This is a genomic window from Streptomyces novaecaesareae (genome assembly GCF_000716875.1).
In the GTDB taxonomy this organism is placed as follows: Bacteria; Actinomycetota; Actinomycetes; order Streptomycetales; family Streptomycetaceae; genus Kitasatospora; species Kitasatospora novaecaesareae.
This window is the reverse complement of sequence record NZ_JNWQ01000006.1, coordinates 1-54,713: the sequence shown is the minus strand read 5'-3', so window position 1 is coordinate 54,713 and position 54,713 is coordinate 1. Positions and strand designations below refer to the sequence as shown.

Genomic DNA, 54,713 nt, shown 5'->3' with positions numbered 1-54,713 from the left:
GCGCGAGCTGCTCGCCCCGGAGTTCCGCCTGGAGCCCCTGGGCGAGCAGCACAACGCCTCCGACCACGCCGCCTGGACCGGCAGCATCGAGCACATCCGGGCCACCCCCGGCTTCGTCGGCCGCAGCTGGCCGCCCGTCGACGGGATGCCGGCCGAGCGGAACCTCGCCGACCTGCGCCGCCACGCCGCCGACTTCGCCGCGCGCACCGGCTTCACCTACACCGTCCTGGAGCCCGAGGGGAGCGAGGTGATCGGCTGCGTCTACATCTACCCGGACCGCGAGGACCCGTCCGCGGTCAGCGTCAGCTCCTGGGTCCGGGCCGACCGCGCCCACCTGGACGCCCCCCTGTACCGCGCCGTCTCCACCTGGCTCTCCGACCACTGGCCACTCGGCGAGGTCCGCTACACCGCCCGCTGACCAGCAACGAACCCCACCAGCACCCTCACCGCACGTCCCAGCGGCCTTCCGGGGTACCTTCTTCGCACAGCGTCCGAACAGCAAGCCCCCAGGAAGATGGTGCGCCGGTGGCCATTCCCGTCACCCAGGAGCGGTCCGGGACCGCACCCGAGCCGCCGGAGCCGGCGCCCCGACCGGGCCTCGGTGCCCGGGTGCTCGCCAAGGTCCGCGCCGGGCTGCCCCGGACCGGCCTCGCGGCCCTGGCCGGCCTGCTGCTCGCCCTCGCCTTCCCGCCCTTCGACCTCTGGCCGTTGTCGCTGCTCGGCGTCGCCGCGCTCTCGCTGCTCACCCGGGGCCGCACCTTCCGCCAGGGCCTGTGGACGGGCTTCGCCTTCGGCCTGCCGTTCTTCCTGATGCTGCTCAGCTGGCTGCGGGTGGTCGGCTGGGACGCCACGGTCGGCCTGTCGGTCGTCGAGGCGCTGTTCCTGGCGCTGCTCGGCGGCGCACTGGCCGTCACCTCCCGGCTGCCCGGCTGGCCGCTCTGGACGGCCTGCCTGTGGATCACCCAGGAGTGGGCCCGCGACCGGCTGCCGCTCGGCGGCTTCCCCTGGGGCCGGCTGGCCTTCGCCAACACCGCCACCCCGTACACCCCGCTGGCCGCGCTCGGCGGCGCGCCGCTGGTGACCTTCGCGGTGGCCCTGTCCGGCGCCCTGCTCGCCTGGGCGGCGCTGCGCCTGCGCGGGCCGGGCCGGGCCCCGAAGGCGGCCGCCCTGGCGGCGCTCGGCGCCGTGGCCGCGCTGCTCGCCGGCCACCTCGTCCCGGTGCCCACCGCCGCGGCCGACTCCGTGAAGGTCGCCATCGTCCAGGGCAACGTGCCCAACCCGGGCATGGACTTCCTCGGCCGCCCGATGATGGTCCTCAACAACCACGCCTCGGCCACCGAGCGCCTGGCCGCCGACATCGCGGCCGGCAAGGTCGAGCGCCCGGACGTGGTGATCTGGCCGGAGAACTCCTCCGACCTCGACCCGTTCAGCGACCCACTGGCCCGCCAGCGCATCGACGAGGCCGTCAAGGCGATCGGCGTGCCCACCCTGGTCGGCACCCTGGTTGACGGCCCGGACGCGCAGCACGTCCAGAACGAGGGCATCGTCTGGGATCCGGTCACCGGCCCCGGCGCCTCCTACACCAAGCAGCACCCCGTCCCGTTCGGCGAGTACGTGCCCTTCCGCGCCCAGCTGATGAAGGTGATCACCCGCCTCCAGCGGGTCGCCCGGGACTTCTACCCCGGCGACCACAACGGCGTGATGCAGCTCGGCCCGGCCCGGATCGGCGACGTGATCTGCTTCGAGGTGGCGTACGACGAGATCGTCCGCGACACCGTGGACAGCGGCGCCCGCGTCCTGGTCGTCCAGACCAACAACGCGACCTACGCCAGGACCGGCCAGCCCGAGCAGCAGCTCGCGATGAGCCGGCTGCGGGCGGTCGAGCACGGCCGGGCCGTGCTGATCGCCGCCACCAGCGGCATCAGCGCCGTGATCGCCCCGGACGGCACCGTCCAGCAGCGCACCCAGGAGCTGACCCCGGCCGAGCTGTCGGCGACCGTCCCGCTGCGCGACGGCACCACGGTCGCCGACCGGGTGGGCGCCGCCCCGGAGTGGACACTGGCCCTCGGCGGCCTGCTGGCCTGCGGCGCTGCCGTCCTGGTGGGGCGTCGCAAGAAGCCTGCCGTCGGAACACCGGCCGAGTAGGGATCGTTGGACCAGGTGGTGCCGTAGCCGGCCCGGACCTCCCGTGCGGCGCGCAGAGCACCGCCTGGAGTGGATTCGTACCGTGACCCAGCAAGCTGCCCCCACCCGTCCGGCCCCGCGCGGAAAGCTCCGCCGAGTGCTGCCGTTGCTGCTCACCGCCTGGCTGGTGCTGGAGATCTGGCTGCTGGTCCAGGTCGGCTCCTGGCTGGGCGGCCTGACCGTCCTGCTGCTGCTCGTCGCGGGCGCCCTGATCGGCGGCTCGCTGATCAAGCGGGCCGGGCTGAAGGCGCTGTCGGCGGCGATCGAGCAGAGCAAGAACCCGCAGTCCGAGCAGCCGCAGACCGGCACCAGCATGACCGTGCTGGCCGGCCTGCTGCTGATCGTCCCCGGCTTCCTGTCCGACCTGCTGGCCCTGACCCTGCTGTTCCCGCCCACCCGGGCGCTGTGGCGGGCGGTCGGCCGCCGGGTCGCCGACAAGGCGATGCGCGGCACCTCCGCCGTCGGCGCCGACCCGTTCGCCGACGCGATGCGGCTGCAGGAGCAGCTGCGCATCCACCGCCCGGACGGCAAGGTCATCCAGGGCGAGGTCGTCGAGCCGGAGGCCGGCCCGCGCGGCCCGGAGGGCCCGGACACCACCTACCGCCCGCCGATCACCGGCTGACGACGCGAAGGGTGCGGACGACGCGGGGCGGCCACCACGAGGGCGGACAACGCGAAAGGGACCCTGGAAACCAGGGTCCCTTTTCGCGTCCTCCCGCTCGCGGCGGGAGCGAGATCAGGCGCTCTTACGGGTGTCCCGCGGGTGCACCGCGAGGTTCATCCCGCCGGAGCGGAGCACGGCCAGCCGTTCGGCCAGCACCTCCTCCAGTTCCTCGCGCGTCCGGCGCTCCATCAGCATGTCCCAATGGGTGCGCGTCGGCTTGGTCTTCTTCTCCTCCGGCTCGTCGCCGTCGAGGAGTGCTGCCTCCTGGCCACAGAAGCGGCATTCCCAGACTGCGGGGATCTCCGCCTCGACCGAGAATGGAACCTCGAATCGGTGTCCGTTCTGACATGCGTACTCGACGGTCTGGCGGGGAGCCAGATCGATACCGCGGTCGGTCTCGTAGCTAGTGGCCCCGAGTCGCGTGCCGCGGAGAGCTCGCTCGCTCATGAATCGTGCCTCCCGGGCTTATGGCCCACAGGACTAGTGGTCGCTGTTCTTCGTCGTTCGGTCAACGCTCGGCTTCCGACGAAGATTCCCGTCCCGGGACATGCGTCGTCTGTCGTGCCGCCCCTGTTTGTACCCACCTGCGCCCGATTTGTCACATCTGGCCGGTGATATCACCCAAGGTGTCACCTATTTCACATCTGGTGATCGTGGGGACTTTCTGTGTCGAGCGTACCGGGACGGGTTCCGGCCGTGTCCGGCGGCCCCGACCCGGAGCCGTCGAGCAGGTCAGGAGATCGGACGTGAGCGGATCATCGGCTCGTCCTTGGCCAGGTCGACCGGGCGGGCCGGATCGGCCGGCGGGGCCGGATCGGCCGGCGTCGCCAGCGGCGGGCGCTCCGGGCGGGGCGGTACGCCGGCGGCCGCCTCGGTGCGGGTGTCGCGGTGCGGCAGGAGGGCGATCACCGCGTCCCGCAGCGGGGCCGGGGCCTCGTCGTCCAGCGGGTCGACGGTGGCGGGCACCTGCAGCCGGACGGGGGTGCCGTTGCCGACCCGGGCGTAGCCGCGGCCGATCGGGGCGTGTGCGGCGGGCACGATGTCCAGCGGTGCGCCGAGCGCGGCGCGGCCCTCCTCGGGGCCGGCCGGGCCGAGCACTACCCGGGCCCGGGTGGTGACGCGGACGGTGGGGGTGAGCCGGTCCCGGGCCTCGATGTCGTCGGCGATCGCCACGGTGACCCGGGCGGCGCGGCCGTGCCGCAGCGGCAGCTCCAGCAGGTCCTGCGGGTCGGGGCGGCCCTCGGCCTGGGCGAGTTCGCTCAGCTCGGTCGGGTGGTCCAGCAGCAGCCACAGCGGCCGGGTGACGTCCTCGGGCGGGGCGGTGCCGGCGTGCCGGGCGGCGTTGAGCGCGGTGAGCCGCCGGTCGGTCTCCCGGGCGGCCCACTCCAGTGCGGCCAGCGCGCCGTGCAGGCTGGTCTCCACGGTGTGCACGCCGGGCCGGTTCACCAGGCAGGCGTGCTCCCCGGTGCCCGCGCCGTCGACGATCACCAGGTCGGCGTACGGGAGGGCCTGCAGGGCGACCGAACGGAGCAGGCTGGAGGTGCCGTAGCCGGTGACGCCGAGGGCCAGCAGGTGCGGTTCGGCGGAGCGCGGGCCGGTGCGCCAGACCACCGGCGGCTGCTGGGTGACCGCGCCGCCCTGGGTGACGGGGATGGTCCGCGCGGTGCCGTCCTCGTCGGTGAAGCCCAGCACGATCTCGCCGGGGGTGGCCACGAAGCGCTGGGCGACGACGTCGGTGGGCAGCGGGGCGAGCGCGGCGATCCGCAGCCGGTTGGACTCCTCGTCCCAGTCGAAGCGGTACTCCCGGGCCCGGCCGGCCTTCCCCTGGACGACCTGCTCGATCCGGGCCCGGGCGGCCGGCTCGGTGTCGGTGAAGTACGCGGGGTAGCTCAGCTCCAGCCGGGAGAGCCGGCCCTCGCCGTCGAACTCCCAGGAGCCGAAGACGTTCTTGTAGCTGCCCTCGAAGTGGTACAGCGGGTTGGCGTCCTCGGGGCCGCACAGGTACGGGGTGAGCGCCGCGTAGAGGGCGCTCAGCTTGATGTCGGCGACGTCCGGCGCGGGCGGGGCGGGCGGCGCCTTGGGGGCCCGTCCGGCCCAGGCGGCGCTGGCCATCAGGGCGATCAGGGCGAACAGCAGACCGTGCGGCAGCAGGTAGATGCCGACCAGCATCGCGGCGGACAGGAAGACCGTCGGGCCGCGGCGCTCCTTCGGGGTGTCCTGCCAGCGGGCCTTGGCCCAGTCGGCGTGGTGGCGCAGGCCGCGGCCGATGACGGAGAGCGGGGCGAACATGTCGGAGGCGTGGTCCCCGGCGGTCCGGGCGATCTCGCGGCCCTTGCTGAGGTGGCGGTGGAGCGGCATTCCTTGACTCCCCGGGCGAGTGGGACGGGTGGGGTGCGGAGGTGGGGTACGACGGGGCCCGGGGCGGTGGGATCCGCGCCCGGGCCGGTACGGGGGTGAGTGGTGGCGGCTAGAACTTGATGCCGCCGAGCAGGCTCGCGAGGCTGGCGCCGCCCGCGGTGATGCTCGGGGCGATCGACGAACCGGCGATGTAGAAGCCGAAGAGGGCGCAGACGATGGCGTGGGAGACCTTCAGTCCGTCCCGGCGGAAGAAGAGAAAGGCGATGGTGCCGAACAGGACGATGCCGGAAATCGAGAGGATCACGATCCGCTCCTCGGGAGGGGGGACAAGCGGCGGGTGTTACGGAAAGTGCAATAATCGTGACAAAAAGTAATAGATGATGGAACGGTGCAAATGGGTGGTTCTGCCGTTCAATGCCGCTCCGGGAGCCGGATGGCGGTATGCGAACCGGCCTGGGTGGGGGCCGGGCGCCGCAGGGAATCGGTGCCGCCAGGCATTCCCGGGGGGTGGGTGGGAAGTTTCCGGGGGGTCCGGAAAGTTCGCTCGAATGGCTGCGCAACCCGTGTGGCCGCGTGTCGGGGCGGGCCCGGGCCGTCATCCGGATCACGGAAACCGGCTGGCCCGCTCCGGCGCCGGCCGCTACCGTGCCCTGGGCGCAGCCCGTGACCACCCGACGAACCGACCGGAAAGGCCGCCCGCCATGACCGACGCCGCCAGCCAGCAGCCCGCCGACGCCCCCGACGCCGAGGTGATCGCGCTGGCCGGGAAGCTCTTCGACGCCGCCCGGGCCGGGGCGACCGACACCCTGGCCGCCTACCTGGACGCCGGAGCCCCGGCCGACCTCACCAACGACCGCGGCGACACCCTCGTCATGCTCGCCGCCTACCACGGCCACGCCGCCACCGTCGAGGTGCTGCTCCGGCACGGTGCCGACCCGAACCTCGCCAACGACCGCGGCCAGACCCCGCTGGCCGGCGCCGTCTTCAAGGGCGCCGAGGACGTGCTCGCCGCCCTGCTGGCCGGCGGCGCCGACCCGCACGCGGGCGTCCCGAGCGCCGTCGACACCGCCCGGATGTTCGGCAAGGAGGACCTGGTCGCCCGGTTCGAGGCCCGCTGAGCGGGGCCCGTAGGCTTTTCGACCATGGACACCAGCACGACCAAGGACACCGGCACCGTCGAGTTCCGCATCACCGGCTACGCCCACCCCGATGCCCAGGCCCTGTCGGCGGAGGTGCAACAGGAGTACGTCCGGCGCTACGGCGACCCCGACTTCACCGAGATGAGCCCCGAGGACTTCGAGGCGCCGGCCGGACTGTTCCTGATCGCCTACCTGGACGGCCGTCCGGTCGCCTGCGGCGGCTGGCGGGCCAAGCAGGCCGGCCCGGACGGCCTGCGCGACGGCGACGCCGAGCTGAAGCGGATGTTCGTGGTCCCCGAGGCCCGCGGCCGCGGTCTGGCCCGGGCCGTGCTGCGCCGCCTGGAGCGGACGGCCGTCGAGGCCGGCCGCACCCGGTTCATCCTGGAGACCGGCAGCCAGCAGCCCGAGGCCATCGCGCTGTACAAGTCCGAGGGCTACGTCGCGATCCGGAAGTTCGGTTTCTACAAGGACCACCCGCTGAGCGTCTGCCTCGGCAAGGAGCTCGGCCCGGAGCTGGGCCAGGAGCCCGCCGAGGGGTCCGCCGCGGCGGTCTGAGCGGCCGCCGCCCCGGGTAGGCTCCCGGCGCCCTGACACGACGCCCTGGGGGACGGCATGAGCCACCGAGCACCCGGAGCCGACCGGCTCCCCGCCCTGGCCGCACCGGGCGGGGAGCTGGACCGGCTGGTCCGCGAGGGCGTCCGCACCGTCGGGGCGGGCGCCGTCTGGGCCGTCGGCGACGCCGGGGGCCCGCTCGGCGGCGGCAGCCACGGCCCGCTCGGCCGGGGCCCGTACGCGCGGCTCGCACCCGGGCCGGACACGCTCTACGACCTGGCGAGCCTCACCAAGATCGTCGCGCTCTGGCCCTGCGCCGGGGCGCTCTGGCAGGCCGGGCGGCTGCCGCTGGACGAACCGCTGGGGCGCTGGTGGCCGCCGGCCGCGGGGCACCCCGTCGGCGCGGTGACCGCCCGCGGGCTCCTCGCCCACACTGCCGGGATGCTCCCGTACACCCGCTTCGAGTCGCTCTACGGGCGCGAGCCCGCCGCGATCCGGGCCGGGGTGATCGCCGCCCCGCCGGGCCGCGCGCCCGGCACGGCAGTCGAGTACACCGACCGCGCCGCCGTACTGCTCGGCTACCTGGTCGAGGACCTCGGCGGCGCGCCGCTGGACGAACTCGCCGCGCGCTGGACCTGGCACCCGCTGGGCATGACCGACACCCGGTACGGGCCGCTCGACGCCGCGCTCACCGCCCGGACCGCGCCCACCGAGTACGAGGAGCGGGCCGGCGACCACCTGCGCGGAGTCGTCCACGACCCCTCCGCCCGGCTGCTCGGCGGCGTCTCCGGCAACGCCGGGGCCTTCTCCACCGCCCGCGACCTCGCCCGCTTCCTCACCGCGCTGCTCGCCCCGCCGCCCGGACCACCCTGGGGCGAGCCGTGGATCCGGGAGTCACTGCGCGAGCAGACCGGCGGACTGCGGCCCGCCCGCGGCCTGTCCTGGCTGTACGCCCCCGGCACCGAGCCCGCCGAAGGCACCTTCGTCCACTACGGCTTCACCGGCACCGGCTTCTGGATCTCCCCGCGGCTCGGCCGCTGGGCGCTGCTGCTCACCAACAAGGTGCACTACGACCGCCTCACCCAGCCGCTCACCGACCTGCGCAACGCCTTCCGGCAGGCGGTCTTCGGCTAGGGCCTGTCCGGATCCCCTCGGCACTCGTTCGGGTGATGGAGTACGAACCACCGTTTGCGGGGCGGCGATCGCGGCAGAGTGTGCACGAGAACGGCACCCGGCGGAGGAGGCGCGATGACGGACACCTGGGCACTCACGGAGGAGGAGTGGCTCGCCCGGCTGGTGCGCGCCTACGTCGGCTGCAGCGTGCTGCTCACCGATGCGGCGGGCAAGGTCCTGCTGCTGAAGGCCAGTTACCGCGACCAGTGGCAGTTCCCCGGCGGCGGGATGGACCCGGGGGAGGGGCCCGCCGAATGCGCGGCGCGGGAACTGCGCGAGGAGACCGGGCTGGTCGCCGGCGCGCTCCGGCTGCTCGTGGTGGAGTGGCGCGACGCCATCCCCGACCAGGGCGAACACGCCCACCCTGCCGTGCAGTTCATGTTCGACGGCGGGACGGCCGAGGCGGGCGTGGCGGTCCGCCTCCAGGTCGAGGAGATCGCCGACCACGGCTGGTTCACCCCCGCGCAGGCCGCCGCCCTGCTGCACCCCTGCGCGGCGCGCCGGCTCACCGGGGCCCTGGAGGCCCGGCGGACCGGCGCCGCCGCGCTGCTGCACTCGGCGGGGTACGTGGGCTGACGGACGGGCTGACGGATACGGGCTGAAGGACGCTCAGACGAGGGTGCTCCAGTAGTACCAGAAGCGGTTGAGGACCAGCAGCGCGATCACCGCCGCCCACAACACCGGCAGCGCCCAGTGGTAGCGGGCCGCCTCCCGCACCACCACCCGCAGCCGCGGGCCCACCGGGATCACGCCCGAGCGCAGGTTGTGCAGCGTGGTGTACCAGAACAGCGCCACCACCGTCGCCCACACCACCATGCAGTACGGGCACAGCGCGCCGATGTCGTACAGCGCCTGGTCGATCAGCCAGTGCACGAACACCACGCCCAGCGCGGTGCCCGCGTGCAGGCCCAGCCAGAACCAGCGCCGGTACGCGGCACCGGCGAGCAGCCCCGCGCCGATCGCCGCCAGCGCACCGAAGGCGGCCAGGCCCAGCAGCGGGTTCGGAAAGCCGAACACCTCCGCCTGCTCAGTGCGCATCACCGAACCGCAGCTGATCACCGGGTTGATGTTGCAACTGGGGATGTAGGAGGGGTTCTCCAGGATGCGGAGCTTGTCGAAGGTCAGGACGGCCGAGGCGGCCAGCCCGACCAGCCCGCCGAGGAACAGCAGGATCGCGAAGGCCCGGCTCGCCCCGATCGGGGCCCGGCCGGAGGCGTCCGGGGCGGGACGGGCGGGGTGCACGGTGGTAGCGGCGGACATGGCAGCACACTCCGGTGGTGGCGGGGGAGGGCCGGCCCGGCCGGGAGTCGGCCGGGCCGGTGGTGCCGTGCGGTGGGAAGGCCTTACTGCAGGCCTTACTGCAGGGCCTTGCGGCCGGCCTTACTGCAGGCCGGCGGCCTGCTTGACCATCGCGGTGAACTGCTCCGGCGAGACGACGGCGTTGCCGGCGAACAGGGTGACCGGCTTGCCGTCCACCTTGACCGTCGGAGTGCCCGTCACCCCGCTGCTGTTGAACGCGTCCGCGACCTTCGCCGCCCACGGCGCGTAGGTCCTGTCGGTGACGGCCTTCACGAACGCGTCCGTCTTCAGCCCGGGCACCTGGCCGGCCAGGTCCAGGATGTGGTTGACGTCGCCGAAGCCGTCCTCGCGCTCGTCGGGCTGGTTGGCGTACAGCACGTCGTGGAACTGCTTGAACTTGTCCACACCCTCGTTCAGGGCGGCCCCGGCGGCGGCCAGCGCGGTGCGCGAGCCCTTGCCGCCGAGGTTCTTGTCCAGGAACGCCGCCAGGTGGAACTCCACCTTGATCTGCCCGTCCTCGGTGAGCTTCTTGACGGTGTCGCCGTTCGCCGCCTCGAAGTGCTTGCAGATCGGGCAGCGGAAGTCCTCGTAGACCTCCATGGTGTGCGGGGCGTCCGCCTTGCCGTAGGTGATCACCGTGCCGTCCGGGCCGGTCGCGTTGGCCGGAACGACCAGCGGGGCCGAGCTCGCCGCCGCCGAGGCCTTGTCGTCCTTGTTCGACGCCGAGTTGACGGCGACGGCGACACCGCCCGCGAGGGCGAGCACGACGACGGCGGAGACCGACACGACGATCCGCTGACGGCGCTTGGCGGTCTGCTGCTCGCGGCGCTGCGCCTCCTGGATCCGCTCACGGGCACTGATGCGCTTGGCCTGCTGCTTGCTGGGGGCCTGAGCCATGGGAAGTCAACTCCTGTACGCGGCGCGCGGGTGCGCGCGGGAAACCGCACCGGGTGCGGCGGGGTCGGGTGAACGCGGGAGTCGTGCGCACTGCCTGCGGGCGTACGGGGGCCGTCGTCCGGCCGGGTACGGAAGGGGGATCGCGTACGGGGGTGAACCGGTACGGAAGCGATCAGCAGGCAGGCGCGAAGGCCGGCGGGCCGCGCCGGGGCGCCGGGCTCAGCACCACGTCCTCGCGGCGCGGCCGCACGCGGTCCGACACCGGCAGCGGCACCCGCAGCACCGGGCGAACCGGGGCGGGGACCAGCAGGACGAGCAGGGCGCGCAGCGGGCGGGCCAGCGACTTCTGCAGTGCCCGCAGCGCCCGGGCCAGGCCCGACAGGGCCGCGTCGCCCAGCCGCAGCCAGGCGGAGGCGGCCAGCGCGATCACCAGGTGCACCAGCAGGAGCAGCAGTTGGGTCGCCGCGGGCGCCAACTGCCCGGCGTGGCCCAGCGGACCGGAGAGCAGCGATCCGTCCATCGAACCGCCGCCGCAGACCAGCAGGTTCACCCCGTGCGCGGGGACCTGCCCGGTGAACATCGGCCCACAGCTGGTCTGGCCCAGGTTGAAGGTGGTGTTGAGCAGCAGCTCGACCGGCACCATCACTGCGGAGATGTGCAGCATCCGCCGCTCCCCGCCGGCCACGACGGCCGCGACCAGGAAGACGACGACGCACGCCGAGGCCACCAGCGACAGCGGCAGCGGGCGGCCCGTGATGACCACCTGGCCCAGCGCGGCCATCGGCACGGCGAGCGCGGTGAACACCGCGGCCCGCAGGGCCCTGGTCGTGTGGGTGGAGGTCGTCACGCTCCGGAGTATGTCATGACGCTCGCACCCCGCACGAGGCCCGTACGCCCCTGTCCCGGCTGACGCCCGCTCACTACCCTGCGCCCTCTCCCGGCCGCCCCGGGCAGGTTCTAGCCTGGAAGCGTTCCCCGGCGACCTCGACGGAGGGGTGAGCACATGGCGAAACCCGAGACCACGGTGGGGCAGGTGCTGCTGGCCCGGATCGAGGCCCAGGCGGCGGTGCTGGCCGGCCTGGACGACGCCGTCCGGGCGGACGAGCCGGACGCGGTGCACCGGATGCGGGTCGCCTGCCGGCGGCTGCGCAGCGCCCTGCAGACCTTCCGGCGGCTGTTCACCCCCGGCGCGACGGATGAACTGGTCGCGGAGCTGCGCTGGCTGGCCGGCGCCCTCGGTGGCGCCCGCGACCGCGAGGTGCTGGCCGCACGGCTGGCCGCGCAGGCCCGCGAGCTGCCCGCCGAGTGCGATCCGGAACGGGTCGCCGCCGCGCTGGAGCGGTGGGGAAAGGCCGCGTACCGCGAGGTCTGGCCCGAGGTGCTCGCCGCCCTCGACAGCCCGCGCCGCCGCGCCCTCGGCGAGGCGCTGGCCGCCCTCATCGCCTCCCCGCCGCTGCGCCGCAGGGCCGCGCGCCCCGCGGCCCCCGAGCTGTCCCGCGTCGCCGCGCGCGAACAGCGCCGCACCGGGGACCGGGTCCGGACCGCCCTCGCCGCCGGCCCCGAGGACCGTGACCGCGCCCTGCACGAGGCCCGCAAGGCGGCCAAGCGCGCCCGCTACGCCGGCGAGACCGCCGCCCCGGCGGTCGGCGCCCGGGCCGAGCGCTACGCGGAGCGGATGAAGGCCGTCCAGGAGGTGCTGGGCGAACACCAGGACGCCGTGGTCGCCGCCGCCACCCTCGCCGCCCAGCCGGCGGCGGGCGCCGAGCCCTTCGGCTACGGCGTCCTCTACGGCCGCCAGCTGGCCGCGCAGGAGGCGGCGCGCGAGCGGCTGCCGGGGGTGTGGAAGCGGGCTGGGAAGCGGACGTTGGCGCGCTTCGGGTAGCGGCCGCGGCGGGCCTGGACGTGGACGTGGCGGAGGCGGAGGCGGCTACCGGGGGCTGAGGCCGGCCGAGCGCGCCGCCTCGCGCAGCAGGCTCCGGAGCATGTCCGTGGTCAGCCGGCCGGTGTTCGTGTTGCGCGGGCTGACGTGGTAGCAGCCGTACAGCCGCAGGTCGGGGCCGCCGTCACGGGCGGGGAGGTCGACCCGGGCGGCGTGGCCGAAGGCGGGCCGGGGACGGGGGACCTGCCAGCCGGCGTCCGCGATCACCGGGAGCAGGGCCTGCCAGGCGAAGCCGCCGAGGGCGACGACCGTCCGTACGGTGGGGCGCAGCAGTTGGAGTTCGCGGGTGATCCAGGGCCGGCAGGTGTCGCGTTCGGCGGTGCTGGGCTTGTTGTCGGGCGGGGCGCAGCGGACCGGGTCGGTGATCCGTACGCCGTGCAGTTCCAGGCCGTCGCCGTGGCGCACGGATTCGGGGCGGTTGGCGAGCCCGAGGTCGTACAGGGCGGCGTAGAGCAGGTCGCCGGAGGGGTCGCCGGTGAAGATCCGGCCGGTGCGGTTGGCACCGTGGGCGGCGGGGGCGAGGCCGACCAGGACGAGCGGGGCGTCGGGCGGGCCGAAGCCGGGGATGGGGCGGGCCCAGTACTCCCAGTCCTGGTAGGCGCGGCGTTTGGTACGGGCGGTCTCCTCGCGCCACTCGACCAGGCGGGGGCAGGCCCGGCAGCCGGTGACGACACGGTCGAGGGCGGCGAGTCCGCGGGCCCGGGCGGCGGCCTCGGCGGGGTGACGGGGGTCGCCGGGGTTGTCGGCGGGGGACTGTGGGGCGGCCTCGATCGGCATGGCCCGATCCTAGGGTGCGGGGCACTGTCGTCCCGGTGGGTTCCGGGCAGGCGTAGCGTGGAATCAGTTGCTCCGGCGGCCCCGGCCGGGCCCGGTCGGCGGTGGTCGGACGCGCCGGTGTGCGCGGAGGCCGCGAGGAGGCCGCGATGATCGTCGATGCGGTGCTGGGTGCTCTCGGGGGGTTGGCCGGGTTGGGGGCGCTGTGGGCGGCGCTGAGCATTCGGGTGGTCCAGCAGTTCCAGAAGGGCGTGGTGTTCCGCTTCGGGCGGGTGCGCGACGAGGTCCGGGAGCCGGGGCTGGTCGCGCTGATGCCGATCGCGGACCGGCTGCGCCGGGTGAACGTGCAGATCGTGACGATGCCGATCCCGGCGCAGGAGGGCATCACCCGGGACAACGTGACCGTGCGGGTGGACGCGGTGGTCTACTTCCGGGTCGAGGACCCGGTGAAGGCGACGGTCAACGTGCAGGACTACAACTTCGCGATCTCCCAGGTCGCGCAGACCTCGCTGCGGTCGATCATCGGCAAGAGCGAGCTGGACGACCTGCTGGCCAACCGCGAACCGATCAACCAGGGGCTGGAGTTGATGATCGACAGTCCGGCGCTGGGCTGGGGCATCGAGATCGACCGGGTGGAGATCAAGGACGTCGCCCTGCCGGAGTCGATGAAGCGCTCGATCGCGCGCCAGGCGGAGGCCGAGCGGGAGCGGCGGGCGCGGATCATCACGGCGGACGGCGAGTACCAGGCCTCGGCGCGGTTGTCGGATGCGGCGGCGGTGATGAGTGCGACCCCGGCTGCGCTCCAGCTGCGGCTGCTGCAGACCGTGGTGGAGGTGGCGGCGGAGAAGAACTCGACGCTGGTGCTGCCCTTCCCGGTGGAGCTGCTGCGCTTCCTGGACAGCGCGACGGAGGTCCAGCAGCGGAACCTGCTGACGGCCGCCGCGGTCGCCGCCGGGGCGAAGGCCGCGGAGGACGCTGTGGAGAGCGGGGAGATACCGGAGGGCGAGTTCGACCAGGAGCCGCCCCGGCGTGAAATCCCGCCGCTGGAGGAGCTGTTGTCCCACTCGCCGCTGGAGGGCGCGGACCTGGAGGGCGGGCCGGCGGAGCCGGACGGGCAGGTCGAGGCGGGGGAGCGTACGGAGCCGAAGGAGACGTCGTGACGGGTGCCCGGTGGCGGGTGCCATCGGCCCGGACCAGGATGGACGAGGGGGATCAAGCCAGGTCAGGAGGCGGACCATGACCAGAGCCGGCGACATCATGCACCCGGGCGCGGAGTGCATCCGCGAGCACGAGACGCTCGCGGCCGCCGCCCGGATCATGCGGGAAAGGCATGTGGGCGCACTGCCCATCTGCGGGGAGAACGACAGGCTGCTCGGCATCGTGACCGACCGCGACATCGTGCTGCGCTGCGTCGCGGAGGGGCGTGACCCGGCGCAGGTGACGGCGGGCGAGCTGGCCCAGGGGCGGCCGATGACGGTGGAGGCGGACGAGGACTGCGAGCAGGTGCTGCGGGTGATGGAGCAGTACCAGGTCCGCCGGCTGCCGGTGATCAACCACCCGGAGCACAAGCTGGTCGGCATGATCAGCGAGGCGGACATCGCACGCGGGCTGCCGTCGGCGCGGCTCGCGGAGTTCGTGTCGGCGGTCTGCGCGGAGGAGCCGCCCAAGAAGGAGGCCTTGCAGGGCTGACAGCGCCGTACGCACGCGGCCCCCGCCCGGCACGGCTGCGGCCCCCGCCCCGGCGAGGGCGGGGCCGCAGCCGTGCCGGGCGGGGGCCGCGTGGGGTCAGCCCAGGGCGTAGACGGCGGTGGCCTGGGCGGCGGGCTCCTCGGCGGCCTCGGTGCCTTCGGGGGTGAGGGTGACGTCGAGGAAGGCGATCCGGCGGCCGAGCTTGGTGATCCGGGCGTGCACCAGGACGTCCCGGTCGACGACCGCGCGCTGGAAGCTGGTGGACTGCTGGACGGTGGTCACCGGGCCGAAGCCGCCGCGGGCCGCGGAGAGGGCGATCACGCAGGCTGTGTCGGCGGCGGCCATCAGGGCCTGGCCGGACAGTGCACCGCCCTCGCGGGCGAGCTGGTCGGACCAGGGCAGGCGCAGGACGGCGTGGCGCTCGCCGGTCTCGGTGGTCGACAGGCCGAGGGCCTGCACCCAGGGGGCGAAGTGGTCGGCCAGGAGCTTGTCCGCCTCGGCGATGGTGAGGGTCATCGCGCCATTGTGCCAAGAGTGTTGGCGGGGTGTCAGGAAACCGACAGGGTGTCCAGATGGCGGCGGAGCACCGCGCGCAGCTCCTCCGGGCCGACCAGCTCGGGGTGCTGGACGGCCTGCAGGGTGAGGCCGTCCAGGAGGGCGGAGAGGCGGCGGGTCTCGATGTCGAGGTCCAGGCCGGGGGTCAGGGCGCCGGCGCGTTCGATCTCGGTCAGGACGTGTCGGACCAGCACGTCCAGGCCGCTCTGCAGTTCGGCGGCGCGGGGCCGCAGTTCGGGCCGGGTGCGGGCGGCGGTGACGAAGGAGAGCCAGAGCGCGGACTCCTCCCGGCGCTCGGCGTCCAGCGGGAGGGTCTCGGCGAGCAGCCGCGCGGTCTGCTCGCGCCGGTCGGTGCCGGGGGCCGGGGCCGGGTCGAGCAGGGCGCGGGCGTGGGTGCGGATGCGGGTGTCGATCCGGCGGGCCAGCTCCTGCATCGCGAAGATCATCAGATCGGAGCTGCCGGCGACGTAGTGCCGGACCGAGCCGATGGCGAGCCCGGCCTCCTCGGCGACGTTGCGCAGTGAGGCGTGCTCCAGGCCCTCCCGGGCGGCGACGCGCAGGACGGCGTCGGCGACGGCCTGGCGGCGTTCCACGGGGTCGACGATCTTCGGCATGTTGCCGTTATAGCACGGGTGGGCTAAATTGCTGATTTAGCACGGTCGAGCTAAAAAACTGGGGGAGTGCGGACGATGAACGGCTGGGTGCATGCGGGGCTGATCGCCGCGGTGGTCGTGGCGGTGGTGATCCGACGGCTGCGCGGTGAACCGCTCAACGCGCGGGACCTGTTCGGGCCGCCGGTGGTGCTCACCGGCCTCGGCGTCTGGGCGCTGCTCCAGCACCACGGCCTCGGCCCGGGCGACTACGCGTGGGTCGCGGCGGGCGCCGTGCTGGGCGTCGCACTGGGGGCGGTGCGCGGCGCCACCATCCGGGTCTACGAGCGCGACGGGGTGCTGTGGCAGCGCTATGTCGGGCGGACCTTCCTGGTCGCGGCGCTCTCCCTGGCCGTGATGGCCGGCTTCAGCCTGCTCGCCGAGCACTTCGGCCTCGCCCGGGACGCCCGGCCGGTCCAACTGTCGATCGGCGTCGGCTTCCTGGGGGAGGCGCTGGTCGTCGGCTTCCGCGCACTCGCCTCCGGAGTCCCGTTCGCGCCGGAGCGGCGACCCTTCGGCCGGTAGCACCGGTTGCGCCGGTAGCACCGGTAGTGCGGGTGGTCAGTCTGGGGTGCGCAGCGCCCGGGCGATCAGCTCGGCCAGGTGCAGGGCCTGCCTCCCGCCGGCGAGTTGGGTGATCTGGGTGCGGCAGCTGAAGCCGTCGGCCAGTACCACCGTGTCCGGCCCGGCCGCCCGGAGCTCGGGCAGCAGGACGCGCTCCGCGATCGCCTCGGACACCTCGAAGTGGCCCCGCTCGAAGCCGAAGTTGCCCGCCAGGCCGCAGCAGCCGGAGTCCAACACCCGGTTGTCCAGGCCGAGTCGGGCCTCCACCCGGCGGTCGGCGGCGGAGCCGAGCACGGCGTGCTGGTGGCAGTGGGTCTGGGTGACGGCCCCCAGCGGCACGTGCGGGAGCGGGGCGTCCGGGGCGTACTCGTCGAGGAACTCGGCGAAGGTGCGGGTGCGTTCGGCGAGCGGTCGGCCGTCCGCGCCGAGCAGCCGGGGCAGGTCCTCGCGCAGGGTGGCGGTGCAGCTCGGATCCAGGCCGACCACGGGGGTGCCGGCCGGGAGCCCGGTCGCCGCGACGGCCCGCAGGCTGCGCCGCAACACCTGGCGGGCGGCGTCGAGTTGGCCGGTGGAGTACCAGGTGAGGCCGCAGCAGACCGGGCCCGAGGGCAGCCGGACGTCGAAGCCCAGGTGCTCCAGCACCTCGACGGCCGAGCGCAGCACGTTCGGCTGGAGGTGGTCGGAGAAGGTGTCCGGCCAGAGCAGCACCGGGCGTGCGCCGGGCGGTGCCGGGTGCGCGGCGTGGTGCCGGCGGTACCAGGCGGTGAAGGTCTCCGGCGGGAAGACCGGCAGTACCCGGCGCGGGTCGATCCCGCCGAGCCGCTTGAGCAGCCCGCCGAGCGGTGAGCGGACCAGCGTGTTGGCGGCCCCGGGCGCCAGCGCGACGGCCCGCAGCCAGAGCGGCAGTCGGCCCATCGAGTAGTGCGCGAGCGGGCGCGGCCGGTGCCGGTAGTGCTGGTACAGGAACTCGGACTTGTAGGTCGCCATGTCGACGTGGACCGGGCAGTCGCTCGCGCAGCCCTTGCAGCTCAGGCAGAGGCCGAGCGCCTCCCGGACCTCCTCGGACCGCCAGCCGTCGGGGATCGCGTCCCCCCGCAGCATCTCGGCGAGCAGCCGCGCCCGCCCCCGGGTGGAGTGCCGTTCCTCGCCGGTGGCCATGTAGCTCGGGCACATCACCCCGGTGGTCGGGTCCACGCACTTGGCGACGCCCACGCAGCGGTGCACCGCCTTGACCAGGCTGCCGCCGTCCTGCTCGTACGGCAGGGCCAGCGGCAGCGGGCGGCGCGGGGCGGTGACGAAGCGCAGGTCGGCGTCGAGCGGCCGCGGGTCGACCAGGGCGCCGGGGTTGAGCAGGTTCTCCGGATCCCAGATCCGCTTGAACTCGCCGAACAGGCCGATGATGTCGGGCGGGTACATGCGCGGCAGCAGTTCGGCCCGAGCCTGGCCGTCGCCGTGCTCGCCGGAGAGCGAACCGCCGTACGAGACCACGAGATCGGCCGCCTGCTCCAGGAACTCCCGGAAGACCAGCACCCCTTGGGGCTCGTCCAGCGGGAAGTCGATCCGCAGGTGCACGCAGCCGTCGCCGAAGTGCCCGTACGGGACGCCGCGCAGGCTGTGCCGGCGCAGCAGGGCGCGGAGGTCGCGCAGGTAGTCGCCGAGCCGCTCGGGCGGGACGGCGGAGTCCTCCCAGCCGGGCCAGGCCTCCCCGCCCCCGGGCAGCCGGGTGACGATCCCGGCGCCGGCCTCCCGGACGGCCCACAGCTGGCGCTGCTCGGCGGGGTCGGTGACCAGGGCGACGGAGGCCGAGCGCTCGCGGCGTACCGCGTCGGCGAGCCGGCGGGCGGCCTGGTAGGCGGCCAACGGGGTGTCGCCGCCGGTCTCCAGGAACAGCCAGCACTCGCCGGCGGGCAGCCGGTCCAGTGCGGGCGGGCGCGGGCCGGCGGCGAGCAGCGCGGCGATCAGGTCGGCGGCCATGCCCTCGGCGGTCAGCGGCCCGTACGGCAGCAGCGCGGGGACGGCGTCGGCGGCGGCGCCCTCGTCGGGGTAGCCGGCCACCACCAGGGCGCGCGCGGGCGGGTCCTCGACGAGGCGGACGGTGGCGCCGAGCAGCAGTGCGCAGGTGCCCTCGGTGCCGGTGAGCGCCCGGGCGAGGTCGTGGCCGTGCTCGGGCAGCAGCGCGTCCAGCGGGTAGCCGGAGGTGCGGCGCGGCAGCCGGGGCATGCCCTGGCGGATGGCGGCGAGGTTGCGGTCGGTGAACTCCTGGAGCTCGCGGTGGAGTTCGCCGGCCCGCCCGGGCTGCCCGGCGAGCGCGGTGCGCTCGGCGGCGGTGAGCCGGCCGCCGACGGTCAGCTCGGTGCCGTCCGCGAGCAGCAGCTCCAGTTGCTCGACGTTGTCGGCGGTGCGCCCCCAGGCGAGCGAGTGCGAGCCGCAGGAATCGTTGCCGATCATGCCGCCGACGGTGCAGCGGCTGTGCGTGGACGGGTCCGGGCCGAAGCGCAGCCCGTACGGCCTGGCGGCGCGCTGGAGGTCGTCCAGGACGGTGCCGGGGCGGACGCGCGCGGTGCGGGCCGCAGGGTCGATCTCCAGCACCTCGCCGAGGTGGCGGCGGAAGTCCAGCACCACCGCGCCCGGGCCGATCGCCTGCCCGCCGATGCTGGTCCCGGCGCCGCGCGCCACGACCGGCACCCGGTACCGGCGGCAGAGCGCCAGCGCGGTGCGGACGTCGTCCGGGTCGGCGGGCTTGACCACGCCGAGCGGCAGCTGCCGGTAGTTGGACGCGTCGTGGCTGTAGACGGTCCGTTCGGCGGCGCCGAAGCGGACCTCCCCGCGCAGCACGGCGGCCAGCTCACGGGCCAGCTCGGCGCCGGGGACGGCGGACGGACGGCTCACCAGGGACCTCCCGGAGGGGGCGACGAGGGTCGGGGCCCGTCGTCGAACTCCCGCCTGCGGGGCGAGGACGGGCCGCGGGCCCGATGATCGCAGCCGCGGCGGCGAAGGGGTACCGGGCGCGACGGGGGTACCGCCGACGGGGTGTCCTGTGGCACGCTCGGCGGTCATGATCACCGACTCCGCGGCCGACGACCCCACCGACGATGCGACCGACTCCGCGACCGGCGACCCGGCCGGCCCCGGCGCCTACCTGGCCGGCCTCCCGATCGGCGAGCCGCTGCCCTTCCCGGCGGACGGGGCGCCGTCCTGGGAGATCTTCCCGTACGAGGGCGAGCTGACCGTCCGGCGGCTGCGCGCCCCCGAACTGCCCGAGCCGCCCCGGCAGGGCGAGGACGGCCCGCAGGGCTGCAAGCAGTGCGCCCGGCCGGACTACGACTTCCTCTGGACCGACGAGCACTGGCGGCTCAGCGCCACCGACGAGCCGACCGGCCTGCCCGCCGCCCTGCTGCTCCAGCCCCGCGCCCACCACGACCTGCTGGACCTGCCGCCCGAGCTGTCCGCGCGGCTCGGGCCGATGCTCCAGCGGGTGGAGCGGGCGGTGCTGTCACTCGGCGGCATCGGCCGGGTCCATGTGAACCGCTGGGGCGACGGCGCCGCGCACCTGCACCTGTGGCTGATCGGCCGGCCCGAGGGGATGACGCAGCTGCGCGGCTCGACCCTGCCGCTGTGGATGGACGTGCTGCCGCCGCTGCCCGCCGGGGTGGCGGCCGAGCGTGCCCGCCGGATCGCCGCCGCGATGGCCGCGGACGGCGGCACCGCGCACCGCTGAGCGGCTCGGGAACAGCCCCGCGCTACTTCCGCCCGGTGAGCGTGCCGCGCGCGATGTGGGAGAGCTTGGCGACCTCGAAGGCCGGGTAGGCGCCGCCCGCGAGCAGCGAGAACTTGATTCCCTCGCGGCCGCCGGGCCGGCGGTGGCCCGGCGGCTGGAAGCGGCGGTGGTGCTCGGCGGCCCGGTGGAAGAACTGCGGCCGCTCGGCGCGGGTGACGCAGCCGGCGAGGTCGAAGACGAACAGGTAGTGCCGGATCATCCGGACGAACAGGGCGTCCCGCACCGCGTACAGGTGCGGCTGCTCCTCCAGCAGGGCGAAGGTGCGCTCGTACTGCTCGAACAGGTCGAAGACGCTGCTGCCGGGCCCGCTCGACGGGTGGACGGTCTCCCGGCGGCGCAGCTGGACGCACTCGCGGGCCAGCACGGCGGCCTTCCGCGCGCCGAGCAGCGCGGCGTGCACCACCGGGACCTCCTCGTAGCGGCCGGGCGGGAAGGCGAGCCCCAGCTCCTCCCAGTGGCCGCGGCGGATCAGCCGGTCCCAGGCCAGCGGCGGCGCGCCGAACAGCTCGGGCCGGTCGAAGGGGGCGAACACCTCGGGGCCGGCTTCGGCGAGCAGCGCCTCGGCCCCGCCCGGCCAGTCCCGGTCCTGGTGCCGACGGGAGTGGCCGAACAGCAGCACGTCCACCGGGCCGGTCTGCTTCAGCCGGTCGGCGAGCGCCTGGAGCGCGTCCCGGGGCAGCAGGTGGTCCGCGTCGAGGAACAGCAGGTGGTCGCCGGTCGCCCGGGCGGCCCCCGCGTTCCGGGCCACCCCGACGCCGACCGCCGCGTTCAGGTGCAGCACGGACACCCGCGGATGCCGCGCCGCGTACGCGTCGGCGAGCCCGCCGGCGGTCTCCGGGGAGCGGTCGGCGACCACGATCACCTCGACGTCGGCCAGGGACTGCGCGAGCAGCGAGTCCAGGCAGTCGGCGAGCTGTTCGTGCTGGTCGTACGCGGGGAGCACGACGCTGATCAGGGGGGAGGGCATGACGCCGGAGCGTAAGAGGGCCCGCGAACCGTGGCAAAGCCCTGACGGTGCGTAATTCCGATCAATTAGCGGCAAATCGTACGACCGTGCGCCATATCTTCACGTCGCCTTCCGGACGCGTCCACGTCAGGAAGGACGCGGGCGAACGGCGGAGGCCCGCGACGCGGCGGTGCGTCGCGGGCCCCCGGGGGGTGCCGAGCGGGTGGGGCCGGCTCAGTGCCAGTCGGGCCGGAGCCGGTCGGCTCAGTACCAGTGGTGCGTCTGCCAGAACGACCAGGCGGCGCAGGGGCTGCCGTAGCGGGTGTTCATGTAGTCGAGGCCCCACTTGATCTGGGTGGCCGGGTTGGTGCGCCAGTCGGCGCCCGCGGAGGCCATCTTGGAGCCCGGCAGGGCCTGGACCAGGCCGTAGGCGCCGGAGGAGGCGTTGACGGCCATCGGGTTCCAGCTGCTCTCGTGGAACACGATGTTGCTGAAGCACTGCAGCTGGCCGGCCGGGACGATCTGCGCGGCGATCTGCTGCGGGGTGCCGGAGTAGGTGGTGGCGGCGAGGTTCGGGCGCTCCTGGGAGCGGGACGCGGCGGCGTCCGCGTCGGCCTTGGCCTTGGCGTCCGCCTGGGCCTTCGCGTCGGCCGCGGCCTGCGCCTGGGCCTGGGCCTGCGCCTGGGCCTGCGCCTGCGCCGCGGCCTGGGTGGCGGCGTCCGCCTGGGCCTTCGCCTGGGCCTCCTGGGCGGCCTGCTGGTCAGCGGCAGCGGTGTCAGCCTGGGCCTGGTCGGTGACCGGCTTGCCGTCCACCGAGACGGCGGCCGCGGGGGCGGCGGCCTCGACGGCGTTCCCGGCCTGCGGGAGGGCGAGGGCGGCGGTGGCGGCACTCGCGACCACGAAGGTGGCGATGCCGGTGATCAGGGAGTTGCGGCGGGCATGGCTGAGCTGCATGAAGCGGGCGTTCCTTCTCCGTCGGGGGCCGTGCCGGTGGTGCCGGGCGCGGCGCATCGCACGGGCTCCGGGTGAGCGGGGCCCGCGCGGCCGTCCGGGACGGCCGCGCGGGCCCCGGCGGAAGCGGCGGGGCGGGCGGGCTGCGCGGCGGCGCCTGGTCGGGGCGGGCCGCGCTGCCTGGCGACGGGCCATTCTTGGCAGGGCCCGGGACGGGTGGCAAAGGGGGTTGCTACTACGCCGGGTAGTGGCCGCGGGACGGCCGCGGCAAGGCCGGGCGAAGGATTTAGTGCTATTTGTCCGTATTGCGCACCTGAAGGTTGCGGGCAGGAGGCATCGGAGGAGCGCAAGGGTGACAGGCGCGGTGGCCTGCGTTCTTCAGGCGGCTGACGACGGGCCGCGGCCCGGACGGCCTGAGGTCGCGGCACTCCGGCGGGGGCTGCCCGGCGCTCGTCCACTAGCGAGGGTCGTAGACGCCGGGCCCCCTGTGGGCGGCCTCACACGCCGGACCGTACGAGTTCGACGCAGAGTGACCGGGCGGTCACGGCCTCACGGGGTCGCGTACGGGTTCCCGGGGGGTCGGCTCCCCCTCCCCTTGCGTCCCCTCTTCCTTCCTCACCCCGGTCGGGACGAGGTCCCGGGCCAGCAGGGTGGCGCCGGCGACGGCCCCCGGCATGGCGAGCACCGTCACCAGCGGCACCAGGAAGGCCAGCACCAGCGGCGTGCCGAAGCCCAGCGCCAGTCCGAGCCGGGCGCGCAGCAGCCGGATCCGCTCGCGCTGCGGCACCCCGCGCCGCTGAAGCGCGACGGCCGTCAGCTCGACGGTCAGGAAGAAGCCGGACACCAGGAAGCCGAGCGCAGGGACGAGCGTCTGCCCGACCACCGGGATGAACCCGCAGGCGAACAGCACCACACCGAACGCGGCCACCCGCACCAGCACGGACACGCCGTCGCGCACCGCGATCAGCAGCTCGCGCCAGAGCGGGGAGTCCGGTGGGGTGGGTGCGCCGCCCTCGGCCTTCGCGCCCGGGCCCTGGGGCCTTCGCACCCGGAACCCCGCATTGCCGTGTTCCTGCCAGATTCGACCGGCAAGGTCGGGCCCCTCCCTGCCGCGCCGCTCGCCGGGCCACTCTCGGTCTTCCCCCACTTGCAAGGAGGATCGTGATGAAGCGTCAACTCGGCAGATTCCTCAGCCTGTTGGCCGGCCTGGTGCTAGGCGCCGGCGCGCTGGTACTGCCCGCCGTCGCCTCGCCCGCGCCGTCGCCGACGGTGGTCGGCGGCACGCGGGCGGCGCAGGGCGAGTTCCCGTTCATGGTGCGGCTCTCGATGGGCTGCGGCGGCGCGCTCTACACCTCGCAGATCGTGCTCACCGCCGCCCACTGCGTCGACGGCACCGGCGCCGACAGCAGCATCACCGCCACCTTCGGCGTGGTCGACCTGCGCAGCGGCAGCGCGATCAAGGTCCACTCCTCGTACGTCTACCAGTCGCCCGCCTTCACCGGCGCCGAGAACGGCGACGACTGGGCGCTGATCAAGCTGGCCTCGCCGGTGAACAGCAGCCTGGTCAGCACCCTGCCGATCGCCACCTCCACGGCCTACGACAACGGCACCTTCACCATCATGGGCTGGGGCGCCGCGCGCGAGGGCGGTGCCCAGCAGCGGTACCTGCTCAAGGCCAACGTCCCGTTCGTCGACGACGCCACCTGCGCCGGTGCCTACTCGGGCCTGAACACCGCCGGCTCGCTCTGCGCGGGCTACGTCGACCAGGGCGGCGTCGACACCTGCCAGGGCGACTCCGGCGGCCCGATGGTCCGCCAGGACGCGGCCGGCCGCTGGATCCAGGTCGGCATCGTCAGCTGGGGCAACGGCTGCGCCCGCGCCGGCTACCCGGGGGTCTACACCCAGGTGAGCACCTACGCGGCCGACATCGCCGCCGCGGCCGCCGGCCTCTGAGCCGGTACGGCTGACACGGCAGGGCCGGTCACCACACCCGCAGGTGGTGGCCGGTCCTGCCGCGTGTGGTGGGCGCGGCGTCGATCGGCCCACTCCGTGTGGCGTGCGCCGCGGTGCGGCGGTTGGCTGGGAGCGCGCCGCCAGGATGCGCGCACCGTGAGCGAACGAACGCCCGGTGTGAATGCCGACGGCCTTCGAGCGCCGACAACGCGGTCAATGCGATGCCGGTGATCACAGGAGCGCCAACCTCGTCGCCAGCCGGGTCACCGGGAACACCGCGTCGGACGGTGGCGGAATCTTCGTCTCGCCCGGCACCGCGAGCGTGACGCTCACCTCCACCACCGTCAGCGGCAACACCCCGAACCAGTGCCGCCCGGTCGGAGCGGTGCCGGGCTGCGTGAACTGAACCGCGGTCGCCGTGCCCGGGCAGGGCCCGCCCTGCCCGGGCCTTCAGCTGCGCAGCCACTCCCGGGCCCGGCGCTGTTCGCGGGCGATCCGGCCGGTGGTGCCCGGGGGCAGGCGGGCGAGCAGGGCGGTCGCGGCGTCGGGGTGGCCGGCCCGGGCGTGGGCGCCGGCGAGGCGGGCGGTGACCAGGGTGTGGTCGCGCGGGTGGGCGGCCGGGTCGAGCAGGGCCAGGGCGTCCTCCAGTCGGGCCGCCGCGGTGCGGGCGTGGGCGGGGCGGCCGGTGTGGACGGCGAGGTCCCGGTGGCAGGTGCCGTGCGCGACGGCCAGCACCAGGTCGGCGCGGGCCGACCAGGGCGTCGGCTCGCCGGAGCGCCGGGCGGCCTCGGTCAGTCTGCGGGCGTCCGCGAGCGCCTGGCGCACCTGGGGTGCTTCGCCGACCAGCGCGTGGGCGTGGGCCTTGGCGACGGCGGCCCAGGCCCGGAGTTCGGGCAGCGGAGGGGAGGCCGCCCGGGCGGCCTCGGCGAGGGCCAGTGCGGTGGCCGGGTCGCCGTTCCACCAGTGCAGGGTGCTCTGCCGGGCGAGCAGTGCGGCCGTGGTGGCCCGGTCGCCGGTCGCGCGCGCCCACTCCAGCCCGGTGGCGTACCAGCTGTGCGCGCGGGCGCAGCGGTCGCCCTCGAAGTGGGCCCAGCCGGCGAGTTCGGCGTACTGGGCGGCGAGCGAGCGGACGGCGGCGAGGCTCGTGCGGGGGGCGGTGTGCTGCCAGCCGGCCAGGGTGCGGGCGTGGTGCTCCAGGACGGCGGTCAGCTCCTCGCCGCCGATCCGGCGGGCGGCGGCGCGGTAGCCGGCGAGCAGGTGGGCGAGCACCTCGACGGTGGCCGCGTCCGGCGGGGCGGCCCCGGCGGTGAGCGGTGGCCGGGTGGTGGCGGCGAGTTCGTCGAGGCGTTCGCGCTCCTGTCGGACGGTCTGCCACAGCGCCGCCAACTCGCCTCCGGCGAGCAGGAGTTCGTCGGCCCGGGCGGGCATTCCGGGCGGCGGCCAGCGGCGGGCGTTCTCCACCCGGCTGATCAGCGAGTTGTGGTAGCCGAGCAGGCGGCCGAACTCGGTCTGGCTGAGGCCGCGGGCCTCGCGCCAGTGGCGGAGCCGGCGCCCGAAGTGCTGGCGCGCGGACTCGGGTTCGGTGCGGGGCTGGGGCGGTGTGGGGGCGGGCAGGGGTGGCACGGGGTCTCCCGGAGGGGTGGGGGACGCTCATGGGGGAGCGCCATGCCCAGGTATCCCCCTTGACGTGCCTTGGTCAAACGAGGTCGTGCCGGCGTCGTACCGGCGTCGTGCGGACGTCCTGCCGGTGTCGTCTCCGTGCGGCGGTGGCCCGGAGAACGGCACCGGGCCCGGGAGCCTCCGCAACGGCTCCCGGGCCCGGCGTTTCCGAGCGGTGTGGACGGGTCAGGACCCCGCCGCCACCGCGGCCCGCCGCCGTCGGCCCACCACGGCCGAGGCCGCGAGCACGATCGCCGCGGCGACCAGCGACAGGTACATCTGCTTGCGCCCGTCGGCGTCGGTGAACATGTACGCCATGACGAACCCGATCATGCCCATCGCGGTCCAGGTCAGGTACGGGTACAGCCACATCCGGACGGTGTGGCGCTCGGGCATCTCCCGCTCGATGATCTTGCGCATCCGCAGCTGGGTGGCGCAGATCACCAGCCAGACGAACAGCGCGACCGCACCGGAGGAGTTGAGCAGGAAGGCGAACACCGTGTCCGGCGAGGTGTAGTTGAAGAAGACGGCGACGAAGCCGAAGACCACCGAGGAGAGGATGGCGACCAGCGGCACGCCGCGATCGGTCACCTTGGCGAAGGCCTTCGGGGCGTCACCGCGCTGGCCGAGCGAGAAGGCCATCCGGGAGGCCGTGTACATCCCGGAGTTGAGGCAGGAGAGGACGGCCGTCAGCACGATGACGTCCATCACCTGGCCGGCGCCCGGGATGCCGATGTGGTTCAGCACGGCCACGTACGGGCTGGCCTTGACCTCGGCCGAGTCCCAGGGCAGCAGGGTGACCACGAGCAGGATCGAGCCCAGGTAGAAGATCCCGATGCGCCAGATCACGCTGTTGGTGGCCTTGGTGACCGCCTTCTGCGGGTCCTCCGACTCGCCGGCGGCCAGGGTGACGATCTCGCTGCCCATGAAGGCGAAGACCACGGTCAGCATGCCGGTGAACACCGCGCCCACGCCGTGCGGCAGGAAGCCGCCGTGGCCGGTCAGGTTGCCGGCGCCGACCGCGTGGGTGCCGGGCAGCAGGCCGAAGGCGGCCAGCGTGCCGATCACCAGGAAGGCGGCGATCGCGACCACCTTGATCCCGGCGAACCAGAACTCGAACTCGCCGTAGGAGGCGACCGAGAAGAGGTTGGTGGAGGTCAGCACCGCCATCACGATCAGCGCCCAGCCCCACTGCGGCACTCCGGGCACCCACTGGTTGAGGATCTTCGCGCCGGCCGTCGCCTCGACCGCGAGCACCACGACCCAGAAGAACCAGTACAGCCAGCCGATGCTGAAGCCGGCCCAGCGGCCCAGCGCGCGGTCCGCGTACGCCGAGAACGAGCCGCTCTGCGGGTCGGCCGCGGCCATCTCGCCGAGCATCCGCATCACCAGCACGACCAGTGCGCCGGCCAGTGCGTAGGACAGCAGGATGCCGGGGCCGGTGGACGCGATGCCCGCGCCGGAGCCGACGAAGAGGCCGGCGCCGATCACGCCGCCGATGGCGATCATCGACAGGTGGCGGTTCTTGAGCCCGGCCTTCAGGTGGCCGTCGCCGCCGTGCCCGTGCGGCCCCGCCTGGTGGGGGACCTGGGCGGTTGCCGCCGGCTTCGTGGTGTTCGCACTCATCTAGGGGTGCCTTGTGCCTTTCCAGCGCGGCGACCCTCGGCTCGTCGCGCCACAGGGTGGGGGGACAGACCCGCGCATTGCGGTGCAACCTAACTTCTACGCCCGAGTATCGGAACAATCCTTTGATAACTGTTCGCTCACCGGACATAAAAGCCCAGGTCAGGGCAGGTGTAATGGGGGTCGGGAAAGCTCATATCTGACGCATCGTCAGGTCGGTGGAGGCCGGGTGAGGTCAGATCTCGCTCAAATCGAGGACGACGACCTCCGGCGGACGCCCGGGCCGGCGCCCCGACGGCCGGCCGGCGAGCCGGGCGGCGAGGATCCGCGGGATGTCGCCCTCCCGGGAGTACCCGGGCACCAGCGTGACCTCGTCCTCGCGCACCCGGCCGTCGCCGAACGCGGTGTAGCTCACCCGGTACGTCGTACGGTCCGGTGGCGGAGCGTGGCCGGACCGGCCTGTGGCGGACATCCGCATCGACCTCCTCGGCCCATTGTCGACGCGGTGTGGCCGATCGGGGCAAACCAGAGCAGAGTGGGACTCTCGGGGCATCGTCGGAGCATTCCCCGAGCGTTCTCGGCGCGGTCGGTTCCCGGCGCCGGTCAGGAGCGACCCCATGCAGACCACCTGGAAGGGGACGATCAGCTTCGGGCTGGTCAGCATCCCCGTCCACCTCTACTCCGCGACGCAGGAGCACGACGTCCCGCTGCACCAGGTGCACGCCAAGGACGGCGGCCGGGTGCGGATGAAGCGCTACTGCGAGCGGGAGGAGAAGGAGGTCCCGTACGCGGAGATCGCCAAGGGGTACGAGTCCCCCGACGGGCGGACGGTCACGCTCAGCGACGAGGACCTCGCCGACCTGCCACTGCCGAGCAAGAAGATCATCGACGTGCTGGCCTTCGTCGACGAGGGCGAGATCGACCCGCTGATGTTCTCCAAGGCCTACTACGTGGGCGTCGCCGACAAGGCCGCCGCCAAGCCGTACGCCCTGCTGCGCGACGCGCTCACCGACTCCGGCCAGATCGCCGTCACCAAGATCGCGCTGCGCACCCGGGAGTCCCCCGCGGTGCTGCGGGTGCACGACAACACCCTGGTGCTGCAGACCTGCATCTGGCCCGACGAGGTCCGCCCGGCGGCCGGGATCGCGCCCGAGGAGGACGTCACCGTCCGGCCGCAGGAGCTCAAGATGGCGCGGTCGCTGATGGACACCCTCTCCGAGGACTTCGACCTGTCCCAGCTGCACGACGACTACCAGCAGGCGCTGCAGCAGGTGATCACCGCGCGGCTGGAGGGCGTCGAGATCCCGCACGAGGAGGAGCCCGGCGAGGCGCCGGACAACGTCATCGACCTGATGGAGGCGCTGCGCAGCAGCCTCAAGCAGGCCAAGGGCGGGCGCGGTCCGGCCAGGGAGCCGGCGCGAGACTCGGAGCCGGAGCCGGAGCCGGGCACGGCGTCGGCGAAGGACGGGAAGCCCGCTGCGCGCAGGCGTGCCGCCGCGAAGAAGAACGCCCCCGCCGCCGAGCAGAAGACCACCACGGCGAAGAAGGCCCCGGCGGCGAAGAAGACCACCGCCCGGAAGTCCACCGCTCCGCGCAAGGCCTCCTGACCCTCCGGGCCAGGCTTTCCCTCCCGTCCAGCATTGGAGGCGATCCCGATGGACCTGCTGACCTACAAGGAACTCGAAACGGGCCCCGAAGCCCCGAAGGACCAGAGCCCGGGGCACCGGGCCTGGGCCTGGCTGCTCACCCTCAGCCCGACCGTGGTGACGTTCATGGTCGCGCTGTCGGTCGGCCTCGGCATGGTCGCCGCCCAGGTGAGCCTGACGTCGATGCTGGTGCTGATGGCGATCTTCTGGGGCCTGACGGTCGTCGCCATGGGCGGCGTGATCGCCCGCTGGATGACGCCCGGCCGGGGCAGGCACCGGATGGCGGCCTGACCCGGCCGGAGGGTCCGGGAGGGCTCAGCCGATCCACACCGTGGTGACGTTGCAGAACTCCCGGATCCCGTGCCCGGACAGCTCCCGGCCGAAGCCGGAGCGCTTGACGCCGCCGAAGGGCAGCGCCGGGTGGGAGGCGGTCATCCCGTTGAAGAACACCCCGCCGGCCTGGATGTCGCGCACGAAGCGCTCCTGCTCGGCCGCGTCGGTCGTCCAGACGTTGGCGCTCAGGCCGAACGGGGTGTCGTTGGCGAGCGCGACGGCCTCGTCCAGGTCGGCCACCCGGTAGACGGTGGCGACCGGCCCGAAGGTCTCCTCCTGGTGGATCCGCATCGCCGGGGTGATGCCGGTCAGCACCGTCGGCTCGTAGAAGTAGCCCGTGTCCCAGCCCTCCGGGCGCCCGCCGCCGCACTCCACCCGGGCGCCGTGGGTCCGGGCGTCCTCGACCAGTTCCTCCAGGTCGTCCCGGCCCTGGCGGCTGGCCAGCGGGCCGACGTCGGTGGCCTCGTCCATCGGGTCGCCGACCCGCAGGGCGCGCATCGCCCCGGTGAAGCCGGCGGTGAAGCGGTCGTAGACGTCGGTGTGCACGATGAAGCGCTTGGCGGCGATGCAGGACTGGCCGTTGTTCTGCACCCGGGCCCGGACGGCGGTGCGCACCGCCGCGTCCAGGTCGGCGCTCGGCAGGACGACGTACGGGTCGCTGCCGCCCAGCTCCAGCACGGCCTTCTTGACCTCGTCCGCCGCGGCGGACGCGACCGCCCGCCCGGCCGGCTCGCTGCCGGTGAGGGTCACGGCGGCGACCCGGCGGTCCCGGACCACGCCCTCGACGGCGCCCGAGCCGATCAGCAGGGTCTGGAAGCAGCCCTCCGGGAAGCCGGCCCGGCGGAACAGCTCCTCGATCGCCACCGCCGTGCGCGGCACGTTGGACGCGTGCTTGAGCAGGCCGACGTTGCCCGCCATCAGGGCCGGCGCGGCGAACCGGATCACCTGCCAGAAGGGGAAGTTCCACGGCATCACGGCCAGCACCGGCCCGATCGGCCGATAGCGGACGTAGGCGCGGGCGGCGCCGGAGTCGGCGACGTCGGCCGCGGCCGGGTGCTCGTCGGCGAGCAGCGCCTCGGCATGGTCCGCGTACCAGCGCATCGCCTTCGCGCACTTGGCGGCCTCGGCCCGGGAGGCGGCGAGCGGCTTGCCCATCTCCTCGGTCATGGTGCGGGCGACCGCCTCCAGGCCTTGGTCCAGCAGGTCGGCGGCGCGGTGCATCAGCTCGGCGCGGGCGGCGAACGGGGTGCCGCGGTAGCTGTGGAAGGCGGCCTCGGCGCGGGCCAGCCGCTGCTCGATGCCGGCCGCGTCGAGCGGTTCGAAGGTCTCCAGGGTCTCGCCGGTCGCGGGGTTGACGCTGGCGATGGGCATGCGGGCTCCCGAGGGGGGTCTGGGTCCGGTGCGTCTGCCCTCACACCCTCCCCGACGGCCCGGCTCCGGGCACGCCACGGCGCGCCCGGCGTGTCCCGCCGGTTGTGCGGGCCGGGCCGCTCACTCGGGGAGCGACTCCACCCGGGCCGCCGCCTCCCGGGCCCGGGCGCCGGCCCTGGTCCTGGCCGCGGTGACCTGCCGGTTGGGGAAGCGGTGCAGGTACTCGGCCTCCAGCTCCCCGGTGCGCAGCGTGTGGCGCTTCAGCGCGTCCTCCGAGCCGTACAGGAAGGTCTCGTGGCGCGTGCGGTGCAGCTGCTCCAGCTCGTGCAGGAGCGTGTCGTTGCCCAGGGCGTGCGGGGAGATGCCCGCGGGCCGGATGTGCGGGTCGTCGGCGTGCCGCATCTCGGTGCCTCCTCGGCGGAAGTCCCCTCCTACAGGGTGCCCGCCGACCGCCGCCGGTGCACCCGTTCGACCTCCGGGAGCTGCCCGCCGGGCCCGCCACCGCGGTGCGGATCATAGGATGAATCCTTCCGTACCTGCTCAGTGCCGCCCCGCTACCGCTCGGACACGCCCATGCCGCTTCCCAAGGCCGAACTCCACCTGCACATCGAAGGCACCCTGGAGCCCGAACTCGCCTTCGAGCTCGCCGCCCGCAACGGCGTCCGGCTGCCCTACGCCGACACCGAGGAGCTGCGCACCGCGTACTCCTTCAGCGACCTGCAGTCCTTCCTGGACCTCTACTACGCGCTGATGGCCGTGCTGCGCACCGAGGAGGACTTCGCCGACCTCGCCGACGCCTACCTGGCGCGGGCCGCCGAGCAGGGCGTGCGGCACGCGGAGATCTTCTTCGACCCGCAGGCGCACACCGCCCGCGGGGTGCCGCTGGGCGTGGTGGTGGACGGCCTGACCGCGGCGCTGGAGCGCAGCGAGGAGCGGTACGGGATCAGCACCCAGCTGATCATGTGCTTCCTGCGGGACGAGTCCGCCGAGTCCGCGCTGGAGACCTTCGAGGCCGCCCGCCCGTACTTCGACCGGATCACGGGCATCGGCCTGGACTCGGCCGAGGTCGGCAACCCGCCGGCGAAGTTCCGCGAGGTGTACCGCCGGGCCGCCGAGGCCGGGCTGCGGCGCGTCGCCCACGCGGGGGAGGAGGGCCCGGCCTCGTACGTCACCGAGGCCCTGGACGTCCTCGGCGTGGAGCGCATCGACCACGGGCTGCGCTGCCTGGAGGACGGCGAGCTGGTCGCCCGCCTGGTCCGCGAGCAGATCCCGCTGACCCTCTGCCCGCTCTCCAACGTCCGCCTGCGCTGCATCGACACGCTGGCCGACCACCCGCTGCGGGAGATGCTGGACGCCGGCCTGCTGGTCACCGTCAACTCCGACGACCCGGCGTACTTCGGCGGCTACGTCGAGGACAACTTCCGCGCCGTCCGCGAGGCCCTCGGCCTCGACCAGGAGACCCTGCGCCGACTGGCCGCCAACTCCTTCCGCGCCTCGTTCATCGGCGACCGTCGCCGGGCCGAACTCCTCGCGGAGGTCGAGGAGTTCACCTTCTGAGCGGCCCGGCCCCGACGTGCCCGCCGCAGCGGCCCGTCACCCGTCGAGGGGTGACGGGCCGCTGCGCACGTAGTGGAGCAGGGTGACGCCGTTGGTGAAGCGGTGGGTGTCCTTCAGGGCGAGCGGGGTGGGGTGCTCGGTGGGGCGGAAGAAGAGGGTGCCGCGGCCGAGGACGACGGGGTGGACGTAGAGGCGGAACTCGTCGACCAGGTCTTGGGCGAGGAAGGACTCGGCCAGGTTCGCGCCGCTGAGGCAGAGGTCGCCGCCCGGGCCGGCGGTGAGGGCGGCGATCGACTCGGGGGTGACCTCGCGGACGACCGTGGTGTTCCAGTCGGCGTGGTCGAGGGTGCGGGAGAAGACGACCTTCGGCATCGCGCGCCAGATGCCCGCGAACTCGCGCATCGGGGCGTCGGCGGCCGGGTCCTGGTCGGCGGTGGGCCAGACCGAGGCCATCAGCTCGTGCGTCACCCGGCCGGAGAGGAAAGCACCCATCCGGGCGAGTTCCCGGTTGAAGTGGGTGTGCACCTCGTCGTCGACCAGGTTCCAGCCGAGGTCGTGGTCCGGGCCCTCGAAATAGCCGTCGACCGAGACGGACACGAAGAGGACGATCCTGCGTCGCATGGCACCCCACCGGGAGGAAGGGTCCGCCGCCCGCCCCTGGAGGCGCGGGCAGACGGCGGACGGGGGATCAGATCAGGGTGCTCCAGTAGTACCAGAACCGGTTCAGGACCAGCAGCGCGACGACCGCGTACCCCAGTGCCGGGACGACCCAGTGGTAGCGGGCCGCCTCCCGGACGACCACCCGCAGGCGCGGGCCCACCGGGATCACCCCCGAGCGCAGGTTGTGCAGCGTGGTGTACCAGAACAGCGGGATCACCGCGGCCCACACCACCATGCAGTACGGGCAGAGCGCGCCGATCCGGTAGAGCGCCTGGTACATCAGCCAGCTCACGAAGCCGATCCCGAAGACCGTCCCGGCCTGCAGGCCGAGCCAGAACCAGCGCCGGTACGTCGCACCCGCGAGCAGCCCGGCGCCGACCGCGACGACCACCCCGAAGGCGACCAGCCCGATCAGCGAGTTGGGGAAGCCGAAGGCCTCGGCCTGCTCGCTGCGCATGATCGAACCGCAGCTGATGATCGGATTGATGTTGCAGCTGGGGACGTACGACGGGTCCTTCAGCAGCCGGATCTTGTCCAGGGTGAGGACCGCCGAGGCGAACAGGCCGACCGCGCCGCCGACCAGCAGCAGCCAGGCGAACGGGCGGCTCGCGCCGTGGGCCGTCCGCACGGCGGGGGCGGCGGCCCCGGGGGCGGCCGTCACCCGGTCACCTGCTTGACCATCGCGGTGAACTGCTCGGGCGAGACGGCCTTGCCGTTGGTGAGGACGTCCAGCTTCTTGCCGTCCAGCTTGACGGTCGGGGTGCCGGTCACGTCGCTCTTGTCGAACTCCTCGTTGACCTTGGCGGCCCACGGCGCGAAGGTGGCGTCCTGGACGGCCTTGACGAAGGAGTCGGTCTTCAGCCCGGGCACCTGGCCGGCCAGGTCCAGGAGGTGGTTGACGTCGCCGAAGGCGTCGCTGCGCTCGTCGGGCTGGTTGGCGTAGAGCACGTCGTGGAACTGCTTGAACTTGTCCACGCCCTCGTTCAGCGCGGCACCGGCGGCGGCCAGCGCGGTGCGCGAGCCCTTGCCGCCGAGGTTCTTGTCCAGGAACGTCGCCAGGTGGTACTCGACCTTGTAGTTGCCCGCGTCGGCGAGCTGCTGGATGGTCTTGCCGGTGGTGGTCTCCAGCTGCTCGCAGAACGGGCAGCGGAAGTCCTCGTAGACCTCCAGGGTGTGCGGCGCGTCCGCCTTGCCGTAGGTGATCACCGTGCCGCCGGCGCCGGTCGCGTTGGCGGGGAGGACCAGCGGGCCGCTCGCGGCGGCGTCCGAACCGGAGCCGGAGGAGCCGCCGACGGCGAAGGCCACACCCGCCGCGAGGGCGAGCACGGCGGCCGAGGCGCCGCCGACCACCACCCGGCGGCGGATCCGGTCGGAGCGTTCGGCCTGGGCCCGGGCGGAGCGCATGCGCTCGGTGGCGGAGGTCTTCTGGTCGATCGTCTTGCGGGTGTTGCTCATGGGGGTGTCGTCCTGTGCTCTCTGGCGTACGGGTGCGGGCGCGACCGGTCGGGGCCTGCGCGGGGGGAGAGACGGCCGGCTGAGCGGGAATGGGGGCTCAGGCGGCCAGGGCGAGCACCGGCGGACCACGCCGGACGGCCGGACGGACGACGACGTCCTCGGCGGGGACCAGCGCGCGGCTGGCCGGGGGGAACGGCACCCGGGCCACCGGCCGGGCCAGGACGGGCGCGGCGAGCAGCAGCAGCCAGTGGGCCGCCGCCGGGAGGTGCCGGTGCAGGAACTCGCCCAGCATCCGGACCGTCCGGGCGAGGTCGGCCAGCGCGGCGTCCGCGCGGCGCAGCCAGTACGCGCCGGCCAGCGCGATCACCGTGTGCAGCAGCAGGAGCAGCAGCACGCCGGTCTGCTGGGAGACCCCGTGGCCGAGCAGGAAGCCGCCCAGCGAACCGCCGCCGCACAGCAGCGGCTGGAGGCCGTGCCCGGCACCGGGCGGCAGCGACGGGCAGCTGCTCTGGGCGACGTCGAAGAGCGCGCTGACACCCAGCTCCAGCGGCAGGAACACCGCGGCGACCGCCGGGTAGCCGCGCTCGCGCCCGGCGAGCGCGAAGGCCACCGCGAACACGGCGGCCGAGGCCACGACCATCGGGCCCAGGGGCAGCGCGCGGCCGGTGACCAGCACCTGGCCGAGCCCGGCGAGCAGCACGACCAGCGCGGCGAAGACCGCCGCGCGGAGCGTCCTGGTGACCGGGCCGATGTGCATGGCATCCGAGTCTGCCACAGGTTGAAAGTGGAACGGTCGGGTCGGCGGTGCGCTGTGAAGAGCCTCACCACCCGCGCTGAGCTGGGCTTATGCGGTTCTTACGGCTCCTGCGGGGGTTCGTCGGCCGCGCTCACCCGGGCCTCGACCAGCTCCCGGAAGTGCCGCAGGTCCTCGCGGACCGTCCGCTCGATCGCCCCGGCCAGGGCGAAGCCGCGCGGCCCGCCGAACGCCCGGTGCACGGCCTCCGGGTCGTACTCCACCCGGATCTGCAGCCGGGTGTGCCGCGCGTCGAGCGGCAGCAGGGCGAAGGCGCCGCTGAGCCGCAGCGAGTCCAGCGTCCGCCAGGCCATCACCCGGCCCCGGCCGCGGTCGGTGATCTCGGTGTCGACCGAGCGCTCCGCGTTGCCGACCGCCACCCCGAGGTGGGCGAGGTTCCGCCCGTGCGGATGGGCGGTGCGGACGCCGTCGACGAACTGCGGGTACTCGTGCACCCGGTGCAGCTGCTCCCAGGCGGCGAGGACGGGGACGGCGATGTCGATCTGTTCCTCAAGGGTGCTCATGGCGGCGGGGCACCTCCCTCCGTTCCAGCCTGCGCTTCCCAGCGGGGAGTGGCCAAAGGGGCCGCCCGGTGCGGAGCGCGCGGGGCCGGGGCAGAGCGCGCGCCGGGCGGCGGGCTGGGGGAGACTGGGCGCATGCCGGAGCTGCCCGAGGTCGAGGCGTTGAGCGACTTCCTGTCCGAGCGGCTGACCGGGCGCGTGATCGCCCGGGTGCAGCCGGTGGCGATCAGCGCGCTGAAGACCTACGACCCGCCGGTGACGGCGCTGGAGGGGCGGACGGTCGGCCCGGTGACGCGGCGCGGCAAGTTCCTGGACATCGAGGCCGGCGGGCTGCACCTGGTGGTCCACCTGGCCCGGGCCGGCTGGCTGCGCTGGAAGGACGCGCTGCCCGCCGAGCCCCCGCACCCGAGCCCGAGGAACCCGCTGGCGCTGCGGCTGCGCCTGGCGGGCGAGGCCGGGGACGGCTTCGACCTCACCGAGGCCGGGACGAAGAAGGGGCTCGCGGTCTACGTGGTGGAGGACCCGGCCGAGGTGCCGGGCGTGGCCAGGCTCGGCCCGGACCCGCTGGACCCGGGCCTCACCCCGGAGGCCTTCGCCGCCCTGCTGCGCGGTGACCGGCGCCGGATCAAGGGCGTGCTGCGGGACCAGAGCGTGCTGGCGGGGGTGGGCAACGCCTACTCGGACGAGGTGCTGCACGCGGCCCGGATGTCGCCGTACAAGCTCGCGTCCGGACTGACCGAGGAGGAGACGGCGCGGCTGTACGAGGCGCTGGGCAGCACGCTGCGCGACGCGGTGGAGCGCTCGCGCGGGCTGGCGGCGGGGGAGCTGAAGGCGGAGAAGAAGCTCGGGCTGCGGGTGCACGGCCGGACCGGGCAGCCCTGCCCGGTCTGCGGGGACACGGTGCGGGAGGTGTCCTTCGCGGACTCCTCGCTGCAGTACTGCCCGACCTGCCAGACCGGGGGCAAGCCGCTGGCGGACCGGCGGCTGTCGCGGCTGCTGAAGTGAGGCCCCGCCGAGCCCGTACGTACCGGCCTGCCCCGCCCGGCGACGGCTCAGCGCTTGATCGCGACGCCGCCCCAGTAGTAGGCGGCCTTCGGGTCCGCCGGGGGCTCGCCGTCCGGGCGCCAGGCCAGGACCGGGGCGACGCCCGGCTCGACCAGCTCCCAGCCGTCGAAGAAGCGGACCACGTCGTCGTAGCCGCGCGGCACCAGGGTCATCCCGCCGGCCCGGGCGGCCTCGGCGACCTTGCCGACGGCCTCCGGGTCGAAGTCCGGGGTGGGGGTGGTCAGGGCGATGCAGCTGCCCGCGGGCAGGGCGTCGCGCAGTGCGGCGACCCGGCCCCACGGGTCGTCCTCGTCGGCGATCAGCATCAGCACGGCGATCATCAGCAGGCCGACCGGCTGGGTGAGGTCGAGGGTGGAGGTGAGCGCCGGGTCGGCGAACAGCTCCTCGGCCTTGCGCAGGTCGGCGTGGATGTAGGTGGTGCGGCTGGCCGGGCTGGAGACCATCAGCGCCCGGGCGTGGGCGAGCACGATCGGGTCGTTGTCGACGTAGACGACCCGGGTGCCGGGGCTGACGGCCTCGGCGATCTCGTGGGTGTTGGGCGAGGTGGGGATGCCGGTGCCGAGGTCGAGGAACTGGCGGATGCCGTGCTCCCGGGCCAGGTGGCGGACGGCCCGGCCCTGGAAGGCGCGGTTGGCCTTGGCCATCTCCTTGATGCTCGGCACGGCCTGCTCGATGGCCTGCCCCATGGCGCGGTCCGGCGGGAAGTTGGTCTTGCCGCCCAGCCAGTAGTCGTACACGCGCGCGGAGTGCGGGGTGGTGGTGTCGACGCCGAAACGTTCCCACTGGCTCAGCTCGGCTTGGCTCAGCTCGGTGGCGTCGTCCTGCGGGCCCTGCTGGGAGAAGTCCTGACTCGTCGTCATGGCCACGTCCTCTGATGGCGGATCATCACACGGGGGAAGGCACAGCGTAGCGGCCCCCGGCAGGCGGTCGAGCGTCCGCCCGGCCCTGGGGTGGGCTTGGGCCGTCGGAGTGGTGATCGGGTCCGTCGGGGTCACCGCCGGGGAGCGGCGGTGAGCGCCGGGGGAAGCATCAAGAATGCTGTCAGATCGTCAGATTACTTCGCGAAGATTGCTGCTGGTCGCGGCCGGGATGTCCCTGCTGGGGGCGGCCGCCGGTTGCCGGAGCCCCTGGAGCGGCGGGGAGGGCGGCGCCGAGGCGGGGGTGGACGAGAGTGCCCTCCCGGCGGTCCCGGCCGGGCCTGACGGGGCACCGGGCGCCGTACCGGCCGCGCAGTCGGGGGTGCCCTCGGCGGCCGCCCCGGGTGCGGCGTCCCCGTCCGCGCCGCCGTCCGGCGCCCCCTCGGCCACGGCCTCCTCGTCGGCTACCGCTCCGGGTGTGGTGCCCGTCCACAAGGTGCTCAGCGAGGCGGAGAGCAAGCCGGTGTACGAGCTGGACGCGGCGCGGCGGGTGGTGGCGCTCACCATCGACGACGGGCCGGACCCGCGGTACACGCCGACCGTGCTGGCGCTGCTCCAGCAGTACGGGATCCGGGCGACCTTCTTCCTGGTCGGCGAGAACGCCGTCGAGCACCCGGCCCTGGTGCGGGAGATCGCGGACCGCGGCCACCACATCGCCAATCACACCTGGACCCACCCGGACCTGCGGCATCTGTCCGACACCCAGGCGCGGGACGAGCTGGAGCGGACCTCGGACCTGCTGCACCGGACCACCGGCCGGCTGCCCACCTGGTTCCGGGCGCCGGGCGGGGACTGGTCCCCGGTCTCGCTCAAGGTGGCCGCCGACCTCGGGATGCGGAACATGGGCTGGTCGGTGGACCCGAGGGACTGGGCCCGGCCGGGCACCTCGGTGATCACCGAGCGGATCCTCAAGGACGTCCGGCCCGGCTCGATCGTGCTCAACCACGACGGCGGCGGGGACCGTTCGCAGACCGTGGCGGCGCTGAAGGCGTACCTGCCGGTGCTCATCGACTCGGGGTACTTCTTCACGGCTCCGCCCAACTGAGTGGACTGCCCAACTGAATGCACTCCGGCGGGCGGTGGGGTCGCGGCTTTTCCGCTTAAACCACCCGAACGGGTGGATTGGGAGAACCGTTTCTTCGGATTTTGGGCCTCTAGGGTGATCTCGCACCAATTAACCAGGTACCGCCGCGTACCACCTGAAAGGCCCTCACCCATGCGTCTGCGCAACACCGTTCTCGCCGCCGCCAGCGCTATCTGCCTCGTCCTCGCCGTCCCCACCTCCGCCAACGCTGCCACCGGCGACTTCCTCTACAAGGTCGGCCGCCTCCCCGGCGTTCCGGCCGGGATCGCCGACCCGCAGAGCCGCGTGTGCGAGAACGTGTTCGGGGCCACCGAGATCGACCCGGCTTTCGCGCCGGAGAACTTCACCACCTCGACGGCCACGGTCTTCCTCGACTTCGACTGCACGGGCAGCGTCTTCTACGTCATGAACCCCGGCAAGAGGCTCGGGGGCCGCCTGAAGTTCCGCTCCGTGATCTTCTCCTGAGCCGGCCCCCGGGGCCCCCGCACCGCCGGCTGGGGCGGTGCGGGGGAGCGGCGTAGCGTGACAAGGAGGGGGTTCGCCGTCCCGGCCGCGGAGGAGGAACGATGTCCGTACGGGAACTGGACTCGGAGAAGCAGGAGGCCTTCGCGGGCCACGTGGTGGAGGTCCTCAACGACGCCTGCGTGGGGCTGATGACCAGTATCGGCCACCAGATCGGGCTCTTCGACCTGATGGCCGGCCTCGCCTCGTCGACCAGCGAGGAGATCGCCCGCGCCGCCGGGCTGAACGAGCGCTACGTGCGCGAATGGCTGGGCGGGATGGTCGTCGCCGGCTTCGTCGAGTACGACCCGCAGCAGCGCACCTATCTGCTGCCGCCCGAGCACGCCGCGTCACTGACCCGGGCGGCCGGGCCGGAGAACATGGCGGCCATGATGCCGTTCCTGGGAATGATGGGCGAGGTCGAGCAGGAACTGCTCGGCCACTTCCGCATCGGCGGCGGGATGCCCTACTCGGCGTACCCGCGGTTCCAGGGGCTGCAGTCGGAGGAGTCGGCGCGGGTGTACGACCTCGCCCTGGTGGACGGGATCGTGCCGCTGGTGCCCGGGCTGACCGAGCGGCTGCGGGCCGGGATCGACGCGGTGGACGTCGGCACCGGCCAGGGGCACGCCGTCACCGTGCTGGCCGCGGCCTTCCCGGCCAGCCGCTTCACCGGCATCGACATCTCCGCGGACGGCATCGCCGCGGCCCGCGCCTCGGCGGCCGAACTCGGCCTCGGCAACGCCCGGTTCGAGGTCGCCGACTCGGCCGCGCTGACCGGGGAGTACGACCTGGTCACCGCCTTCGACGTGATCCACGACCTGGCCCACCCGACCCGCACGTTGGCCGCCATCGCGGGCGCGCTGCGGCCCGACGGGGTCTTCCTGATGGGCGACGTCGCCGCCAGCAGCAAGCTGGAGGAGAACATCGACCACCCGCTGGCGCCCGCGCTCTACACCTTCTCGACCTTCTACTGCATGACGGTCTCGCTCGGCGAGGGCGGCGAGGGGCTCGGGACGGTCTGGGGCGAGCAGACCGCGCGGCGGATGCTGGCCGAGGCCGGGTTCCGGTCGGTCGAGGTGAAGCAGGCCGAGGGGGACATCCTGAACCTCTACTACGTGGCGCGGCTGGACGGGGCGGGAGCGGCGGCCTGACCGGGCCGTGCCGGGGTGGCCGCGAGGTGCTCCCCGACGTACGTTCGAAGTGTGTCCGGCCCGTTCGCGGTGCGCCGGTGTGTGCGCCCGGAGGCCCGGTCGGCGCACCCCTGGGCGGAGCGAAGGAGGGCCTGGGATGACCGGCAACGGCTACGCACACCCCGAGACGCTGGTCGGCACCGAGTGGCTGGCCCGCCACCTGGACGACGGGACGATCCGGATCGTCGAGGTGGACGAGGACACCACCGCGTACGACCGGGCGCACATCCCCGGCGCGGTCGGCTGGAACTGGAACACCGACCTGCACAGCCGGGTCGGCCGCGACTACGCCGACCGCGAGGGCGTCCAGCACCTGCTGCGGGCGGCCGGGGTGGAGGACGACACCACCGTGGTGCTGTACGGCGGCAACAACAACTGGTTCGCCGCGTACGCCTACTGGCTGCTGCGGCTGCGCGGCTTCGGGCCGGTGCGGCTGCTGGACGGCGGGCGCAAGAAGTGGGAGCTGGAGGGCCGGGAGCTCGTCCAGGAGGTGATGGACTACCAGCACACCGGCTACCGGTTGACCGGGCCCGAGCGGCCTGAGCTGCGGGCGCTGCGGGACGAGGTGCTGGCCAAGGCCGAGGTGTTCGCCAAGCCAGGCGCGGACGCGGTGCTGGTGGACGTCCGCTCGCCGGCCGAGTTCCGGGGCGAGCTGATCGCGCCGCCGCACCTGCCGCAGGAGCAGGCGCAGGTGCCCGGGCACATCCCGGGTGCGGTCAACATCCCGTGGTCGCAGGCGGCCAACGACGACGGATCGTTCCGCTCGGCGGAGGAGCTGCGGGCGCTGTACGCGGGCAAGGGGGTCGAGGCGGAGCGCGAGGTGATCGCCTACTGCCGGATCGGCGAGCGGTCCGCGCACACCTGGTTCACCCTCACCGAGCTGCTCGGGTACCCGCATGTGAAGAACTACGACGGCTCGTGGACGGAGTACGGCTCGCTGGTGCGGGCGCCGGTGGTGATCGGGGCCTGAGGGGTAGGCAGGGCCTGAGGGGTGGGTGGGGAATCGTGACGCCGTTGCGGCCGTGCCGCGACGGCGTCATTTCGGCGCGTTTCTTTTCATGAACATCTCACAACTGGGGAGTGGATCGGGGATCACCGGGACAAGGATCGATCCGACCCATCGTTCCGGTGATCCCTGGAGGACCACGTGCGCAAGAGGCTGATCGTCTCTGCTGCCAGTGCCCTGAGCCTGTTCCTGGCCGTTCCCGCCTCGGCAGCCGACTTCCAACCCGGCGCGGCCGGGGTCGGCGACACCTATTACCCGACCTACGGCAACGGCGGATACCGCGTCTCGCACTACGACATCCGGCTGAAGTACCAGCCCGCCACCGACGAGCTCGAAGGCACCACCACCATCCTGGCCACGGCGACCCAGGACCTCTCCCGGTTCAACCTCGACTTCGCGCTGAACGTCTCGGAGGTGCGGGTCAACGGACGGCCCGCGACCTTCACGACCAGCGGCGAGCAGGAGCTGGAGGTCACCCCCGCCCGGCCGCTCGCCAAGGGCAGCCAGGCCACCGTGGTGGTCCGCTACAAGGGCGTGCCGTCCACCGTGAAGAAGTACGGCTTCACCGCCTGGCTGCGCACGCCGGACGGCGCGGTGGCGGCCGGCGAGCCCGAGTCGGCGTGGTGGTGGTTCCCCAGCAACGACCACCCGAGCGACAAGGCCACCTTCGACGTCTCGGTGCTGGTGCCGGACGGCAACCAGGTGATCAGCAACGGCATCCTGGCCGGCACCTCCTCGCAGGCCGGCTGGACCCGCTACAGCTGGCGCGAGAACAAGCCGCAGGCGACGTACCTGGCCACCCTCGCGGTCGGCAAGTTCGACGTCACCACGGACACCACGCCGAGCGGGCTGCCGGTCTACAACGCGTACAGCAAGGACCTCGGCGACAACACGGACGCGGCCAAGGCGAGCGTCGAGCGCACCGGCGAGCTGGTCGACTGGCTGAGCGGCTACTTCGGCGACTACCCGTTCAGCTCGGTCGGCGGCTACGTCCCCAACGTCCCGACCGGCTTCGCGCTGGAGACCCAGACCCGGGTCTTCTACAGCCCCCGGCAGTTCGCGAAGGGCTCCAACACCTCGGTGGTCGTGCACGAGCTGGCCCACCAGTGGTACGGCGACAGCGTCTCGCTCTCGCGCTGGAGCGACATCTGGCTCAACGAGGGCTTCGCCCGGTACGCGCAGTTCCTCTGGTCCGAGCACGAGAACGAGGGCACCGCGCAGGAGCTGGCCGACTACGTCTACGCCTCGCATCCGGCCGACGACGCGTTCTGGACCGTCAAGCCGGGCGATCCGGGCCCCGACAACCAGTTCGCGGGCGCCGTGTACGACCGGGGCGCGGTCGCCATCCAGGCGCTGCGCAACGCCGTCGGGGACGAGAAGTTCTTCGCGATCCTCAAGGGCTGGCCGACCGAGCGCCGCTACGGCAACGCCACCATCCCGGAGTTCCGGGCGTACGCCGAGAAGGTCTCCGGCAAGAAGCTCGGCGACCTCTTCGACACCTGGCTGTTCACCGCCGCGAAGCCGGCCACCGGGCCGGTGCCGGCGGGCGCCGCCGCGGCGGCCTCGCTCGCGCCGGGTGCGGGCGCGGGTGCGGACAAGGCCGACGGGCAGCTGCCGGCCGAGCCCAAGTCCTGGAAGAAGATCCAGGAGACCAACTCGCTGCACGACGCGGGGCACTGACGCCCGGACGGGTGCCCAGGTGACGGGCCTGGTCGGCCGCTCGCGCGGGAGCGGCCGGCCGGGCCCGGGCTCGCCGTCACCCCCCCCCGGGGGGCTTCGGGGACGGGCGCTATGCCGCTCCGGAGCCGTCCGCCGCCAGCAGCTCGGTGAGGCGGCGGACGGCGAAGGGTATGAGGTCGCGGACCGGGACCAGCCGACAGGGCGCGTCGCCGACCAGCACCTCGCGGATGCCGGCTTGCTCCTCGAACTCCCGCCCCACGAGCGGGAAGTGGGTGTCGTTGTCGTCGCCGACGCACGGCGCCTCGATCCAGACCCGCTCGCCCTGGATCGCCATCGGGAAGCGGCGGAGCTTGAGCCGGCGGTTGGGCGCGAAGGTCTCGGCGTAGTGCAGGAAGGTGTTGCGGTTGTGCCCGACACCGACCAGCAGCACGTACCCGCCGAGGTCGTGCAGCGCGCCGAAGGGCGACTCGCGGCCGACCGCGAAGCCGAGCGAGCGGCGGGCGGTGACCTCCCGGGCGTGCGCGCCGACGGCGGCGACCGACACCTGCGGGTGTGTGCTGCGCAGGCTCTCCGGCAGGGTGCGCAGCGCCTCCGCCACCGCGCCCGTGCGGGAGGGGAGTTCGGCGTGGAACAGCGGGACGGCGGCCCGCCGTTCGGCGGTCTCCGGGCCGGGTGGGCCGACCTGCTCGGGGGCCGGGTCGCGGACCGTGTCGGTGGTGAAGGTGGGCACCGCGACGGTGCCGGACGGCCCGACCGCCTCGCGCAGACTGGCCACCACGGCCGCCGCGCCGCCCTCGACCCGGCCGAGGCTGGAGAGCGAGGAGTGCACGATCAGCGCCATGCCCTCGCGGACGCCCACCCGGCGCCAGCCCTCCACGAGGTCGGCGGTGGTGAGCGGGGTGGTGCCCGGTGTGGTCATGGTGCCCCCTGGCGGTGCCGGTGTTGGTGCTGGTGCGATCGTTCGGCGCCGACCATAGCGGGTACCACTGACAATCGGTCAGGACGGGGGCACCCTGCGTCAGCCGGTGAGCTCTGGGTGGTCGGTGACCAGGCTGAGCGCCTCGGGGGACTGCAGGGCGTCCAGAGCAGGTCAGGCCGGGGGTTCCGGAACTCTCTCGATGTGAAGTATCTTGATGTCAAGATTGATGTCGATCACGCGACGGGGGCCTGCCATGCGGGGGAACGGACTGATGGCGCAGCTGCGGAAGCCGCCGGGCGGACGGGACGCGCGGATCATGCTGCTGGCGCAGTGCGTGGACCGGACCGGCACCGGCGTGTGGGCGGCGGCCTCGGTGCTCTACTTCACCTACGTGTGCGGGATGGACGCCCGGCAGCTCGGCCTGCTGCTGGGCGTCGGCGCCGCGGCGGGGATCGCCGGATCGCCGCTGGCCGGGCGGGCCGCCGAGCGGGTGCCCGTGCGGTGGCTGCTGATCGGGTGCCACCTGCTGCGGCTCGGGACGATGGGCCTGCTGCTGGTGGTCGACGACTTCGCCGCGCTGCTGCCCGCGGTCGCCCTGACCTGCCTGGCCGAGCGGGCCGCCAAGACCCTGGAGATGCTGTTCGCCACCCGCGTCGCGGGCGAGCGGCGCGGCACCTACCAGGCGCTGTTCCGCAGCGTGGCCAACGCCGGGTACGCGCTCGGTGCGGGCGTCTCGGCGATCGGCCTGGCGGTCGGCACCACGACCGCCTACCGCGCACTGATCCTGGCCAACGGGCTCTCGTACGTCCTGGCCGCCGCGCTGGTCTGGCGCACCCGGGAGCCCGCCGGGCACGGCCTGGTCGCGGCGGCCTCCGGGGAGCAGCCGGCCGGCGACCCGTCGGCCGTGCCGAGCCCCTGGCGGGACCGGGGCTACCTGCTGTTCGTCCTGCTGGACATGCCGCTGAACCTGGACGACTCGATCCTCAACGTCGGGCTGCCGCTCTGGCTCGTCCACCACACCGGCGCGCCGCACGCCGTCGTCCCGGTCTTCCTCGTCCTCAACACGGTGCTCGTGGTGCTGCTGCAACTGCGCGTCTCGGCCTGGGCGGAGGGCCCGCGCGGGGCGGCCGCGGCGGTGCGCTGGTACGGGGCGACGCTGCTGGGCAGCTGCCTGCTGATCGTCCTGGCCACCGGCGGCGGGCCGTGGACGGCCTCGCTCGCGCTGCTGGGCGCGGCGATGCTGGTCACCCTGGCGGAGCTGCTGCGCTCGGTCAGCTCCTGGGAGTTGGCCGTCTCGCTGGCGCCGCCGCGCGCCCAGGCCTCCTACCTGGGGGTGGCCGGGATGTCCCAGTCGGTGCAGAAGTCGGCGGGCCCGCTGCTGCTGACCGGTGTGGTGATGGCGGCCGGTCCGGCCGGCTGGCTGGCCCTCGGCGCGGCGACCGTCGGCCTCGGTGCGCTCCAGCGCCGGGCCAGCCTGCGGCGGTTGGCGGCCCTGGCCGGCCCGGCGGCCGCCGGGGCCGAGCCGGTGCGGCGGGCGGGCGTGACGGTCGGCTGAGCCGGAGAACAGCGCGGCGGTCGGCTGAGCCGGAGAACGGCGCGGCGGTCAGCGGCTGTCGGTGGCCGGTATCAGCGGGCGGCGGCGGTGACCGGGCGGGTGCGCAGGGCCCAGCCGGCCGCCGGGGCGGCGCACAGGACCGCCAGCCCGACCGCCCCGGCCGCCACCAGCCCGACCGGGCGCCACGGCAGCGCCCACGGCGCGGGTACCCCGAGGACGGCCAACGCGGCGTGCATGGTACCGAGTTGGGTGGCCGTCACGGCGCAGCCGAGCACCGCGCCGACCGCCGCGACCAGCACCGACTCGGCGGTCACCAGGCGCACCACCTGAGCCCGGGTGGCGCCCGCCAGGCGGAGCAGGGCGAGTTCGCGGCGGCGGTCCGCCGTGGTGGTGAGCAGCGTGGTGGCGAGCGCGATCCCGGTATAGACCAGGGCCAGGCCGAGCACCAGGACCGTACGGAGCCAGGCGATCCGGCCGCTCGGAGGCGCGGCGACGGCGAGCCAGTCCGCCCGGGCGAGCACCGCCGCTCCGTACGGCCGGGCGGCGCCGCGGGCTGCGGCGAGCGCTGCCGTACGGTCGGCGCCGGGCGCGAGCCGGAGCTCGATCCGGTCGACACGGGCCCCCGGGGCGTTGGCGGCGGTCACGTACAGCCCGTCGGCGGCGAGGCCGTCGCGCAGCACGGCGGCCACCCGCAGGGCCGTCCGGCTGCCGTCGGCCCGGACCACCGGCACCCGTTCGCCGACCGTACGGCCCCACTCGGCGGGCAGCACCAGCGAGTCGTCGTCCAGGGCCGCGGGAGCACCGGCCAGCAGCGGGAGCCGGGCGAGGGCGGCCAGGCCGGCCGGGTCGGCGGCGCGGGCCTCGGCGCGCACCGTGACGCCGTCCGGCTCGACCAGGGCGAGCCGGGTGGGCGCGGTCGCGGAGACGGCGTCCACGCCCGGGACGGCGCCCAGGGCCGTGACCAGCCGCCCCGGCGGCGCGGCGGCGGGCACCACGACCAGACCGGCGGCGGGTACGACGACGAGGTCTGCCCCGGTACGGGCGGCGGCCTCGGCGGCGCGGGCGGCGCTCACGGTGTCCAGCGCGCCCGCCAGCGAACCGGTCAGCGCCACCGCCACCAGCACCGGCGCCGCCACCGCGCCCGTACGGCGCAGCGCGGAGCCGGCGTTCGCGCGCACCAGCCGGCCCGCGTGGCCGCACAGCCGCGCGGGCAGCAGCAGGCCGAGCCCCCGGACCAGCGGCGGTGCGAGCAGCGGGGAGAGCAGGCCGCACGCGCAGATCAGCCACATCGGCCGGGTGGTGTACGTCTTGCGGTGCAGCAGGTCCGCCGGGTCGGTGGCGAGCGCCGTGCCGGCGAGCGCAGCGGCGCCCAGCAGCAGGCCGAGGCCGAGCAGCAGGCGGCCGAGGGTCAGCACCCCGGTGTCGGCGTCGGCCGCGCTCAGGGCGTCCAGCGGGCCGACCCGGCCCGCCCGGCGGGCGGCCACCGCGACCCCGGCCAGGGCGACCAGCAGACCCGTCCAGAACGCGGCGGGCAGCGGCCAGAGGGCACCGCTCGGCGCGAAGCCCGGCGGGGCCATGCCGACCCCGGCCAGCCACCGGATCAGCACGGGAGCGCCGAACCGGCCGAGCACGCAGCCGACGGCGGACGCCACCGCGCCCAGCAGCAGCGCCTCGGCGAGCACCGTACGGCGGACCTGCGCCCGGGTGGCGCCGGCCAGCCGCAGCAGACCCAGCTCGCGGCGGCGCCGCACGACCGCGTAGGAGTAGGTGGAGGCGACCACGAACGCCGACACGAACACGCTCACCCCGCCCGCCGTACCCAGCGCGGCGACCAGCGAGACCGACTCCCCGCCGCCGGGCGGCGCGTCGACCGCGGCGGCCAGGCCCAGCAGCGTCACGGCGGTCATCGCGACGCCGAGGGCGAGGGCGAGGAAGGCACCGAGCAGGGAGGGCCAGCGTGTGGTCAGGGAGGCGAGGGCGAGCCGCAGCATTCTCATGGCGTCCAGCGAACCGGCCCGGGCCGGGGGCGGTCGGCAGGCCAGGGCCTACTTCTGACGGTAGGGGCGGCCCTACCCGCCGCGGGCGGCACCGGCGTCGGCGGCCGGCGGCGGTCGGAATGCCGGGGAAGGTAGGCCGGGGAAGGTAGGCCGGGCCCTACCGCCGGGCGGCGGCGCGCTGCCTAGGGTCTGAGTTCGAACTCCCGTTGTCCGCCGGGCGGGCGGGAGTTCGAGGACAGACCCTAGGGTGGGCGGTGGTGTACGGGTGGACTTCTGCGACAGGGGGACAGGGTGAGCGGGGGCGCGGTGGCCGGGGCGGTCGCGGGGGACGAGCACGGTACGGGGAGCGCCTGGGCATCGGTGGCCCGCGCGGGTTTCCTGCGCTCCGCGGCTCCCTGGCGGGCGGCCGGATACCTGCTGGTCACCGGGGTGAGCGGGCTGCTGCTCTGTGCCGGGCTGCTGCTGTCGGCGGTGGTCGCCGGGGCCCTGGCGGCGGTGCTGGTCGGGGTGCCGCTGGCGGCGGCCCTGGGCCTGGCCGGGCTGCCGACCGCGGCCTGGGAGCGCCGGCTGGTCCGCTACCTGGACGGCGGGCGGGTCGCGAATCCGCACCGCGTCCCCGAACGCCCGGGCCTGGCGGCCTGGTTACGGCTGCGCTACCGGGAGCAGGCGACCTGGCGGGAGCTGGGCTTCGCGCTGCTCGCCGCGTTCGTGCTCTGGCCGATCGACCTCGCGGTGGTCGGCTGCGTCCTCGCCGTACCCGGCTACCTCGTCGCCGCGCTGCCGCTGCTCGTGCTGGACGGCGAGCAGGTGAACGTGCTGAAGGTGGTCGAGGTGCACTCGGCGGTGCTCGCCGCACTGCTCGGACTGGCCGGGCTGCTGCTGCTTCCGCTGCTGGCCTACCCGGTGGCGGTGGTGGCTGCCGCGCGGGCGTCGCTGGTCCGGCTGGTGCTGGCGCCGGGCGGGCGGGAGCAGCGGATCGGCGAACTGGTGCGCTCCCGGGCCCGGTTGGTGGACGCCTTCGAGGCGGAGCGGCGGCGGATCGAGCGCGACCTGCACGACGGAGCCCAACAGCGCCTGGTGGCCCTGACGATGGCGCTCGGGCTGGCCCGGCTGGACGCTCCGGCCGACGGCCCGCTGGTCGCCCGGCTCGCCGCGGCCCAGCGCGAGGCGGGCGAAGTGCTCGCCGAGTTACGCGAGTTGATCAACGGGATCCATCCGCAGGTACTCACCGACCACGGCCTGCCGGAGGCCTGCGGGGACGCCGCCGACCGCTCGCCGATCCCGGTCACCACCGGCTTCGACCTGCCCGGCCGGCTGCCGGCGCCGGTCGAGTCGGCCGGCTACTTCGTCGTCACCGAGGCGCTCGCCAACATCGCCAAGCACAGCGGGGCGAGCACCGCGAGCGTCGAAGGGCGCTACGCCGAGGGGTGGTTGACCGTCGAGGTGGCGGACGACGGCCGTGGCGGCGCGGACCCTGAGCGCGGCACCGGGCTGACCGGGCTGGCCGACCGGATCGCGGTCGTGGACGGCACACTGACGGTCAGCAGTCCGCCCGGCGGGCCGACCCTGGTGCGGGTGGAGATCCCCTGCACTCCGATCGACGGAAGAGGGGTGTGACGATGAGCGGACCGACGGCTGAGGGCCTGCGGCTGGTGGTCGCCGAGGACGGCGTGCTGCTGCGCGAGGGACTGGTCGACCTGCTGGCCCGGTTCGGGCACCGGGTGGTGGCGGCGGTCGGCGACGCCGGGGCGCTGTGCGCGGCGGTCGAGGACCACCGGCCGGACCTCGTCGTCACCGACGTCCGGATGCCGCCCGGCCAGACCGACGAGGGCCTGCGGGCTGCCCTCGTACTGCGCGAACGCACCCCCGGGCTGCCCGTCCTGGTGCTCAGCCAGTACGTGCAGCGCTCGTACGCGGCCCGGCTGTTGGACGCCGGGGACGGCACCGGCGTCGGCTACCTGCTGAAGGACCGGATCGGGCAGGTCGAGGAGTTCGTGGCGGCCGTCGGCACGGTGGCCGCCGGGGGCACCGTGGTGGACCCGGAGGTGGTACGGCAGCTGCTGCGCCGCCGCCGGGACCCGCTGGAGCGGCTCACCCCGCGCGAGCGCGAGGTGCTGGCGCTGATGGCGGAGGGCCGGTCGAACGCGGCGATCTGCCGGGCGCTGGTGGTGTCGGACGCGGCGGTGGGCAAGCACATCGGCAACATCCTGATGAAGCTCGACCTGCCGCCGGCCGAGGAGACGCACCGCCGGGTGCTGGCGGTGCTGGAGTTCCTCCGGGCCTGACGCCGGCAGCCCGGACGGGCCGGGGCGCCGGCGCCCGCCCGCTCAGGGCAGCGGACGGGCTGTCCGGTCACGGGCCCGGAGGCTCTCGGCGTTCGGCGGCGCAGGGTTCGGTGCTTCAGGGTTCGGCGGCTCAGGGGCGGGTGGCGGTGACGAGGTGGTAGTCGAGCAGGCCGTCGCGCCAGGCGGGCAGGAAGTTGCGGGTCCAGTGGCCGGGCGGGACGGCGTCGACGAGGTAGCGGTCGAGGCCGGGCCAGACGTCGGAGCCGACGGACTCGGTGCGGACGTCGGCGAACCCGGCCTTGGCGAGGTCGGCGGTGAAGCCCGCGAGGGTGTGCGGGACGTCGAGTCCGTCCGCGAAACTGGCGAGCAGGATGCTGAGGCGCTCGGCGACCTCCGCGCCCTCGGCGGCGAAGAAGGTGGTGACGGCGAGCCGGCCGCCGGGGCGCAGGACGCGGGCGGCCTCGTGGGCGAAGCCGGTGAGTTCGCGGAAGTGCTGGGCGGCCTCGACGGAGTACAGGCCGTCCAGGGAGGCGTCGGGGGAGGGGAGTTCGTCGGCGGCGCCGATGGCGTAGGCGAGGCGGTCGGGGTAGGTGGCCAGGGCCTTGGCGTTGACGGCGCGGGCCCGTTCGACCTGGTCGGGGTGGATGTCGACGCCGGTGACGGCGGCGAAGCGGAACTCGCGCAGGGCGAGGGCGGTGCCCAGGCCGCGTCCGCTGCCGACCTCGACGAGGCGCAGCTGTTCGCGCGGCTCGGGAAAGGTGTGCAGGACGCGGCGGTACAGCTGCTCCTGGCTGTGCACCCGGTCGTCGGGGGTGGGGGCGGTGAGGTCGATGCCGTGCCAGTCGCCGAAGTTGATGAACCCGCCTGCGAAGCTGGCGGCTTTGGATAGATCGCCGGCGCCGTAGGTCTGGCGTACGGTCGGGGGGATGCGGTTGTGGTCCATGGGCCGCTCGGTCTCCTGCTCGGTGGGCGTCTCCTGCTCGGCGGGCGCCCGGCGTCGGACGCGCCGAGGTACGTACCCAAACCGGTGGTGGTCCGAACACGGTACGTGATGGACCGATGTGCTCGGTGGGAAAGGGGCGCGGTGGTGCTCCGAGGGGGCTCGTAACACCACCGCGCGACCGGGGGCGGCTACCGGGAGAGGTCGGCCGGGGCGTCGAGCCTGGTCAGCTTCCGGGGGTTGCGCACGATGTAGACCCGGGTGACCCGGCCGTCCTCCACCGTGACGCTGACCACCGACGGCTCGCCGCCGAGGTCGATCCGGCCGGCCGGTGCGCCGTTGAGCCACACCGGCTCGGTGTCGAACCGGACCGGCGCCCGGTGGGCGCGCGCGAGCAGGGCCGCCACCGCCTCGGCGCCGTGCAGCGGGGCGAGCAGGGCCGCCGCGATCCCGCCGCCGTCGGCGATCAGGACCACGTCCGGCGCCAGGACCTCCATCAGGTCCTGCAGCCGACCGGTGCGCAGAGTCTCCAGGAAGCGTTCCACCACCCGCTCCTGCTCGGAGCGGCTCACCCGCACCCGGGGCCGCCGGGCGGCCACGTGGCCGCGGGCCCGCCGGGCGACCTGCCGCACGGCGGCCGGGGTCTTGTCGAGGGCCTCGGCGATCTCCTCGTACGGCAGCTCGAAGACCTCGCGCAGCACGAACACCGCCCGCTCGGTCGGCCCGAGCCTTGATCATGTTCTCGCTGAGCTCGGTGGGCAGCTGGGCCTTCGGCAGGCGGAGTGCCATGGTGTCCTCCTCGTGGGGTGGCTTGTTCATGCTTGTTCATGCTTGTTCGTGCTTGTTCGGGCATGAAGACACCGGAGGACGGGCGGATGTGACAGGCGGGAGAAAAAAAATCGCCGTCGGGCGGACGGCCGGGTTCGCTAGAGTCCGCGAGGATTCCCGGCGATCTTGACGAGACCTGACGAGACTTGAGGAGAACGACACCGTGAACGTCCCCGACGAACGCCCCGCACCGCCGCTGACCGGCGGCGAGCGCGAGATGCTGCGCGGCTTCCTGGACTTCCACCGGGCGACGCTCGCCATGAAGTGCGAGGGGCTGACCGACGAACAGCTGCGGCAGCGGTCCAGCCCGCCGTCCACGCTGACCCTGCTCGGCCTGGTGCGGCACATGGCCGAGGTGGAGCGCACCTGGTTCCGCCGGGTGATCGACGGTGAGGACCTCCCGCTGGTCTGGTCCGCGGACGGCGACTACCAGGCCGCGTACGACGCCACCGGATCCACCCGGGCCGAGGCCTTCGCCGCCTGGCAGGCCGAGGTCGAGCACGCCCGGCGCATCGAAGGCGCCGCCGAGAGCCTCGACGTCACCGGCTACCAGGCCCGGTGGGACGCCGAGGTCTCACTGCGGCTGGTGATGCTGCACCTGATCCACGAGTACGCCCGGCACAACGGGCACGCCGACTTCCTGCGCGAGGCGATCGACGGCGTGGTCGGGGCGTAGTCCCCGGGCCCGTCCTCGGAGGGGCGGCTACCAGCCGAGGAGGTGGGTGCGGCGGGTGAGGGCGGCGAGGACGGACTCGGCGGCGGCCTCGGTGGTGAGGTCGCCGGTGTCGATGGTGTGTGAGCCGCCGTCCGGGGCCGGGCCGGCGTGGAGCACGACGTAGTGGAGTGCGGTGCCGGTGGCGCGGCTCTCCCGGCGGAAGGTGTCGAGCGCGGCGGGGACGGCCGGGCACTCGACCACGACCTGGTAGCCGCGGGTGGCGTACGCGAAGGCGGCCTGCGCGGCGGCGGCCAGGGCGGTGGCGTTCTGGCGCCCGGCCTCCGGCAGGTGGGGCGGCAGCTGCCCGCTGCGGATGACCCGCAGGAAGTCGGCCGTCCGCAGGTGGACGCTCGGGTTCAGCTCCCGCGCGAGCAACTCCGCGACCGGGCTGTCCCCCGCCCCGGACGGGTCGACAAGGACGAGGACGCCACCGGCGCCGCGGCCGCCCCCGAGCTCCGGCCCACCTACGGTCGTACGGTTCACAGCTGCTGATCCCTTCGCGGGCCGGGGAGGGGCGGGTAGCCGGGGCGAGGCGGTCGGAGTGCGAAGGAGCTGGTCGGCACGGATCCGGACAGCAGACCGCCTCGTCCCTACGACTGATGTGTTTCGAGGATCAACCTAGTCCAAACGGGTGCCCCGAGTCGTCCCCCGCCCGGCGGGCGGACGGGGTACCGGGGGAGATCACGGGGGGTCGGCGGGGGATTGGTGGGGGGTCGGCGGGGCGCTTGCGGAGGGACGGCGGAGGGACGGCGGAGGGGCGCCGGGGGTCAGTGCTCCTCGGTGCGCAGGACGATCGGGTTGGTGAGCGCCGCCATCGGGCCCCAGGGCAGGTCCGGGCCCATCGCGTTGCCCCTGCCCGGCGTGCCGTCCGCCTTCGGGTGGCGCACCTCGGCCCGGACGTACGCGGCGAGCGAGGCCGTCGTGCGCCACACCACCGTGCCGGAGCCGTCGGCGGGCAGGGACTCCTGGTGCATCTGCCCCTCGTCGGTGATCAGCCGGACGGTGCCGCCGGGCACGCCCGCGACGGTGAGCCGGACGTCCAGCGGTGCGTCGGCCGGGACGGTCAGGTCCTCGCCGATGCCCGCCTGGCGGCCGTGCCCGGTGACGGTGAACTCCAGCCGGACGGCGGAGGATTCGGCGAGCCAGCTGCGCCCGTCGCGCAGCCCGTCCAGGATCGCGTCCCGGGTGAGGTCCTCGGCCAGCACCACGTTGTGCGGGGAGCCGATCACCTGCGGCTCGCTGTGCGCGTCGCTGTTGCCCAGGGCGGGCAGCCACGAGCGGCCCTCGCGCAGGGCGACGGCGAGCCGGCCGTCCCAGGTGTCCACCGCGGACTCGTCGTCGTACGTCCAGGGGCCGTTCCACACCTCGACCGCGTCGGCCTGGTCGTAGCCGAACTTCCACTGGCAGGCGACGTACGGGCAGTACGGGTGCGCGGGCACCACCAGGCCGCCGGAGCGGTGGACCTGGCGGACGAAGCGCGGGAACTCCTCGTCGCGCGAGCGGTAGCGCCAGTCGACGAACTGGCCGGCCTCCAGGCCGAGGGCCAGCCAGTGGCCGTTGCGGGTGGTGATCTCCTCGCCCGGGAGGATCAGCAGGTCCGGGCCGGCCAGCGGGCCCCAGACGGCGTGCGAGGAGCTGGTGTTGTGGTCGGTGGAGACGATGAAGTCCAGGCCGGCCGCGCGGGCCCCGGCCGCGACCTCCTCGGGCAGGCGCCGTCCGTCGGAGTGCACGGTGTGCAGGTGGCAGTCGCCCCGGTACCAGGCCCGGCCGCGGCCGCGGGCCCGCTCCGCCGGGTAGCGCGGGGTGAACTGCGGCCCGGGCGGGCCGAACCGGAGGGTGACCTGGACGCGGTACTCCAGGCCCTGCGGGGCGATCTGGTACGGGCCCAGGACGACGTGCCAGGTGCCGGGGTTGACCGGCCCGGGGAGGTAGCCGGGGGTCGCGGTGTCGCGGGCGAGGCTGAACTCGGTGCGGAAGCCGCCGGACCAGCCGCGGAAGCCGGGGCCGCCGAGGTCGGTGCCGCGCTCGTCGAAGATGCCGATGTCGCAGGAGTTTCCGGGGGTCCCGGCCGGGACCGGGGGCTTGTCGTAGCCGTAGGAGACGGCGATCTCGCGGACGCCCTCGGGGACTTCGACCGGGAGGTAGACGAAGTCGGGTGCGCCGGTGGGGAGATGGCCGGTGAGGGTGAGGACGCGGTCGCTCGGGCTCGGCGCGGCGGCGGCCTCGCCGGCGGTGGCGGCCAGGCCCAGGACGGTGCCGGCGCCGGTGGCCAGGCCGGTGCGGAGCAGGTCGCGGCGGGCGGGGTGCGCGGGCTGGCCGGGGTCGGCGGGGTGCGCGGGCCCGGTGGG

The 54,713-nt window shown here is 74.2% G+C and carries 54 protein-coding genes and 2 pseudogenes (1 of these 56 running past the window's edge); 26 read left to right on the top strand and 30 right to left on the bottom strand.

Features of this window, described 5'->3' with window-relative positions:
• The 3 genes from OP86_RS03785 to fxsA all read left to right on the top strand — a co-directional run.
• Positions 1-418, top strand: partial view of a hypothetical protein gene (locus OP86_RS03785; RefSeq protein ID WP_030058367.1) — the 3' portion only. It extends 41 nt beyond the left edge of the window; only the last 418 of its 459 coding nucleotides appear in the window; its start codon lies off the left edge, out of view; it ends in the stop codon at positions 416-418.
• A 113-nt stretch (positions 419-531) separates the two neighbouring features.
• The gene (gene lnt, locus OP86_RS03780; protein ID WP_418952581.1) at positions 532-2,145 is read left to right on the top strand and encodes an apolipoprotein N-acyltransferase; all 1,614 of its coding nucleotides are present in this window, start codon (positions 532-534) and stop codon (positions 2,143-2,145) included.
• Positions 2,146-2,227: 82 nt separating this feature from the next.
• A complete protein-coding gene (gene fxsA / locus OP86_RS03775; protein ID WP_030058370.1) occupies positions 2,228-2,806 on the top strand; it encodes an FxsA family membrane protein in 579 nt (192 codons plus the stop codon).
• A gap of 114 nt (positions 2,807-2,920) precedes the next feature.
• Here the strand turns inward: fxsA and OP86_RS03770 are convergent, their stop codons facing one another.
• From OP86_RS03770 to OP86_RS03760, 3 genes are all read right to left on the bottom strand, one after another.
• On the bottom strand, positions 2,921-3,295 hold the full coding sequence (locus tag OP86_RS03770) for an RNA polymerase-binding protein RbpA (protein ID WP_030058371.1): 375 nt from the start codon (positions 3,293-3,295) through the stop codon (positions 2,921-2,923).
• 285 nt (positions 3,296-3,580) lie between these two features.
• The gene (locus OP86_RS03765; RefSeq protein WP_030058372.1) at positions 3,581-5,206 is read right to left on the bottom strand and encodes a membrane protein; all 1,626 of its coding nucleotides are present in this window, start codon (positions 5,204-5,206) and stop codon (positions 3,581-3,583) included.
• Positions 5,207-5,315: 109 nt separating this feature from the next.
• Positions 5,316-5,510: a hypothetical protein gene (locus tag OP86_RS03760; RefSeq protein ID WP_030058373.1), complete on the bottom strand. Its 195-nt coding sequence runs from the start codon at positions 5,508-5,510 to the stop codon at positions 5,316-5,318.
• 397 nt (positions 5,511-5,907) lie between these two features.
• Here OP86_RS03760 and OP86_RS03755 point away from each other — a divergent pair, with 397 nt between their 5' ends.
• The 4 genes from OP86_RS03755 to OP86_RS03740 all read left to right on the top strand — a co-directional run bounded on the left by OP86_RS03755 (position 5,908) and on the right by OP86_RS03740 (position 8,646).
• Entirely contained in the window at positions 5,908-6,324 is a 417-nt protein-coding gene (locus tag OP86_RS03755) for an ankyrin repeat domain-containing protein (protein ID WP_030058374.1), read from the top strand.
• 24 nt (positions 6,325-6,348) lie between these two features.
• The gene (locus tag OP86_RS03750) at positions 6,349-6,900 is read left to right on the top strand and encodes a GNAT family N-acetyltransferase (protein ID WP_051829643.1); all 552 of its coding nucleotides are present in this window, start codon (positions 6,349-6,351) and stop codon (positions 6,898-6,900) included.
• A gap of 57 nt (positions 6,901-6,957) precedes the next feature.
• Positions 6,958-8,031, top strand: coding sequence for a serine hydrolase domain-containing protein (locus OP86_RS03745; protein WP_051829642.1), 1,074 nt, complete (start codon positions 6,958-6,960; stop codon positions 8,029-8,031).
• Between the two features lie 114 nt (positions 8,032-8,145).
• Positions 8,146-8,646, top strand: coding sequence for an NUDIX domain-containing protein (locus OP86_RS03740; protein ID WP_030058377.1), 501 nt, complete (start codon positions 8,146-8,148; stop codon positions 8,644-8,646).
• A 33-nt stretch (positions 8,647-8,679) separates the two neighbouring features.
• On the opposite strand, the gene OP86_RS03735 is transcribed toward OP86_RS03740, so the two are convergent.
• The 3 genes from OP86_RS03735 to OP86_RS03725 form a co-directional block, all read right to left on the bottom strand.
• Positions 8,680-9,330, bottom strand: a complete 651-nt coding sequence (locus OP86_RS03735) for a vitamin K epoxide reductase family protein (RefSeq protein ID WP_030058378.1) — start codon at positions 9,328-9,330, stop codon at positions 8,680-8,682.
• A gap of 120 nt (positions 9,331-9,450) precedes the next feature.
• Complete coding sequence (locus tag OP86_RS03730) at positions 9,451-10,266, bottom strand: DsbA family protein (protein WP_030058379.1); 816 nt, start codon at positions 10,264-10,266, stop codon at positions 9,451-9,453.
• A 172-nt stretch (positions 10,267-10,438) separates the two neighbouring features.
• Positions 10,439-11,113 carry a hypothetical protein gene (locus OP86_RS03725; RefSeq protein WP_030058380.1) on the bottom strand — a complete coding sequence of 225 codons (675 nt, stop codon included), beginning with the start codon at positions 11,111-11,113 and terminating at the stop codon, positions 10,439-10,441.
• Positions 11,114-11,269: 156 nt separating this feature from the next.
• Between OP86_RS03725 and OP86_RS03720 the strand changes: the two genes are divergently transcribed.
• The gene (locus OP86_RS03720) at positions 11,270-12,148 is read left to right on the top strand and encodes a CHAD domain-containing protein (protein WP_051829641.1); all 879 of its coding nucleotides are present in this window, start codon (positions 11,270-11,272) and stop codon (positions 12,146-12,148) included.
• Between the two features lie 45 nt (positions 12,149-12,193).
• On the opposite strand, the gene OP86_RS03715 is transcribed toward OP86_RS03720, so the two are convergent.
• Positions 12,194-12,982, bottom strand: a complete 789-nt coding sequence (locus OP86_RS03715; RefSeq protein ID WP_051829640.1) for a uracil-DNA glycosylase — start codon at positions 12,980-12,982, stop codon at positions 12,194-12,196.
• 146 nt (positions 12,983-13,128) lie between these two features.
• Here OP86_RS03715 and OP86_RS03710 point away from each other — a divergent pair, with 146 nt between their 5' ends.
• Positions 13,129-14,139 carry a slipin family protein gene (locus OP86_RS03710; RefSeq protein WP_078588416.1) on the top strand — a complete coding sequence of 337 codons (1,011 nt, stop codon included), beginning with the start codon at positions 13,129-13,131 and terminating at the stop codon, positions 14,137-14,139.
• Positions 14,140-14,215: 76 nt separating this feature from the next.
• Entirely contained in the window at positions 14,216-14,668 is a 453-nt protein-coding gene (locus OP86_RS03705; protein WP_030058384.1) for a CBS domain-containing protein, read from the top strand.
• A 96-nt stretch (positions 14,669-14,764) separates the two neighbouring features.
• Here OP86_RS03705 and OP86_RS03700 read toward each other — a convergent pair whose 3' ends face one another.
• Both OP86_RS03700 and OP86_RS38650 read right to left on the bottom strand, forming a co-directional pair.
• On the bottom strand, positions 14,765-15,184 hold the full coding sequence (locus OP86_RS03700; protein ID WP_030058385.1) for a PaaI family thioesterase: 420 nt from the start codon (positions 15,182-15,184) through the stop codon (positions 14,765-14,767).
• A 32-nt stretch (positions 15,185-15,216) separates the two neighbouring features.
• Complete coding sequence (locus OP86_RS38650; RefSeq protein ID WP_030058386.1) at positions 15,217-15,837, bottom strand: TetR/AcrR family transcriptional regulator; 621 nt, start codon at positions 15,835-15,837, stop codon at positions 15,217-15,219.
• A 75-nt stretch (positions 15,838-15,912) separates the two neighbouring features.
• Here OP86_RS38650 and OP86_RS03690 point away from each other — a divergent pair, with 75 nt between their 5' ends.
• Entirely contained in the window at positions 15,913-16,398 is a 486-nt protein-coding gene (locus OP86_RS03690) for a hypothetical protein (RefSeq protein WP_030058387.1), read from the top strand.
• A 36-nt stretch (positions 16,399-16,434) separates the two neighbouring features.
• Here the strand turns inward: OP86_RS03690 and OP86_RS03685 are convergent, their stop codons facing one another.
• A complete protein-coding gene (locus OP86_RS03685; protein ID WP_033330888.1) occupies positions 16,435-19,326 on the bottom strand; it encodes an FAD-binding and (Fe-S)-binding domain-containing protein in 2,892 nt (963 codons plus the stop codon).
• A 166-nt stretch (positions 19,327-19,492) separates the two neighbouring features.
• On the opposite strand from OP86_RS03685, the gene OP86_RS03680 reads away from it, so the two are divergent.
• Positions 19,493-20,155, top strand: a complete 663-nt coding sequence (locus OP86_RS03680; protein ID WP_234434764.1) for an HIT family protein — start codon at positions 19,493-19,495, stop codon at positions 20,153-20,155.
• 22 nt (positions 20,156-20,177) lie between these two features.
• Here OP86_RS03680 and OP86_RS03675 read toward each other — a convergent pair whose 3' ends face one another.
• From OP86_RS03675 to OP86_RS34525, 3 genes and pseudogenes are all read right to left on the bottom strand, one after another.
• Positions 20,178-21,182: a glycosyltransferase family 2 protein gene (locus OP86_RS03675; RefSeq protein ID WP_051829639.1), complete on the bottom strand. Its 1,005-nt coding sequence runs from the start codon at positions 21,180-21,182 to the stop codon at positions 20,178-20,180.
• Between the two features lie 243 nt (positions 21,183-21,425).
• Positions 21,426-22,115 (bottom strand): aggregation-promoting factor C-terminal-like domain-containing protein, encoded by a 690-nt coding sequence (locus tag OP86_RS03670; RefSeq protein ID WP_030255176.1) that lies wholly within the window; start codon positions 22,113-22,115, stop codon positions 21,426-21,428.
• 538 nt (positions 22,116-22,653) lie between these two features.
• Positions 22,654-23,133: pseudogene (locus tag OP86_RS34525) on the bottom strand (EI24 domain-containing protein); the annotation flags it as partial.
• A 143-nt stretch (positions 23,134-23,276) separates the two neighbouring features.
• Here OP86_RS34525 and OP86_RS03660 point away from each other — a divergent pair.
• A complete protein-coding gene (locus tag OP86_RS03660; RefSeq protein ID WP_030058392.1) occupies positions 23,277-24,065 on the top strand; it encodes a S1 family peptidase in 789 nt (262 codons plus the stop codon).
• 450 nt (positions 24,066-24,515) lie between these two features.
• Here OP86_RS03660 and OP86_RS38645 read toward each other — a convergent pair whose 3' ends face one another.
• The 3 genes from OP86_RS38645 to OP86_RS03640 all read right to left on the bottom strand — a co-directional run bounded on the left by OP86_RS38645 (position 24,516) and on the right by OP86_RS03640 (position 27,762).
• Positions 24,516-25,688 carry a helix-turn-helix domain-containing protein gene (locus OP86_RS38645; RefSeq protein WP_030255171.1) on the bottom strand — a complete coding sequence of 391 codons (1,173 nt, stop codon included), beginning with the start codon at positions 25,686-25,688 and terminating at the stop codon, positions 24,516-24,518.
• 222 nt (positions 25,689-25,910) lie between these two features.
• Positions 25,911-27,350, bottom strand: coding sequence for an amino acid permease (locus OP86_RS03645; protein WP_030058396.1), 1,440 nt, complete (start codon positions 27,348-27,350; stop codon positions 25,911-25,913).
• 232 nt (positions 27,351-27,582) lie between these two features.
• Positions 27,583-27,762, bottom strand: a complete 180-nt coding sequence (locus OP86_RS03640) for a hypothetical protein (RefSeq protein WP_030255168.1) — start codon at positions 27,760-27,762, stop codon at positions 27,583-27,585.
• Positions 27,763-27,964: 202 nt separating this feature from the next.
• On the opposite strand from OP86_RS03640, the gene ku reads away from it, so the two are divergent.
• The gene (gene ku, locus OP86_RS03635) at positions 27,965-28,954 is read left to right on the top strand and encodes a non-homologous end joining protein Ku (protein WP_030058398.1); all 990 of its coding nucleotides are present in this window, start codon (positions 27,965-27,967) and stop codon (positions 28,952-28,954) included.
• A gap of 48 nt (positions 28,955-29,002) precedes the next feature.
• Positions 29,003-29,284, top strand: a complete 282-nt coding sequence (locus tag OP86_RS03630) for a hypothetical protein (protein ID WP_030058399.1) — start codon at positions 29,003-29,005, stop codon at positions 29,282-29,284.
• 24 nt (positions 29,285-29,308) lie between these two features.
• On the opposite strand, the gene OP86_RS03625 is transcribed toward OP86_RS03630, so the two are convergent.
• Both OP86_RS03625 and OP86_RS03620 read right to left on the bottom strand, forming a co-directional pair.
• The gene (locus tag OP86_RS03625; protein ID WP_030255163.1) at positions 29,309-30,697 is read right to left on the bottom strand and encodes an NADP-dependent succinic semialdehyde dehydrogenase; all 1,389 of its coding nucleotides are present in this window, start codon (positions 30,695-30,697) and stop codon (positions 29,309-29,311) included.
• 120 nt (positions 30,698-30,817) lie between these two features.
• The gene (locus OP86_RS03620) at positions 30,818-31,099 is read right to left on the bottom strand and encodes a DUF6158 family protein (RefSeq protein WP_051829638.1); all 282 of its coding nucleotides are present in this window, start codon (positions 31,097-31,099) and stop codon (positions 30,818-30,820) included.
• 171 nt (positions 31,100-31,270) lie between these two features.
• Here OP86_RS03620 and OP86_RS03615 point away from each other — a divergent pair, with 171 nt between their 5' ends.
• Positions 31,271-32,254, top strand: a complete 984-nt coding sequence (locus OP86_RS03615; protein WP_030058402.1) for an adenosine deaminase — start codon at positions 31,271-31,273, stop codon at positions 32,252-32,254.
• A 36-nt stretch (positions 32,255-32,290) separates the two neighbouring features.
• Here the strand turns inward: OP86_RS03615 and OP86_RS03610 are convergent, their stop codons facing one another.
• From OP86_RS03610 to OP86_RS03590, 5 genes are all read right to left on the bottom strand, one after another.
• Positions 32,291-32,875, bottom strand: a complete 585-nt coding sequence (locus tag OP86_RS03610; protein WP_030255160.1) for a dihydrofolate reductase family protein — start codon at positions 32,873-32,875, stop codon at positions 32,291-32,293.
• Positions 32,876-32,942: 67 nt separating this feature from the next.
• Entirely contained in the window at positions 32,943-33,575 is a 633-nt protein-coding gene (locus tag OP86_RS03605) for a vitamin K epoxide reductase family protein (protein ID WP_030058404.1), read from the bottom strand.
• Complete coding sequence (locus tag OP86_RS03600; RefSeq protein WP_030255154.1) at positions 33,572-34,369, bottom strand: DsbA family protein; 798 nt, start codon at positions 34,367-34,369, stop codon at positions 33,572-33,574. Before OP86_RS03600 ends, OP86_RS03605 begins: the two co-directional genes overlap by 4 nt.
• 97 nt (positions 34,370-34,466) lie before the next feature.
• On the bottom strand, positions 34,467-35,126 hold the full coding sequence (locus OP86_RS03595) for a hypothetical protein (protein ID WP_030255151.1): 660 nt from the start codon (positions 35,124-35,126) through the stop codon (positions 34,467-34,469).
• A 98-nt stretch (positions 35,127-35,224) separates the two neighbouring features.
• Positions 35,225-35,686 (bottom strand): SRPBCC family protein, encoded by a 462-nt coding sequence (locus tag OP86_RS03590; RefSeq protein ID WP_051829637.1) that lies wholly within the window; start codon positions 35,684-35,686, stop codon positions 35,225-35,227.
• A gap of 132 nt (positions 35,687-35,818) precedes the next feature.
• On the opposite strand from OP86_RS03590, the gene OP86_RS03585 reads away from it, so the two are divergent.
• A complete protein-coding gene (locus OP86_RS03585; RefSeq protein WP_030255148.1) occupies positions 35,819-36,688 on the top strand; it encodes an Fpg/Nei family DNA glycosylase in 870 nt (289 codons plus the stop codon).
• 47 nt (positions 36,689-36,735) lie between these two features.
• Here OP86_RS03585 and OP86_RS03580 read toward each other — a convergent pair whose 3' ends face one another.
• Positions 36,736-37,608, bottom strand: coding sequence for an SAM-dependent methyltransferase (locus OP86_RS03580; RefSeq protein ID WP_078588413.1), 873 nt, complete (start codon positions 37,606-37,608; stop codon positions 36,736-36,738).
• Between the two features lie 208 nt (positions 37,609-37,816).
• On the opposite strand from OP86_RS03580, the gene OP86_RS03575 reads away from it, so the two are divergent.
• The 5 genes from OP86_RS03575 to OP86_RS03555 all read left to right on the top strand — a co-directional run bounded on the left by OP86_RS03575 (position 37,817) and on the right by OP86_RS03555 (position 43,126).
• A complete protein-coding gene (locus OP86_RS03575) occupies positions 37,817-38,710 on the top strand; it encodes a polysaccharide deacetylase family protein (RefSeq protein WP_051829636.1) in 894 nt (297 codons plus the stop codon).
• 171 nt (positions 38,711-38,881) lie between these two features.
• Positions 38,882-39,214 (top strand): hypothetical protein, encoded by a 333-nt coding sequence (locus OP86_RS03570; protein ID WP_030058412.1) that lies wholly within the window; start codon positions 38,882-38,884, stop codon positions 39,212-39,214.
• A gap of 101 nt (positions 39,215-39,315) precedes the next feature.
• Positions 39,316-40,401, top strand: a complete 1,086-nt coding sequence (locus OP86_RS03565; RefSeq protein ID WP_030255141.1) for a class I SAM-dependent methyltransferase — start codon at positions 39,316-39,318, stop codon at positions 40,399-40,401.
• 136 nt (positions 40,402-40,537) lie between these two features.
• Complete coding sequence (locus OP86_RS03560; RefSeq protein ID WP_030058415.1) at positions 40,538-41,410, top strand: sulfurtransferase; 873 nt, start codon at positions 40,538-40,540, stop codon at positions 41,408-41,410.
• A 177-nt stretch (positions 41,411-41,587) separates the two neighbouring features.
• Positions 41,588-43,126 carry a M1 family metallopeptidase gene (locus OP86_RS03555; protein ID WP_030058416.1) on the top strand — a complete coding sequence of 513 codons (1,539 nt, stop codon included), beginning with the start codon at positions 41,588-41,590 and terminating at the stop codon, positions 43,124-43,126.
• 109 nt (positions 43,127-43,235) lie between these two features.
• Here OP86_RS03555 and OP86_RS03550 read toward each other — a convergent pair whose 3' ends face one another.
• A complete protein-coding gene (locus tag OP86_RS03550) occupies positions 43,236-44,045 on the bottom strand; it encodes an AAC(3) family N-acetyltransferase (protein WP_033330882.1) in 810 nt (269 codons plus the stop codon).
• A 271-nt stretch (positions 44,046-44,316) separates the two neighbouring features.
• On the opposite strand from OP86_RS03550, the gene OP86_RS03545 reads away from it, so the two are divergent.
• On the top strand, positions 44,317-45,600 hold the full coding sequence (locus OP86_RS03545) for an MFS transporter (RefSeq protein ID WP_234434763.1): 1,284 nt from the start codon (positions 44,317-44,319) through the stop codon (positions 45,598-45,600).
• A gap of 71 nt (positions 45,601-45,671) precedes the next feature.
• Here OP86_RS03545 and OP86_RS03540 read toward each other — a convergent pair whose 3' ends face one another.
• A complete protein-coding gene (locus OP86_RS03540; RefSeq protein ID WP_078588411.1) occupies positions 45,672-47,597 on the bottom strand; it encodes an FtsX-like permease family protein in 1,926 nt (641 codons plus the stop codon).
• 291 nt (positions 47,598-47,888) lie between these two features.
• Here OP86_RS03540 and OP86_RS03535 point away from each other — a divergent pair, with 291 nt between their 5' ends.
• A complete protein-coding gene (locus OP86_RS03535) occupies positions 47,889-49,214 on the top strand; it encodes a sensor histidine kinase (RefSeq protein WP_234434762.1) in 1,326 nt (441 codons plus the stop codon).
• A gap of 2 nt (positions 49,215-49,216) precedes the next feature.
• A complete protein-coding gene (locus OP86_RS03530; protein ID WP_030058422.1) occupies positions 49,217-49,882 on the top strand; it encodes a response regulator in 666 nt (221 codons plus the stop codon).
• A gap of 130 nt (positions 49,883-50,012) precedes the next feature.
• Here OP86_RS03530 and OP86_RS03525 read toward each other — a convergent pair whose 3' ends face one another.
• Together OP86_RS03525 and OP86_RS03520 are read right to left on the bottom strand one after the other, a co-directional pair.
• Positions 50,013-50,825 carry a class I SAM-dependent methyltransferase gene (locus OP86_RS03525; RefSeq protein ID WP_030058423.1) on the bottom strand — a complete coding sequence of 271 codons (813 nt, stop codon included), beginning with the start codon at positions 50,823-50,825 and terminating at the stop codon, positions 50,013-50,015.
• 188 nt (positions 50,826-51,013) lie between these two features.
• Positions 51,014-51,550 (bottom strand): annotated as a pseudogene (locus tag OP86_RS03520) (sigma factor-like helix-turn-helix DNA-binding protein); the annotation flags it as partial.
• A gap of 317 nt (positions 51,551-51,867) precedes the next feature.
• Here OP86_RS03520 and OP86_RS03515 point away from each other — a divergent pair.
• Positions 51,868-52,326, top strand: coding sequence for a DinB family protein (locus tag OP86_RS03515; protein WP_051829659.1), 459 nt, complete (start codon positions 51,868-51,870; stop codon positions 52,324-52,326).
• A gap of 27 nt (positions 52,327-52,353) precedes the next feature.
• On the opposite strand, the gene OP86_RS33295 is transcribed toward OP86_RS03515, so the two are convergent.
• Together OP86_RS33295 and OP86_RS03505 are read right to left on the bottom strand one after the other, a co-directional pair.
• A complete protein-coding gene (locus OP86_RS33295; protein WP_051829634.1) occupies positions 52,354-52,848 on the bottom strand; it encodes a hypothetical protein in 495 nt (164 codons plus the stop codon).
• A gap of 284 nt (positions 52,849-53,132) precedes the next feature.
• A complete protein-coding gene (locus OP86_RS03505; RefSeq protein WP_033330897.1) occupies positions 53,133-54,653 on the bottom strand; it encodes a CehA/McbA family metallohydrolase in 1,521 nt (506 codons plus the stop codon).
• Positions 54,654-54,713 lie beyond the last annotated feature (60 nt).

What these genes read in the sequence shown, in the direction of transcription:
- OP86_RS03630 (WP_030058399.1), top strand. Translation starts at nt 29,003, where the DNA reads ATGGACCTGCTGACCTACAAGGAACTCGAAACGGGCCCCGAAGCCCCG.
- OP86_RS03740 (WP_030058377.1), top strand. Translation starts at nt 8,146, where the DNA reads ATGACGGACACCTGGGCACTCACGGAGGAGGAGTGGCTCGCCCGGCTG.
- OP86_RS03755 (WP_030058374.1), top strand. Translation starts at nt 5,908, where the DNA reads ATGACCGACGCCGCCAGCCAGCAGCCCGCCGACGCCCCCGACGCCGAG.
- OP86_RS03645 (WP_030058396.1), bottom strand. Translation starts at nt 27,350, where the DNA reads ATGAGTGCGAACACCACGAAGCCGGCGGCAACCGCCCAGGTCCCCCAC.
- OP86_RS03730 (WP_030058379.1), bottom strand. Translation starts at nt 10,266, where the DNA reads ATGGCTCAGGCCCCCAGCAAGCAGCAGGCCAAGCGCATCAGTGCCCGT.
- OP86_RS03615 (WP_030058402.1), top strand. Translation starts at nt 31,271, where the DNA reads ATGCCGCTTCCCAAGGCCGAACTCCACCTGCACATCGAAGGCACCCTG.
- OP86_RS03565 (WP_030255141.1), top strand. Translation starts at nt 39,316, where the DNA reads ATGTCCGTACGGGAACTGGACTCGGAGAAGCAGGAGGCCTTCGCGGGC.
- OP86_RS03620 (WP_051829638.1), bottom strand. Translation starts at nt 31,099, where the DNA reads ATGCGGCACGCCGACGACCCGCACATCCGGCCCGCGGGCATCTCCCCG.
- OP86_RS03680 (WP_234434764.1), top strand. Translation starts at nt 19,493, where the DNA reads ATGATCACCGACTCCGCGGCCGACGACCCCACCGACGATGCGACCGAC.
- OP86_RS03670 (WP_030255176.1), bottom strand. Translation starts at nt 22,115, where the DNA reads ATGCAGCTCAGCCATGCCCGCCGCAACTCCCTGATCACCGGCATCGCC.
- OP86_RS03750 (WP_051829643.1), top strand. Translation starts at nt 6,349, where the DNA reads ATGGACACCAGCACGACCAAGGACACCGGCACCGTCGAGTTCCGCATC.
- OP86_RS03710 (WP_078588416.1), top strand. Translation starts at nt 13,129, where the DNA reads ATGATCGTCGATGCGGTGCTGGGTGCTCTCGGGGGGTTGGCCGGGTTG.
- OP86_RS03590 (WP_051829637.1), bottom strand. Translation starts at nt 35,686, where the DNA reads ATGAGCACCCTTGAGGAACAGATCGACATCGCCGTCCCCGTCCTCGCC.
- OP86_RS03720 (WP_051829641.1), top strand. Translation starts at nt 11,270, where the DNA reads ATGGCGAAACCCGAGACCACGGTGGGGCAGGTGCTGCTGGCCCGGATC.
- OP86_RS03675 (WP_051829639.1), bottom strand. Translation starts at nt 21,182, where the DNA reads ATGCCCTCCCCCCTGATCAGCGTCGTGCTCCCCGCGTACGACCAGCAC.
- OP86_RS03770 (WP_030058371.1), bottom strand. Translation starts at nt 3,295, where the DNA reads ATGAGCGAGCGAGCTCTCCGCGGCACGCGACTCGGGGCCACTAGCTAC.
- OP86_RS03515 (WP_051829659.1), top strand. Translation starts at nt 51,868, where the DNA reads ATGCTGCGCGGCTTCCTGGACTTCCACCGGGCGACGCTCGCCATGAAG.
- OP86_RS03595 (WP_030255151.1), bottom strand. Translation starts at nt 35,126, where the DNA reads ATGCACATCGGCCCGGTCACCAGGACGCTCCGCGCGGCGGTCTTCGCC.
- OP86_RS03690 (WP_030058387.1), top strand. Translation starts at nt 15,913, where the DNA reads ATGAACGGCTGGGTGCATGCGGGGCTGATCGCCGCGGTGGTCGTGGCG.
- OP86_RS38650 (WP_030058386.1), bottom strand. Translation starts at nt 15,837, where the DNA reads ATGCCGAAGATCGTCGACCCCGTGGAACGCCGCCAGGCCGTCGCCGAC.
- OP86_RS03660 (WP_030058392.1), top strand. Translation starts at nt 23,277, where the DNA reads ATGAAGCGTCAACTCGGCAGATTCCTCAGCCTGTTGGCCGGCCTGGTG.
- OP86_RS03765 (WP_030058372.1), bottom strand. Translation starts at nt 5,206, where the DNA reads ATGCCGCTCCACCGCCACCTCAGCAAGGGCCGCGAGATCGCCCGGACC.
- OP86_RS03735 (WP_030058378.1), bottom strand. Translation starts at nt 9,330, where the DNA reads ATGTCCGCCGCTACCACCGTGCACCCCGCCCGTCCCGCCCCGGACGCC.
- OP86_RS03600 (WP_030255154.1), bottom strand. Translation starts at nt 34,369, where the DNA reads ATGAGCAACACCCGCAAGACGATCGACCAGAAGACCTCCGCCACCGAG.
- OP86_RS03525 (WP_030058423.1), bottom strand. Translation starts at nt 50,825, where the DNA reads ATGGACCACAACCGCATCCCCCCGACCGTACGCCAGACCTACGGCGCC.
- OP86_RS03580 (WP_078588413.1), bottom strand. Translation starts at nt 37,608, where the DNA reads ATGACGACGAGTCAGGACTTCTCCCAGCAGGGCCCGCAGGACGACGCC.
- OP86_RS03550 (WP_033330882.1), bottom strand. Translation starts at nt 44,045, where the DNA reads ATGACCACACCGGGCACCACCCCGCTCACCACCGCCGACCTCGTGGAG.
- OP86_RS03610 (WP_030255160.1), bottom strand. Translation starts at nt 32,875, where the DNA reads ATGCGACGCAGGATCGTCCTCTTCGTGTCCGTCTCGGTCGACGGCTAT.
- OP86_RS03570 (WP_030058412.1), top strand. Translation starts at nt 38,882, where the DNA reads ATGCGTCTGCGCAACACCGTTCTCGCCGCCGCCAGCGCTATCTGCCTC.
- ku (WP_030058398.1), top strand. Translation starts at nt 27,965, where the DNA reads ATGCAGACCACCTGGAAGGGGACGATCAGCTTCGGGCTGGTCAGCATC.
- OP86_RS03705 (WP_030058384.1), top strand. Translation starts at nt 14,216, where the DNA reads ATGACCAGAGCCGGCGACATCATGCACCCGGGCGCGGAGTGCATCCGC.
- OP86_RS03545 (WP_234434763.1), top strand. Translation starts at nt 44,317, where the DNA reads ATGGCGCAGCTGCGGAAGCCGCCGGGCGGACGGGACGCGCGGATCATG.
- OP86_RS03715 (WP_051829640.1), bottom strand. Translation starts at nt 12,982, where the DNA reads ATGCCGATCGAGGCCGCCCCACAGTCCCCCGCCGACAACCCCGGCGAC.
- OP86_RS03540 (WP_078588411.1), bottom strand. Translation starts at nt 47,597, where the DNA reads ATGAGAATGCTGCGGCTCGCCCTCGCCTCCCTGACCACACGCTGGCCC.
- OP86_RS03625 (WP_030255163.1), bottom strand. Translation starts at nt 30,697, where the DNA reads ATGCCCATCGCCAGCGTCAACCCCGCGACCGGCGAGACCCTGGAGACC.
- OP86_RS03530 (WP_030058422.1), top strand. Translation starts at nt 49,217, where the DNA reads ATGAGCGGACCGACGGCTGAGGGCCTGCGGCTGGTGGTCGCCGAGGAC.
- OP86_RS03560 (WP_030058415.1), top strand. Translation starts at nt 40,538, where the DNA reads ATGACCGGCAACGGCTACGCACACCCCGAGACGCTGGTCGGCACCGAG.
- OP86_RS03700 (WP_030058385.1), bottom strand. Translation starts at nt 15,184, where the DNA reads ATGACCCTCACCATCGCCGAGGCGGACAAGCTCCTGGCCGACCACTTC.
- OP86_RS03585 (WP_030255148.1), top strand. Translation starts at nt 35,819, where the DNA reads ATGCCGGAGCTGCCCGAGGTCGAGGCGTTGAGCGACTTCCTGTCCGAG.
- OP86_RS03745 (WP_051829642.1), top strand. Translation starts at nt 6,958, where the DNA reads ATGAGCCACCGAGCACCCGGAGCCGACCGGCTCCCCGCCCTGGCCGCA.